The sequence below is a fragment of the Niastella yeongjuensis genome, from assembly GCF_900110245.1.
Classification (GTDB): Bacteria; Bacteroidota; Bacteroidia; order Chitinophagales; family Chitinophagaceae; genus Niastella; species Niastella yeongjuensis.
In genome coordinates this window covers 230,685-288,355 of the sequence record NZ_FOCZ01000005.1, presented here as the reverse complement: position 1 = coordinate 288,355, position 57,671 = coordinate 230,685, and the positions used below count along the sequence as shown (strand labels likewise).

The 57,671-nt window shown below is 45.5% G+C and carries 43 protein-coding genes (1 of these 43 only partly in view); 31 read left to right on the top strand and 12 right to left on the bottom strand.

Annotation, left to right across the window (positions count from 1 at the left end; all coding sequences use genetic code 11):
* Positions 1-135: 135 nt before the first annotated feature.
* The 6 genes from BMX95_RS15230 to BMX95_RS15205 all read left to right on the top strand — a co-directional run bounded on the left by BMX95_RS15230 (position 136) and on the right by BMX95_RS15205 (position 7,679).
* Positions 136-726 carry a TetR/AcrR family transcriptional regulator gene (locus tag BMX95_RS15230; RefSeq protein WP_081203296.1) on the top strand — a complete coding sequence of 197 codons (591 nt, stop codon included), beginning with the start codon at positions 136-138 and terminating at the stop codon, positions 724-726.
* A gap of 81 nt (positions 727-807) precedes the next feature.
* Positions 808-1,218, top strand: a complete 411-nt coding sequence (locus BMX95_RS15225) for a nuclear transport factor 2 family protein (protein WP_081203295.1) — start codon at positions 808-810, stop codon at positions 1,216-1,218.
* 169 nt (positions 1,219-1,387) lie between these two features.
* Positions 1,388-1,762, top strand: a complete 375-nt coding sequence (locus tag BMX95_RS15220; RefSeq protein ID WP_081203294.1) for a hypothetical protein — start codon at positions 1,388-1,390, stop codon at positions 1,760-1,762.
* A 36-nt stretch (positions 1,763-1,798) separates the two neighbouring features.
* On the top strand, positions 1,799-3,310 hold the full coding sequence (locus BMX95_RS15215; RefSeq protein WP_090519449.1) for a TolC family protein: 1,512 nt from the start codon (positions 1,799-1,801) through the stop codon (positions 3,308-3,310).
* A 9-nt stretch (positions 3,311-3,319) separates the two neighbouring features.
* A complete protein-coding gene (locus BMX95_RS15210; protein WP_090519446.1) occupies positions 3,320-6,586 on the top strand; it encodes an efflux RND transporter permease subunit in 3,267 nt (1,088 codons plus the stop codon).
* A 10-nt stretch (positions 6,587-6,596) separates the two neighbouring features.
* On the top strand, positions 6,597-7,679 hold the full coding sequence (locus BMX95_RS15205) for an efflux RND transporter periplasmic adaptor subunit (protein ID WP_090519444.1): 1,083 nt from the start codon (positions 6,597-6,599) through the stop codon (positions 7,677-7,679).
* A gap of 103 nt (positions 7,680-7,782) precedes the next feature.
* Here the strand turns inward: BMX95_RS15205 and BMX95_RS15200 are convergent, their stop codons facing one another.
* A complete protein-coding gene (locus BMX95_RS15200) occupies positions 7,783-8,196 on the bottom strand; it encodes a hypothetical protein (protein ID WP_081203293.1) in 414 nt (137 codons plus the stop codon).
* 424 nt (positions 8,197-8,620) lie between these two features.
* On the opposite strand from BMX95_RS15200, the gene BMX95_RS15195 reads away from it, so the two are divergent.
* The 6 genes from BMX95_RS15195 (at position 8,621) to BMX95_RS15170 (ending at position 21,911) form a co-directional block, all read left to right on the top strand.
* Entirely contained in the window at positions 8,621-12,919 is a 4,299-nt protein-coding gene (locus BMX95_RS15195) for a hybrid sensor histidine kinase/response regulator transcription factor (protein WP_165759060.1), read from the top strand.
* Positions 12,920-13,181: 262 nt separating this feature from the next.
* Positions 13,182-16,496 carry a SusC/RagA family TonB-linked outer membrane protein gene (locus BMX95_RS15190; protein WP_081203291.1) on the top strand — a complete coding sequence of 1,105 codons (3,315 nt, stop codon included), beginning with the start codon at positions 13,182-13,184 and terminating at the stop codon, positions 16,494-16,496.
* 17 nt (positions 16,497-16,513) lie between these two features.
* The gene (locus BMX95_RS15185; RefSeq protein ID WP_081203290.1) at positions 16,514-18,436 is read left to right on the top strand and encodes a RagB/SusD family nutrient uptake outer membrane protein; all 1,923 of its coding nucleotides are present in this window, start codon (positions 16,514-16,516) and stop codon (positions 18,434-18,436) included.
* 21 nt (positions 18,437-18,457) lie between these two features.
* Entirely contained in the window at positions 18,458-20,122 is a 1,665-nt protein-coding gene (locus tag BMX95_RS15180; protein ID WP_207631698.1) for a glycoside hydrolase family 28 protein, read from the top strand.
* A gap of 117 nt (positions 20,123-20,239) precedes the next feature.
* Complete coding sequence (locus tag BMX95_RS15175; RefSeq protein ID WP_081203289.1) at positions 20,240-21,487, top strand: multidrug effflux MFS transporter; 1,248 nt, start codon at positions 20,240-20,242, stop codon at positions 21,485-21,487.
* A gap of 25 nt (positions 21,488-21,512) precedes the next feature.
* Complete coding sequence (locus BMX95_RS15170; protein ID WP_133054029.1) at positions 21,513-21,911, top strand: hypothetical protein; 399 nt, start codon at positions 21,513-21,515, stop codon at positions 21,909-21,911.
* An 11-nt stretch (positions 21,912-21,922) separates the two neighbouring features.
* On the opposite strand, the gene BMX95_RS15165 is transcribed toward BMX95_RS15170, so the two are convergent.
* The 3 genes from BMX95_RS15165 to rocD are packed head-to-tail and all read right to left on the bottom strand — an operon-like array spanning position 21,923 to position 24,579.
* On the bottom strand, positions 21,923-22,639 hold the full coding sequence (locus BMX95_RS15165) for a Uma2 family endonuclease (protein WP_165759059.1): 717 nt from the start codon (positions 22,637-22,639) through the stop codon (positions 21,923-21,925).
* A 23-nt stretch (positions 22,640-22,662) separates the two neighbouring features.
* Positions 22,663-23,349 carry a VIT1/CCC1 transporter family protein gene (locus BMX95_RS15160; RefSeq protein WP_081203286.1) on the bottom strand — a complete coding sequence of 229 codons (687 nt, stop codon included), beginning with the start codon at positions 23,347-23,349 and terminating at the stop codon, positions 22,663-22,665.
* A 3-nt stretch (positions 23,350-23,352) separates the two neighbouring features.
* Complete coding sequence (gene rocD / locus BMX95_RS15155) at positions 23,353-24,579, bottom strand: ornithine--oxo-acid transaminase (protein WP_081203285.1); 1,227 nt, start codon at positions 24,577-24,579, stop codon at positions 23,353-23,355.
* 347 nt (positions 24,580-24,926) lie between these two features.
* Between rocD and BMX95_RS15150 the strand changes: the two genes are divergently transcribed.
* Positions 24,927-26,501 (top strand): hypothetical protein, encoded by a 1,575-nt coding sequence (locus BMX95_RS15150; RefSeq protein WP_133054028.1) that lies wholly within the window; start codon positions 24,927-24,929, stop codon positions 26,499-26,501.
* A gap of 3 nt (positions 26,502-26,504) precedes the next feature.
* On the opposite strand, the gene ispE is transcribed toward BMX95_RS15150, so the two are convergent.
* The 4 genes from ispE to BMX95_RS15130 all read right to left on the bottom strand — a co-directional run bounded on the left by ispE (position 26,505) and on the right by BMX95_RS15130 (position 29,802).
* Positions 26,505-27,326, bottom strand: coding sequence for a 4-(cytidine 5'-diphospho)-2-C-methyl-D-erythritol kinase (gene ispE / locus BMX95_RS15145; RefSeq protein WP_081203283.1), 822 nt, complete (start codon positions 27,324-27,326; stop codon positions 26,505-26,507).
* A 7-nt stretch (positions 27,327-27,333) separates the two neighbouring features.
* Positions 27,334-27,930 carry a bifunctional nuclease family protein gene (locus BMX95_RS15140; protein WP_081203282.1) on the bottom strand — a complete coding sequence of 199 codons (597 nt, stop codon included), beginning with the start codon at positions 27,928-27,930 and terminating at the stop codon, positions 27,334-27,336.
* A gap of 84 nt (positions 27,931-28,014) precedes the next feature.
* Positions 28,015-28,983 carry an electron transfer flavoprotein subunit alpha/FixB family protein gene (locus BMX95_RS15135; protein WP_081203281.1) on the bottom strand — a complete coding sequence of 323 codons (969 nt, stop codon included), beginning with the start codon at positions 28,981-28,983 and terminating at the stop codon, positions 28,015-28,017.
* 75 nt (positions 28,984-29,058) lie between these two features.
* A complete protein-coding gene (locus BMX95_RS15130; RefSeq protein WP_081203280.1) occupies positions 29,059-29,802 on the bottom strand; it encodes an electron transfer flavoprotein subunit beta/FixA family protein in 744 nt (247 codons plus the stop codon).
* Positions 29,803-29,915: 113 nt separating this feature from the next.
* Here BMX95_RS15130 and BMX95_RS15125 point away from each other — a divergent pair, with 113 nt between their 5' ends.
* Both BMX95_RS15125 and tilS read left to right on the top strand, forming a co-directional pair.
* Positions 29,916-30,227, top strand: coding sequence for a tetratricopeptide repeat protein (locus BMX95_RS15125; RefSeq protein ID WP_081203279.1), 312 nt, complete (start codon positions 29,916-29,918; stop codon positions 30,225-30,227).
* A gap of 8 nt (positions 30,228-30,235) precedes the next feature.
* Positions 30,236-31,594, top strand: coding sequence for a tRNA lysidine(34) synthetase TilS (tilS, locus tag BMX95_RS15120; RefSeq protein WP_081203278.1), 1,359 nt, complete (start codon positions 30,236-30,238; stop codon positions 31,592-31,594).
* On the opposite strand, the gene BMX95_RS15115 is transcribed toward tilS, so the two are convergent.
* Positions 31,578-32,228, bottom strand: coding sequence for a rhomboid family intramembrane serine protease (locus BMX95_RS15115; RefSeq protein WP_081203277.1), 651 nt, complete (start codon positions 32,226-32,228; stop codon positions 31,578-31,580). The genes tilS and BMX95_RS15115 overlap by 17 nt on opposite strands.
* 489 nt (positions 32,229-32,717) lie before the next feature.
* Between BMX95_RS15115 and BMX95_RS15110 the strand changes: the two genes are divergently transcribed.
* A complete protein-coding gene (locus BMX95_RS15110) occupies positions 32,718-34,043 on the top strand; it encodes a sigma-54-dependent transcriptional regulator (RefSeq protein ID WP_081203276.1) in 1,326 nt (441 codons plus the stop codon).
* Positions 34,044-34,164: 121 nt separating this feature from the next.
* On the opposite strand, the gene BMX95_RS15105 is transcribed toward BMX95_RS15110, so the two are convergent.
* On the bottom strand, positions 34,165-36,114 hold the full coding sequence (locus tag BMX95_RS15105) for a KUP/HAK/KT family potassium transporter (protein WP_081203616.1): 1,950 nt from the start codon (positions 36,112-36,114) through the stop codon (positions 34,165-34,167).
* Positions 36,115-36,486: 372 nt separating this feature from the next.
* Here BMX95_RS15105 and kdpF point away from each other — a divergent pair, with 372 nt between their 5' ends.
* The 7 genes from kdpF to BMX95_RS15070 all read left to right on the top strand — a co-directional run bounded on the left by kdpF (position 36,487) and on the right by BMX95_RS15070 (position 45,127).
* Entirely contained in the window at positions 36,487-36,567 is an 81-nt protein-coding gene (gene kdpF / locus BMX95_RS35850; RefSeq protein ID WP_014220321.1) for a K(+)-transporting ATPase subunit F, read from the top strand.
* A 31-nt stretch (positions 36,568-36,598) separates the two neighbouring features.
* Complete coding sequence (gene kdpA, locus BMX95_RS15095) at positions 36,599-38,314, top strand: potassium-transporting ATPase subunit KdpA (protein WP_081203275.1); 1,716 nt, start codon at positions 36,599-36,601, stop codon at positions 38,312-38,314.
* Positions 38,315-38,327: 13 nt separating this feature from the next.
* Positions 38,328-40,418 (top strand): potassium-transporting ATPase subunit KdpB, encoded by a 2,091-nt coding sequence (gene kdpB / locus BMX95_RS15090; protein WP_081203274.1) that lies wholly within the window; start codon positions 38,328-38,330, stop codon positions 40,416-40,418.
* A gap of 128 nt (positions 40,419-40,546) precedes the next feature.
* On the top strand, positions 40,547-41,107 hold the full coding sequence (locus tag BMX95_RS15085) for a K(+)-transporting ATPase subunit C (protein WP_081203615.1): 561 nt from the start codon (positions 40,547-40,549) through the stop codon (positions 41,105-41,107).
* Between the two features lie 71 nt (positions 41,108-41,178).
* Entirely contained in the window at positions 41,179-42,267 is a 1,089-nt protein-coding gene (locus tag BMX95_RS15080) for a porin (RefSeq protein WP_081203273.1), read from the top strand.
* Between the two features lie 8 nt (positions 42,268-42,275).
* A complete protein-coding gene (locus BMX95_RS15075) occupies positions 42,276-43,409 on the top strand; it encodes a sensor protein KdpD (RefSeq protein WP_081203272.1) in 1,134 nt (377 codons plus the stop codon).
* Positions 43,409-45,127, top strand: a complete 1,719-nt coding sequence (locus BMX95_RS15070; RefSeq protein ID WP_081203271.1) for a sensor histidine kinase — start codon at positions 43,409-43,411, stop codon at positions 45,125-45,127. The genes BMX95_RS15075 and BMX95_RS15070 overlap by 1 nt, the downstream gene beginning before the upstream one ends.
* On the opposite strand, the gene BMX95_RS15065 is transcribed toward BMX95_RS15070, so the two are convergent.
* Positions 45,124-45,588 carry a hypothetical protein gene (locus BMX95_RS15065; RefSeq protein WP_081203270.1) on the bottom strand — a complete coding sequence of 155 codons (465 nt, stop codon included), beginning with the start codon at positions 45,586-45,588 and terminating at the stop codon, positions 45,124-45,126. The two genes, BMX95_RS15070 and BMX95_RS15065, sit on opposite strands and share 4 nt — an antisense overlap.
* Before the next feature lie 59 nt (positions 45,589-45,647).
* Positions 45,648-46,229: a Crp/Fnr family transcriptional regulator gene (locus tag BMX95_RS15060; protein WP_081203269.1), complete on the bottom strand. Its 582-nt coding sequence runs from the start codon at positions 46,227-46,229 to the stop codon at positions 45,648-45,650.
* 426 nt (positions 46,230-46,655) lie between these two features.
* Here BMX95_RS15060 and BMX95_RS15055 point away from each other — a divergent pair, with 426 nt between their 5' ends.
* The 8 genes from BMX95_RS15055 to BMX95_RS15020 all read left to right on the top strand — a co-directional run.
* Positions 46,656-46,859, top strand: a complete 204-nt coding sequence (locus BMX95_RS15055; protein ID WP_207631696.1) for a hypothetical protein — start codon at positions 46,656-46,658, stop codon at positions 46,857-46,859.
* A gap of 523 nt (positions 46,860-47,382) precedes the next feature.
* On the top strand, positions 47,383-50,514 hold the full coding sequence (locus BMX95_RS15050; RefSeq protein ID WP_081203268.1) for a SusC/RagA family TonB-linked outer membrane protein: 3,132 nt from the start codon (positions 47,383-47,385) through the stop codon (positions 50,512-50,514).
* Between the two features lie 21 nt (positions 50,515-50,535).
* Positions 50,536-51,876, top strand: coding sequence for a RagB/SusD family nutrient uptake outer membrane protein (locus BMX95_RS15045; protein ID WP_081203267.1), 1,341 nt, complete (start codon positions 50,536-50,538; stop codon positions 51,874-51,876).
* Between the two features lie 15 nt (positions 51,877-51,891).
* Positions 51,892-53,232: a hypothetical protein gene (locus BMX95_RS15040; RefSeq protein WP_081203266.1), complete on the top strand. Its 1,341-nt coding sequence runs from the start codon at positions 51,892-51,894 to the stop codon at positions 53,230-53,232.
* Positions 53,233-53,250: 18 nt separating this feature from the next.
* Positions 53,251-54,933, top strand: a complete 1,683-nt coding sequence (locus BMX95_RS15035; protein ID WP_081203265.1) for a hypothetical protein — start codon at positions 53,251-53,253, stop codon at positions 54,931-54,933.
* An 8-nt stretch (positions 54,934-54,941) separates the two neighbouring features.
* On the top strand, positions 54,942-55,532 hold the full coding sequence (locus BMX95_RS15030) for a c-type cytochrome (RefSeq protein WP_081203264.1): 591 nt from the start codon (positions 54,942-54,944) through the stop codon (positions 55,530-55,532).
* Positions 55,533-55,559: 27 nt separating this feature from the next.
* Entirely contained in the window at positions 55,560-56,807 is a 1,248-nt protein-coding gene (gene soxC, locus BMX95_RS15025; RefSeq protein ID WP_081203613.1) for a sulfite dehydrogenase, read from the top strand.
* An 81-nt stretch (positions 56,808-56,888) separates the two neighbouring features.
* Positions 56,889-57,671: the 5' portion of a phytoene desaturase family protein gene (locus BMX95_RS15020; protein ID WP_280517378.1), read on the top strand. The gene runs 654 nt beyond the window's last position; the window shows 783 of its 1,437 coding nt (coding positions 1-783); its start codon is at positions 56,889-56,891; the stop codon falls past the right edge of the window.

Genomic DNA, 57,671 nt, shown 5'->3' with positions numbered 1-57,671 from the left:
AAATAGTTTAATGGTTCTCAGTGACAATTAGTTTGTCTATACGGGGGATGTTTCTACATCCCCTTATTTATTTAAGATTATTTTATTTTTGACCGATTGGTATAAAATAATATTTTTGTAGGGTAAATAGTAAATATGCCGGGACGAAACCGTTTGTTTGATGAAGAAAAAGCACTGGCGCAGGCTGCAGAAGTCTTTTGGATAAAAGGCTATGAAGCTGCTTCTACCGAAGACCTGCTGGCTGCAATGGATATGAATAAAGGCAGTTTGTACAACGCTTTCGGTAACAAACGGGAATTATTTGTAAAGGTATTCGACTGGTTTGCCCAGCGCTTTATCCGCAATATGAAGGAAGTATTTGCAAAACACGCCAATACTATTGATGCCATCCGTGAAATATTTCTGCATGTGGCTTATGCCGATGATCCTATGGAACATACAAAAGGTTGTTTTTATGTAAACATCCTGGGCGAAACAACCGGTATGGACCCCGACCTGGAAAAAGTTGCTAAAGAAAAACTGATCGAAATAGAGAAATTGTTCTATAAAGAATTGACAAAAGCCTGGAAGGCCGGGCAATTGACCAGCTCTATACAACCCGCCTTGTTAGCCAAACACCTGTTGAATTTGTGGAACGGGATCAATATTACAAGAAGGTTATACGGTGAAAAAGAATTGGGGAAACTGGTGGAGTTGAACCTGCAACTCTGCTTTTCCGGGAAGTAAATTTTTTGCTTTGCCCCTTATTACAGGCAGGCTTATTTTTTGACCGTTTGGTACAAATTAATTAAAATAAAACTTCGCATTATGAGTACAACAATTAAACCGCCGTTCACCAGGGAAACAGCGCTGGCGAAAGTAAAGCTGGCAGAAGATGCCTGGAACTCCAGAAATCCAGAAAAAGTATCCATGGCCTATAGCGTAGATTCAGAATGGCGCAACCGCACTGAATTTTTTACCGGCCGCGAAGCCATCAAGGAATTCCTGACCCGTAAATGGCAAAAGGAACTGGACTATAAATTAATGAAGGAACTGTGGTGTTACACCGACAACCGCATTTCCGTTCGTTTTGAATACGAGTGGCGCGACGCGAGCGGCCAATGGTTCCGTACCCATGGCAACGAACACTGGGAATTTGACGAAGAAGGACTGATGCGCCGCCGCGATATGAGCGCCAATGACTACCCCATCGAGGAAAAGGACAGAAGGTATAAGTAAATTGCTATCTGGCACAGTTTCAGAAAAATATACAATGGCTGGCTTCGTTGGAGTCGGCCATTTTTTATGGCTGCATACAACCCGGTATGAGCTATAACCGTCTTGCAATTGGCTGGTTAAAAACAACTATTGGAATACCAGCATTGGAATTTTTTTATAATTTTATCACATGCGGCTTAAAAAGCTTCGTTCTTTTATTGGCAAATTAAGCGTGCTGGGGGTATACCTGCTTTTTTTAATGGTTCAGCTGAACCTCAAGTATACCTTTAGTTATGCCAGTGGCGCGCATGTAACTTCCATAACCAATGTTGATCCCGCGAATATCAAGGGCGGTAAGATCTCCATCAAGGTAAAAAAGCTTTCGGTTCATCAACCCCGGTATAATAAAAGATACCTCCATCAGGACCCTTACCAGGTTTCCTCTATTCCCAAACAACCCGCAGTTGAATTTATTGTAGCTACCAAACCTTTGTATAACCAGGTTGCGGTATTACAAAATCCCGAACTGCTTCATTGCTTCCTGCGGGGGCCTCCTACGACATAATACATATTTCCTTACTAAAGACTACCGGCTCAATTAATGAAAGGGGGATCTGCCAGCTGGCGGGTCAACTCCGGTTCTCCTTATTTGAAACTTTTATATGACCTGGCGGCTGTTCCGCGCCAGCAGGTCATTACATCCATTCGTATGACATCATTTAGAAAAGCTAATTTTCTTCTTCTGTATATATTGGGGTTGTCGGTTATTGGGTTGAAAGTACAGGCGCAGGCAGATACCTGTGCGTGTGGCCTGAGCCAATTGCTCGATCGGGTAAATACCCGGTCTGCTTTTTTAACACCCGATTCCGCAGCCGTCTTAATAAAGCTGGCCCAGCAAAACGCAACCCGGTACAACCGGTTGCCTGAATTTAAATTAAATGCGCAGGCCGACCTGGGCACCAATAACAATTTACCCGGTGGTTATTTTTCGTATGGTATTGTGCCGGGTAATTCAAGGGTGCGCAATGAAGGCAACAGTTCAACCATATTGACCGATCTGGCCATTGCATCCGTTAACTGGACGATCTATGATTTTGGTGAGAACAATGCACGGCAACAGGTGGCAGCTTCTGATGTACAGGTGGAGCAATCGAAATTCAACCAGAGTAAATACCAGTTGCAGGCCCTGGCCATCGATAACTATTTACAATGGCAGCGCACGGAAGAATTGCTGAGCATTCAGCTGCTGCATATTCAGCGCAACAAAGAAATACAACAATCGGTACTGGTGCTGGCGAAAAGCGGCATCAAGGCCGGGGTTGATACCAGTATTGCCGAGGCCGAGATCTCCAGGCTGCGGTTGAATTATGTAGAGCTGAAAGGCCAGCGGGAACAATACAAATTAATGCTGTCGGCAATTGCCGATCTGCCCATTCAGCAGCTGCAGGCAGACACCAATTTCATCAACCACCTCATTGCGCACAATCAAACACTTCCTAGGATCACCGATTCAGCCATGGCCGATCATCCGTTGTTGAATTATTACCATTCATTATACCAGAACAGTCTCGATAAAGAACGCCTGGTAAAAAAGAGTTATTTGCCAATCGTATCCTTACAGGGAGCAGTGTGGGGGCGTGGCAGCAGTGTCAGCAGCCGCGATGAATTCAGGAGCCTGTCGAAAGGCATTGGGTTGGAACGCGGCAATTACCTGGTGGGGTTTGGCATTACCTACGATCTGTTTGATCTGAAACGGAAACAGGTACAATTAAAAACACAGGAGGCAGCAACTGACTATGCGCAAAAGCAATTGCAACGGCAGCAGATGTTGTTAAACCTCAGCGAAAGCAAGGTAGATGCACAACTGGTAACAGCATTAGAGCGATTGCAGGAAATTCCGCATCAGCTAAGCGCAGCGCAGGCGGCTTACCGGCAACAGCTTTCATTATACAAGAATGGCCTTACCACTATTCTGGAGTTGAACACAGCCCTGGGTGTGTTGTACCGCGCCGAAACAGATTTCATAAAAGCAAAGTACATGTATTGCCAGTCGCTGTTCGAAAAAGCCATTACCGGAAACCAGGTACCTGCACTTTTACAATTCACCAATTAAACAGGTAGTATGTCATTAGTATCCTCGGCTTTAAAAAAGCCAATTTCCCATATAGTGATCACCGTCAGCCTGTTGTTTTTTTCGGTGCTGGCGGCGCTGAAAATGCCGGTTGATATCTTCCCGCAGTTGAACATGCCCACCATTTACGTAATTGAAAGTTATGGTGGTATGTCGGCCCAGCAAATGGAAGGTTTTTTCTCCACCCGTTTGCAGGACCAGTTCCTGTATGTAAACGGGATAAAGAACATCAGTACCAAAAACATTCAGGGGCTCACGATGCTTAAGCTGAGCTTTTATGAAAAAACCGATATGGCCGAAGCATCGGCACAGGTAGCCTTGCAGGTAAACCGGGCCATGAAGTTTTTTCCGCCGGGTGCTTTACCGCCGCAGGTGATCCGGTTCGATGCCTCTTCGCTGCCGGTTGGTGAGTTGGTGATCTCCAGTAAAACGCGAAGCCTGAAAGAGATCTATGATCTGGCTGCAACCCGTATTCGCCCATCTTTTGCGAACGTAGCCGGTCTGATGGCGCCGCCGCCCTTTGGCGCCAACTCAAGGGCTATCACCGTGAACGTGGACCCCGATAAATTACGCAGTTATAACCTCACTGCCGATGAAGTAGTAACGGCCCTGGCCAAATTCAATGTGATGTCGCCATCGGGAAACCTGCGGCTTGATAATACCATGTATGTTACTACCATCAATACGCTGGTAAAAAATGTAACCGAGTTTGGCGACATTCCCATTGTAACCAAAAACGGGGTACCTGTATTGATAAAAGATGTGGCCCGCGTGGCCGATGCGGCAGATGTTACGGTTGACTATGCCCTCATCAATGGCAAACGTTCCGTATACATTCCGGTTGTAAAAACTGCAGATGCCTCTACCTGGCAGGTGGTGAAAGACCTGAAAGCAAGGCTGCCCGATATTCAAAGCCTGTTGCCCGACGATGTAAAAGTTACCTATGAATTTGATCAGTCGGTATTTGTGGTGAATGCGGTTAAAAGTCTGGCCACAGAAGGCGCTCTCGGTGCCCTGCTGACCGGCTTAATGGTGTTGTTGTTCCTGCGTGATCTGCGCAGCAGTCTGATCGTTATCATCACCATCCCGGTTTCTATTTCAATAGGGTTGTTGTTGTTGAGCCTGTTTGGACAAACGATCAATATCATGACCCTGAGCGGACTGGCACTGGCGATCGGTATCCTGGTAGATCAGGCAACGGTTACCATTGAAAATATTCATCAGCACCTGGAGATGGGTAAAAATAAACGACAGGCCATCTATGATGCCTGCGAAGAAATTGCCTTCCCCTTGTTGCTGATCCTTTTGTGTATTCTGGCGGTGTTTGCGCCCTCATTCCTCATGAGCGGGGTGCCCAAAGCCATGTTCCTGCCGCTGTCGCTCTCCATTGGTTTTACCATGATCGTGTCTTACATCGCAGCGCAAACCCTGGTGCCTATTCTCAGCAACTGGCTCATCAAAGCCGACAGGTATCAGCATTATAATCATGGTGCGGTACATGCCCATGCAGGTCAGGCACTCGATTCCGGTGAGTTGGAACAGGTAGACAGGCACCTGGATAAAGAGCATAAGGAACCGGAAAAAAATGATCTGTTTGAACGGATAAAGGTTCGGTATATGCGTTTTCTGCAACGGGGCATGAAACGCCGGAAGATCACCGTTGTTGCTTACCTGGTGTTGGTGCTGGCTATGGCCGCCGCGGCTTTTGTGGTCATTGGTAAAGACATGATGCCCAAACTGAACAACGGTCAGTTTCAGGTGCGGATAAAAGCACCCGACGGAACCAGGCTCGAACGCACAGAAGAGAAACTACGCCATGTATTACAGGTGATCGATAAAACGGTGGACCACCATGTAAGCATTACTTCAGCCTATGTGGGCATTATTCCCAGTAGCTATGGAACCAGCAACCTTTATATCTTCAATACCGGAACGCATGAAGCCATATTGCAGGTGAACCTCGATGAAGATTATAAGGTGAACATGGATGAACTGAAGGATGCTTTACGCAAGAACATCCGCCACGAAGTGCCCGATGTAAAGGTGCTGTTTGAACCCATCGATATGACCGAAAAGATTATGAGCCAGGGGGCCGCCACGCCTATCGAGATCAGGGTAGCGGGTAAAGACCTGCAGGAGATTGAAAAATATGCAACCAAAATTATGGACAGCCTTAAACGCATTCCATACTTGCGGGACGTACAAGTAGCGCAGCCATTGAAATTCCCGGTGGTGTCCATTACCATCGACCGGTTAAAAGCAGCTCAGTTTGGATTGAACGTGCAGGATATTGCCCGCTCGGTAACCGCCAGTACTTCATCGAGCCGGTTTAGTGAAAAGAACCAGTGGCTCGATGAAGACAAAGCCTATACCTACCAGGTGCAGGTGCAAATACCCGAATACGTTATGAATACCATGGACGAATTACGGGAGATCCCTTTGATAAAAGGACAGAATAGTCCGGTGCTGGGTGATATTGCCGAATTTAAAACCACGTATGTACCCGGGGAATACGATCGTTCGGGTCCCCGGCGCTTCCTGACAATAAACGCCAACATCTTCAAGAAAGACCTGGGCAACGCAACCACTGATGTAACGCATGTACTGCATGCGGTGGGCACTCCACCGAAGGGAGTGATTGCAGAAGTGCGCGGGATGTCGAGCCTGTTATCGGAAACGCTGGCCAGTTTGCAAAGCGGACTGTTGTTTGCGGTGCTGGTGATGTTCCTGTTGCTGGCAGCCAATTACCAGTCGTTCAAATTGTCGTTTACCGTTTTATCAACGGTGCCGGCAGTGATCGTTGGTTCACTGGCGGCCTTATTGCTTACAGGTTCCACTCTGAACCTGCAATCGTATATGGGTATGATCATGAGTACAGGGGTATCGGTGGCCAATGCGATCCTGATTGTTACCAATGCAGAAAAATTACGACTGGAATACCGCGATGCAACAAAAGCAGCGATCACCAGTGCGGGCATTCGGTTACGCCCCATCTTAATGACCAGTTTTGCGATGATCGCCGGTATGATCCCGATGGCTTCCGGTATGGGCGAAGCCGGTGAACAATCTGCGCCACTGGGCCGGGCTGTTATAGGTGGCCTGGCTGCTTCAACCCTGGCTGCCCTGCTGGTATTGCCACAGGTATTTGCCTGGGTGCAGCGAAAGGCGTCTTATAAATCGCCATCCCTGATGCCTGAAGCCAATCATAAAGACCATGCAATGAATGGAAAATTAACCCAACAATCAATACAACAATAAATAGTCAAGCATGAAAAATATTTGTGCAGTATTAGTGATCAGTGTGCTGTTATACGCCTGTGGTCATGTAGAAAAGCCGGTTGATCTCACTATAAAAGCCGCCAATGAAACCAGTAAATACGAAATAGGCAAGGTTACCGAAAACCCCTTGGCGAGTTATGTAAAATTGCCCGGACAGTTAAAACCTTTTGAAGAAGTAAACCTGTATGCCAAAGTGAATGGGTTTGTACAGGATGTACTGGTCGACAGGGGTACGCGGGTAAGAAAAGGCCAGGTATTGGTAAGGCTGGAAGCGCCGGAAATGGAATCGCAGGTACAACTGGCCAATTCAAAGTTTTTACAGGCACAAGAGAATGCAGTGGCTAGTAAGGAAAAATACCGCCGTCTGAATGAAGCGGCCAAAGAACCCGGCTCTGTAGCGCCATTAGACCTCGATAATGCCTTGTCGCACATGAAAGCCGATGAAGCCATTGTAATGGCAGAAAGATCGAATGTAGAGGTGATGAAGAACTTCAGGAACTACCTCATCATTACTGCTCCCTTTGATGGGGTGATCATTCAACGGAATATTTCTGTGGGAGCCCTGGTAGGCCCGGGTAGTAAATCGAACGATATGCCGATGCTGGTATTACAACATTTGCAAAAGCTGAGGCTGGAAGTATATATACCTGAAGCGTATGTTGATCAGGTTGATTTGAACCGGCCGGTGAGTTTTGCTTTCAATTCCATGCCCGGGAAAACGCACGAAGCAAAGATCAGTCGTTCGGCAAACGCCCTCACCAGTTTGCGATCAGAAGCTATTGAAATAGATCTTCAAAACAACAGGCAGCTATTCAAACCCGGTATGTATGCAGAAGTAAAAGTGCCGTTGCTGTCTGAAGCAAAATCATTGCTTATTCCCAGTAACGCCATTGTGCGTTCAACCGAACGGCAATACGTAATTACTGTAAAAGAAGGGAAAGCGCATTTGATTGATATAAAAGAAGGATTGAAGGCAAAAGATTCCACAGAAATATTTGGCGGGCTTACAGGTGGTGATGAAATTCTTTTACATGCTACCGATGAAATAAAAGAAGGAACTGTTATAAAATAACATGCTGTACAAGTGTGTATTTGTTTCTACGGTTCAAAAGCAAATGAGTCCCGACGATTGTCGGGACTCATTTGTTGTTAAAAACCACTGGATAAACATTGAATTATTTCAACCCCCAGAGTTCTATTTCAGCTTTGGAATTACTTCCGTTTGTGACCGTGTGATAAACAAATGTTACATTTTTAATTTCTGCACTACCATTCTTTAATTCAATGGTTTTGCTTTCAGCATTAGGTTTGTATTGCGTATTCAGGGCAACATCCTCAGTTCCACCGCCTTCATAAGATACCTGCATGCTTTCCATATGTACAGGTGCATCTTTAACCTTCACCTGAAGGGCTTTGTATCTATCCTTGCCGATTATAATGAATTTATCCTTATCGGTTTTAAAATCAACTTTGGCATCACCGATCTTATGCCAGCCAGCCTTGTTATTGGTAATAACTTCTGGTTTTTGCGCATGTACAAAGCTAAAAGTGAAAAACGTAGCCACTAATAATAAAACGATACTTTTCATGGTGATTCTTTTTAGTGAATAAGGGTACTAAAGCAAATACCATTCCTTGCCACCCCCGATAAAATACTAAAAGGGTTGTTAAAAAAAGGATCGCCCGCAAGCGACCCTTTGGGTTTGCCTGAACCTCATTGTTACACACATAAAAACCTGGGCAAAGAACAGGAAACCAGATAGGATAAGAATACCTTCTTACGGGAAGGTTATGGTTAACGGTTAGTTTGTACAGCTAAGTTAGTGAGCGTTGAAGTGTAGAAGAAATCCGGTTTGTCACGAAATCCCTAATAGAAAGAGGGCATTACCGGGAACGTTTGCATAGAAAAAAAGCCCTTATTTATATAAAATTGGTAAATATGCCGGTTGCCGGGTATTTAAAGAACTGCTTATTGATATGGTATTGGCTTGCAAAAATATTTTTTCTCTTATAGTGCTTTTATTGGTGGTAGCAACAGCTGTTGCCCAGCCCAAGTGTAAAGTGGAATATTTCTCAACCGAAAACGGGCTTTCTCACCAGGCGGTTACGAGTACCATTAAAGACCGCGAAGGATTTATGTGGTTCGGAAGCTGGGATGGCATTAATCGCTTCGATGGGCGTTCGTTCATTTCCTTTAAATCATTTCCTGGTGATAGTTCACAATTGGGAAACGACCGCATAGACCAGATCGTAGAAGATCAATCAGATCATTTATGGATCCAGGCATATGACCGGCATGTATATCGGTTCGATAAAAAGAGCGAACAATTCCTCCCCCTGTATAATCTCGTCAATCAGCATAAAAAACAAAAAGTTACTTTCAGCAGAATACTGAGGGCCGCCAATGGCTGGGTATGGTTACAGACCGATCGTGAGGGATTGTATTGTGTTCCGCAAAAAGACATTAAGCCGGGCAGTATCATTGCTTATAGTTTTTCTTCCAACGACATCAATTTCTTTCACGAGGATAAAGACAAAAAGATCTGGGTGGGAACTTCAGGCGGATTGAACTGCCTGCTTCCCTCCCCAACAGGTGAATATAAGAACAGCAATATAAACGTCCCACACATCACTGACGCCGATTATACAGTTGTAGATGAAGATAATGATCAATTATATTTCGGTACCGCCGATGGACAATTGATCATTTATAATAAAAAAGCAAACAACTTTTCATCCTATCAACTCTCAGCAGATCACCTGCAGGGTTTATTGCGATCCAGGTTGGGAAGGGTCATATACGCCTCTTCAACTACCGGACAGGTGATCTCCTTTAACCTGGATGATAAAAAGATCACCACCAATACCTATTCGCCTGCGGTTCCATTGTATTCTTTGTATGAAGATAAGCAGGGTGGTATCTGGATAGAACCACGCACCGAAGGCATTATCCGGTTTGATCCTGTCAGCCAGGCATTTCATCATTTTTCCCGGCAGAATACGGACCGCCTGAACGTCATCAATAATCATGTAAAGATCTGGGAAGATAACAATGGATTGGTGTGGTGTTTTCTGAAGGGTGGTGGCTTCGGCTATTATAATGCTGCCAACGGAAAATTTGACTATACCCTAAGTACACCTGATGCCGGCATTACCACGCTGCCCGCCAATGTGTATACTGTTTATTTTGATAAAGCCGGGGTATTATGGCTGACTACCAACGAACGGCAACTCATAAAAATAATCCTGCAGTCCAATGTATTTAAACAGCAGTTGTTGACAGACCAGGTGAATACCAAATTCGATAACGAAGTACGCGGCATTTTTTATGACAGCAATAACCGGCTATGGGTGGGGGCAAAAAATGGTAAGTATTATGTTTATCAAAACAACAAAAGGATAACCGGGCTTTTCGATAACGAACCGGCAGAGGGATTGGGGCTGGTGTATGCTATAATAGAAGACCGCCTGGGAAATATCTGGCTGGGCACCAAAGCAAATGGCATTTATAAGGCCATGCCGCTCGATAAAGCAGGAACAAAATACCACCTGCAGCATTTTCTTCCCACGGGAAAAGGTGGCGGCACCTTGCCCTGCAACGACATCTATTCGCTGCTGGAAGATAAACAGGGCCGCATCTGGATCGGTTCTTTTGATAAAGGTGTATACCTGGTAAAAGAAGAGGGCGGCAACGTACAGTTTCTTCCTGCTGTAGTATTGTTTAAAAATTATCCAAAGGATACTGATCCCAAGATCCGCCATATGGCGCTGGATGCAAATGGAAACATCTGGGCAGGCACTACCAATGGTTTGTTGTTGCTGCAAACCGGTGATAAAGCGGGTAACTGTTCCTTATATCAAAAAATACCTGGTGATAAAAACAGCCTCGGGAATAATGATATCCAGTTTGTTTTCCGCGATTCAAAAAACAGGATGTGGTTGGCTACTTCAGGTGGTGGTTTTTGTCTGGCCATGGGTAACCGGCCATTTCAGACATTGCAATTCAGGAATTATACCACCAAAGATGGCATGCCCAATGATTATGTATTGAGTTGTGCTGAAGATGCACAGGGTAATTTGTGGCTGGCTACAGAAAATGGCTTGTCGAGGTTTGACGCGGAGCAGCTCATTTTCAGAAATTTTGATTCCTATGACGGGCTGCCAAGAGCCAGTTTTTCCGAAGCGGCTGCCTGTTTGCGTTTACCAGGTGGGCAACTGGTTTTTGGTTCAACCAAGGGCTGTATTGCTTTTGATCCGGTTCGCCTCAATAACGACCGCATGGCTGCCAGCATCGCCTTCACCAATTTGCAGATCAATAATGAAGATGCAGGCCCGGGACGAAATGATTCGGCACTTACCCTGAAATACAACCAGAATATCATCAGTATCGAATATGCTATGCTTGACCAACGGGCGGGCAACAGACATGCGCTGGTATATCGCTTACTGGGTTTCGACAGTACCTGGTACAGCGACCGGCAACAAAGAAGAACAACCTATACCAACCTGCCACCGGGGAAGTATGTGTTTGAAGTAAAAAGCCTCAGTACCGATCTGTATTCAAACACGCCCTATAAAAGTGTCGCTATTACCATTCTGCCGCCACCCTGGAAAACCTGGTGGGCATACCTTATATATATTATATGTATAGGGAGCTTGCTGGTGATCATCAGGCGCTATGCGCTGGCCATGATAAGGCTGCGCAATAAAGTGGCCATCGAAAAACGACTGGCAGCCCTGAAAATAAATTTCTTCACCAATATCTCGCACGAGTTGCGAACCCCGCTTACCCTTATTATTAATCCCATTGAGCAGTTATTGCGCAAGGAGAAATTATCAACTGAGGGTACAGCCTGGGTAGAAGTGGCGCGTAAAAACGCCAACCGCATGGTGCGTTTCATTAACCAGCTGCTCGATCTGCGAAAAGTGGAAAGCAACAAGGCAACCTTGCATATTTCAAGGGTAGAAGTAGTCAATTTCGTACAAAAGATCAGCGATCATTTTACCGGAGCATTGAAAAGTAAACAGCTCAGTCTGGAGATCAATGCCGAACCGGAAGAAGTAATTGCCTGGATAGATGCGGAAAAACTGGACATCGTGATCTTTAACCTGCTGGCCAATGCTGTGAAGTTTACGCCCGCCGGTAAAGCGATCTCGATCACGATCTCCCAACTACCGGTTGAGCAAAGCTTTTTAATTGCAGTGAGTGATCAGGGACCAGGTGTTGATGCCGGCAAACTCAAAGATATTTTCGATCTTTTTTATGAAGCCGATCATCCGGCCACTACCCAAAAGGGTTCTGGTATCGGCTTGGCCCTGTCGAAGGAGTTGGTGCATTTGCATGGCGGTGATATCTGGGCGGTAAATAATGAAAGGGGCGGCCTCACGGTTTCTGTAAAAATAAAACTGGGTGCCCGGCCCGATAAACAGGAGGAACTCCTTATTGAACAAATGGATCCTGAAATGACTGCTTATCCTGAACAGGAACAGGTAGAACAACTGCCTATACAACAATCGCCAGCCGATCCGCAGGCACCACTGGTTTTACTGGTAGAAGATAATGATGAACTGCGCTCGTTCCTGAGCAGTCAGTTGAGCGAGTTTTACCGGGTTGAAGTAGCCACCAATGGCGAGGAAGGTTTGAAAAAAGCAATCCGCCTGATCCCCGATCTTATTTTGAGCGACATTATGATGCCGGTGATGGACGGCATACAGATGCTCGATAAGATCAAGAACGACATCAATACCAGCCATATTCCGGTGGTATTGCTATCGGCCAGATATTCTATTGAAAGCCGGATAGAAGGGTTACGCTACGGGGCCGATTGTTACATTACCAAACCCTTCCACAATGAATTCCTGATCGCATCCATCGACAACCTGTTGCGGCAGCGGAAAAAATTATTCGACTCCCTGGTGAGTAAGAAGCCAGCTACGGAGTTAAGTCCGTCACCCATTGTGGTTACTTCGGGCGATGAAACTTTTCTGAAAGAAGTGATCCGGGTGGTAGAGGAAAAAATGACAGACCCCGGTTTTAATATGGAAACCATTGCAGAGAGTATGAACATGAGCCGATCGGCCTTTTATAAAAAGTTCAAAAGTTTAACCGGGCTCACCACGGTAGAGTTTGTACGCGATATGCGGTTGCAACGTTCCAAACAATACTTCGATGCCGGCAGTACCAATATTGCCGAAGTGGCTTATTGGTCGGGTTTCAGTAATCCCAAATATTTCAGTACCTGCTTTAGGGAGAAGTACCAGGTGTCGCCTTCTGATTATATTAAATCAAAGGCAGGAGGCAGTGGGCAGTAGTGAAAAAGCAGAGGGCAGAAGGTAAAGGGCAAAAAGCTTTCGCGGCAGTGCGCAGCGAGCTATTGTGATGGCTCTAAGCCTTCGGCTTTCGGCTGTATTTCCCCCTGCCTCCTGCCCACTGCCTTTCATGACTGCCTGATTTTCAACGACACTATTCTGTTTAACGAAAAAATGAACCTTTCAAATTAAAAATTGAACCCCTTTTCAGCGGCTTACCAATAGGTTTGGTGCTTTCAATCAAATCTAAACTGCAAGCTTGCATATGAAAAGAAAACTCCCTTTTTTAGGGTTCCTCCTATTATTTTGTTTGAATATAGCATGGAGCCAGACGCGGACCGTTACGGGGCGTGTAATTGCAGATAGTTCCAAATTGCCCCTGGGTGATGTATCTGTAGGGGTAAAAGGAAGTAAGACAGGCGTCAAAACCGACAACGACGGTAAGTACAGCATCGCCCTTCCCGCCGAGGGAAATCCCACACTGATTTTTAGTTCCGTTGGTTATACCTCCCATGAGGTGACAGTTGGTCAGAAAACGACCATCGATATCACACTCTTCAAATCCTTCGGGTCAATGAACGAGATCGTGATCATCGGTTACCAGGCTGTGCCCAAACCAAACCTGCTGGCTGCCAGCTCGCAGGTAACTGCAAAAGACCTGAAAGATAACCCGCTGAACAACGTGTCTGAAGTGCTGCAGGGTAAACTGGCCGGGGTGCAAATTACCATGTCTGAAGGCGCACCCGGAGCAGATGCCATTATCAATATTCGTGGCCGGGGGTCAATCACCCAAAGTTCCGAACCATTGTATGTGGTAGACGGCGTTCCCACCGATAACGCGCTCACTGTATTGAACCCGCAGGATATTGCTTCCATCAACGTGCTGAAAGATGCCGCTTCTACCGCCATTTATGGGTCAAGAGGTGCTAATGGGGTAGTGGTGATCACTACCAAGGGCGGCAAAAATACCGGTGGCAGAACCGTTGTTAACTACAATATGTATTACGGTGTGCAGAAACTGGCGCAGAAGATACCCATGATGAATGCCTATGATTTTGTGGGCTATCAATATGAAAAAAGTATGTGGCGGAGCGATAGCTCCATTACCCGGTACATCAATTCACCCATTACCTGGGACCAGGTGGAGGCCTATAAGGATTATCCCACCTACGACTGGCAGGAGCGAACAATGGGGCGGAATGCTTTGCAATCGTCGCATAACGTAAGCTTGTCGGGCGGTAATGCCAATACTACCTTTAATTTAAGTTTGACTGCGAACAAACAGGAAGGCATTCTCATCAATTCCGATCTCGATAGAAAGAACCTCAATTTCCGCATCGATCATAAAGGCAATGATGGCCTCTTTAATTTCGGGTTCAATGCCCGGTATACCGATCAACGGATCAATGGTGCCGGAACCTCCGACGCTGGTGGCGCCGGTTCAAACCGGTTACGGCAGTATACCCGGTATAAACCCCTTATTTTACCCGGTGAAGAAGAAGACGCTTATGACGCCACGCTCGATCTGAACAATGCCGGAAATGGATTTAATATCCTCAACCCGATTTTGCTGGCCAATGCAGAAACCAGAAGAAGATTGAATAACCAGCTTAATTTAAATGGTTATATTCAGATCAACCTGTTAAAGAACCTCACTTTCCGTTCTACTGCTGCCATTAATTATAACAGAACACGGAACCAGGCTTTTGATGATACCCTCACCAATAATGCCAAATCATATCAAAAACAACCGTTGGTATCATTGAACAGCACAGAAGGTACACAGATCAGCAATTCGAATGTGCTTACTTATAGCAACCCGGCTTTCCTGGGTCCTAAAAACTATTTTTCAGTATTGGTAGGACAGGAAATTCAAAAGACAGTGAATACCGGTACGTCGCAGGATATCCGTTATTTCCCGATTGGTATCTCGGCAGACAAAGCGTTCAATAACCTGCAACTGGCCGCGCCCGGTACTTTAGCCTATCCACAACCACTGGGCAGTTCGAACCGGGTGCCTACGGCATTGGCGTCTTTCTTTGGCACTGTTGACTATAATTACGATCAACGCTATTATGCCAAGTTCACCATGCGGTCAGATGGTACTTCCATCTTTGGTGAAAACCACCGCTGGGGTTATTTCCCTTCAGGCGCCGTATCCTGGCGTATAAGCCGGGAGAATTTCTTTACCAGTAACGTCATCAACGACCTCCGCGTACGGTACTCGTATGGTGCTTCCGGTAATAACCGCATTACGCCTTTCTCCTACAGAACACAGTACTCGTCACCGGCAAACGGAGGCTATGGTTTGAATGGCGCGCTCAATGGGATCTTTACTCCATCCAACCTGGGTAACCTCGATCTGAAATGGGAAAGCCAGATTGCGCAGAACTTAGGGATTGATCTGTCGTTATTAAACAACCGGTTGTCTGCAACCATCGATGGTTATTATAATAAATCGAAAGACCTGTTGCTGAACCAATCTATTCCTTCCTCATCAGGTTATACCACCCAGTTCCAGAATATTGGTTCTACCCGGAATATAGGGTTGGAATTACAATTGTCGGGAACTATTATAAATAAAAAGGACCTTAATTACAGCGCCAGCTTCAACATCAGTTTTAACAAGAATACTATCACCTCACTGGGGCCCAACAAACAGATCCTGCGTAATTCAGGCTGGTTCAGTTCCAATAACTTCCCGGCTGATTATGTGTTAAAAGTAGGCGACCAGGTAGGCGCTATGTATGGTTATGTGAATGATGGATATTATACACTCGACGATTTCGATGCAGCGCCTTTCTCCAATCCTTTGTATCCGCAATACAATACCCAGTACACGTTGAAAAAAGATGCAGCTACCAACGCTGGTATCCTCGCCGATCCTTTACAACCCGGTTCACCCAAATTTAAAGATCTTGGCGGTCCCGATGGCAAACCCGATGGTAAAGTAGATGCGGATAATGACAGGACCATCATTGGCTATGCGCAGCCAAAGTTCTTTGGTGGTTTTAGTCAGTCGGTTAGCTACAAAGGATTTGAACTGAATGTGTTTGCGAATTTTGTATATGGAAATAAAGTGTTCAATGCAAACAAACTGGAGTATGCGAGTTCTTATGGCTCACAGGTAAACATGCTGGCCATCGACAATGGCCGCTGGAAAATGATCGATGAAAACGGTAAATCCATTCAGCGGCAGGTAACTATTTCAGGAACAAGCTATATTCTTGGTGCTGACCCCGAGACCCTGAGAAAAGTAAATGAACATGCTTCTATCTGGTTCCCTTCTACCAGTGTAAACGGGTTCTATTCCCAGAGTTATGCAGTAGAAGATGGGTCTTATATCCGCATCAACAACGTTACGCTGGCTTACAATCTGCCTAAAAATCTGATCTCGAAAATAAAGATGACAGGTTTTCGCATCTATGGCACAGTGAATAATCTGGCTACCCTCACCGGGTATACCGGCTACGATCCTGATGCCAATACCCGCCGCTCAGATCCTACCACCTTTGGTGTAGACTATGCGGCTTATCCCCGGGCCAGGACTTTTGTTGCCGGTATAAACGTTACTTTCTAATCAATTAAAGTATTACAATGAAATCAGGAATATATAAATCAACGATTGTAGCCTCCATCATAGTGATGGCCAGCGCCACCTTTGTATCATGTAAAAAATTCTTATCGCCGGAAGCTACTTCCTCCTTCGATACTGAGTTTATATTCGATAATGTTCCCAATGCCCGTAAGGCGGTGCTGGGGGCCTATAATTCCATGTCTGGTGATTATGGGTACGGGATTCGCATCAGCGGTTACTGGTCATACGATTCAGATGAAATGCAAAAGGGTACCAGTACCAATACAACCGATGATGGGCAATTGCTGGCCAAGTTCCTGGGCATTCCCAGTAATCTGAATATTACCAATCCGTTTAACCAGATGTATACGGGGGTGGAAAGGGCCAATATGTGTATTTACAATATCCCAAAGATGAGCCTGTACACAACAGGCAGTGCGCAACAGCAGGCGCAGTTGCAACGCATGTATGGGGAAGCGCTGGTTTTGCGTGCCCAGTATTTGTACGAACTGGTCCGCAATTTTGGCGATGTTCCGGTACAATGGGAACCAGCGCAATTTCAAAAGGACCTGTTATTAACGCGCACAAGTCGGGATACTATTTATGATCACCTGATCAATGACCTGAAAGAGGCACAGTCATACTTACCCTGGCGAACCGAACTGGGTACCATTGGTGATCCCATCGATCAGCGGTTTACAAAAGGCACTGCCAAAGCATTACGGGCAAAAATTGCGCTTACCCGCGGTGGCTATCAATTACCGGTAACGGGTGGTACACTGGTACGGGCGGTCAATTACAAGGACTATTACAAGATCGCACATGATGAGTGTGCAGAGATCATTGCCAACCCGGCACAGCACAGCCTGTTAGCATCTTACAAAGATCTTTGGAAAAAATACCTGCTGGCGCATAATACCAACGATCCTTCCGGTGAATTTATAATGATTGCTTCTATGGCAGCTGGCAGTGGAACAGATAGTAAACTGGGTATTCAAACCGGAACAAAGGTGAATGGGACTGGTGGTCTTTCCGTAGCAGTACTGCCCACCTATTTTTATATGTTCGACTCAACCGATGTAAGAAGGGATATCACCTGCGTGCCTTATGAAATCATTTATGATACCGTTAAAATAGGACATGCCATCAGCGCTATCCACGATGGGAAATTCAGAAGAGAATGGGTGAGCAGCCCCGGTTATGTTTTTAGCAGTGGAAAAGCAGCAGAATCAACTTTGCCAGCCACCAATAACAGCTTGCAGAATATGCAATTGTCGTGGCCGTTGATCCGCTTTGCCGATGTATTGTTGTGGTATGCGGAAACAGAGAATGAATTAAACGACGGGCCTACTGCTGCAGCCATCGATGCAGTAAGTAAAATAAACCTGCGCGGTCATGGTGGAAGTTATAAAGAAGCAGCACCGGTTATTCCAACCTCAAAAGACGGCTTCTTTAAATTCCTGGTAAAAGAAAGAATGCTGGAATTTGGTGATGAAGGCGTTCGTAAGTATGACCTGATGCGGTGGGGCTTAATGGATAAAGCCATTACCGAAACCAGGGCAAAATTAAATGCCTGGGCAAAAGCAACTGCAACCAATCGTCCGGCAATACCGTCATATACGTACATGGAAGATGGGCCTGTTTACGCCCGGGATGTTACCCAGTTGCCAGACACTTTATTTTTTATGCCAAAACCACCGCGGTCGAATGCAGATGAATTCAATCCATTTCTGAATTCGTTTTATAAGCCAAGACCTGATCGCAGTACTGTAAGCGGTGGTATTGGTATAACAGCAGTGACCTGGTGGACGGGCGGAAGCAGCCAGTTAACTTTTACTAATTCTTTGGCGATGGGTTGGACACCAGGCAAAACCGAGTTGATGCCGATACCACAAACCCAGCGCGATGTGAATCCAAACCTTTCACAAAATTTCGGTTATTAAAACCGTTCACGTGTAGTGTTTATGATGAAAAAAAATAGGAGAATAGCAGCAGGCATCCTGGTAGCATTATGTTTGCCGGGAGCCTTTCTGCAGGCGCAAACCAGCAAAGAGAAAACAACCTTTTCCTGGAGCAATCTGCCCACCGCAGTACAGCCCGTTTTTAAACCAGATACCTTTAATATTGTACAATTTGGTTCGGTACCAGATGGACTAACACTGAATACAAACGCCATCAATAAAGCCATTACCACCTGCAGCTCAAAAGGCGGTGGGGTAGTATTGATCCCTGGTGGTATTTGGTTAACAGGCCCCGTTGAAATGAAGAGCAACGTGAACCTGCATATAGACCGCGATGCCATCCTGTTGTTCTCAAAAGATTTTGATCAGTATCCATTGGTAGAAGGCACCTATGAAGGAAGCCGTTCTGCCCGTAATCAATCACCTGTACAGGGTACCAATTTGGAGAATATTGCGATAACCGGCAGTGGCGTTATTGACGGAAATGGCGATGTATGGCGCATGGTGGGTAAAGACCGGCTTACTGAATCGCAATGGAAAACAAAAGTAGCGTCAGGCGGATTGGTAAGCAGCGATAACCGCATCTGGTTCCCCTCAGCCAAAACAAAACTGGCGTTTGATCAAAGACGGGGAACAGCTTTGCTGCCAGGACAAACACTGAAAGACTTTGAAGACATCAAGGATTTTTTACGCCCCAACCTGGTAGTGTTCAACAATTGCAAAAAAGTATTACTCGAAGGCGTGACCTTTCAAAATTCACCCGCCTGGTGTTTACATCCCGTTTTGTGTGAAGACCTCACCGTGCGTAACCTTTTTGTAAAGAACCCTGATTATGCACAGAATGGCGATGGACTGGATGTAGAGAGTTGCAAAAATGTATTGATAGAAGGTAATACGTTCGATGTAGGCGATGATGGTATTTGTATAAAATCGGGTAAGGATGAAGAAGGAAGAAAAAGAGGCCGGCCTACCGAGAATGTAGTTATTCGCAATAATGTTGTTTACAAAGCGCACGGCGGTTTTGTGATCGGTTCTGAAATGAGTGGCGGCGCCCGCAATATTTTTGTGTACGACTGTTCTTTCATGGGTACCGATATTGGCCTTCGTTTTAAAACAGCCCGTGGCAGGGGTGGGGTAGTGGAGAATATCTATGTCAAAAATATCCGCATGAAGGATATTGTACAGGATGCCATCCTGTTTGACATGTATTATTTCGCCAAAGCACCCGGTGCCAATGAAAAGATAGAAGTGCCGCCGGTTACGGAAGCTACGCCCCGGTTCCGCAATTTTCAGATCACTGATATTGTATGCAATGGGGCCAACAGAGGGATTTTTATAAGAGGATTACCCGAAATGAAGGTAAAAGACATCGACCTGAATAATATTGTGCTGAAGACAAACAAAGGGGCCGAGATCATTGAAGCCAATGGTATCCGGATGAAGGACCTTACTTTATTAAGTAATAACGCCAATCCGGTGGTGTATGTGCAGTCGGGTTCCAATATCACCCTGAATGGGTTTAAATATTCACCCAATGCCGGTGTGGTCTTTAGTATCAATGGCGACAAAAACGAAAATATCAGGGTGTCCAATGCCAACCTGTCAAACAACCACGATAAGGTGGAGTTTAACAATGGGGCCAATCGCTCGGTGTTTATAGCAGAATAAATCTTTTTTAAACCAAGAATCACAGCTTGCCCCCTCCTTGCCTCCCCCTAATGGGGAGGCAAGGAGGGGGCTTTTTTTGTAAGCGCAAAAAACTAATTCATCAGTAGCTTTGCACCGATGAACAGTAACCCCACCAACCGATTTTACCTGATTCTTATTCTGGGCTTATTAACGGCTATTGGGCCTTTTTCCATTGATATGTACCTGCCGGCCTTTCCCGACATTGCAAAAGGGCTGCATACAACCATATCGCAGGTAATGTTATCGCTCTCCAGTTTCTTTATTGGCATTTCTGCCGGTCAATTGATCTATGGTCCGTTGTTGGAGCGGTTTGGGCGGAAGAAACCCCTGTATGTGGGGCTTTCCATTTATTTGCTGGCTTCGCTGGGTTGTGCCCTCGCTGCTTCGGTTCAGGCATTGATCGCGTTGCGGCTGTTACAGGCCCTGGGTGGTTGTGTGGGCATGGTGGCAGCCCGCGCCATGGTGCGCGATCTGTTCGAGGTAAAGGACAATGCCAAAGTGTTTTCTACGCTGATGCTGGTAGTAGCCGTGTCGCCTATTGTGGCGCCTACTGCCGGTGGTTATGTTACTGCCATCCTGGGCTGGCGCTGGGTATTTGCCTTGCTGATGATTGTCAATGCGCTCATCCTGGCCGGTATTTATTTTTTATTGCCCGAGAGTAAAAAGCCGGACCCCAATTTCTCACTGAAGCCGAAACCAATCTTAACCAGTTTTGCCAGCATAATTGTACACCCGCAATTTTATACCTATGCATTGACCGCAGCTATTGCAGCTGCCGGGATGTACGCGTATATCGGCGGATCGCCTTCCGTATTCATGGGCATTTTTAAAGTCAGTGAAAGACAATATGGGTGGATCTTTGCGCTGATAGCAATGGGATTGATCGGTTCAAGCCAGATCAACAGTGTGCTGTTGCGCACTTATACCAGCGAACAGATCATAAGAGTGGCGCTGGCCTGTCAGGCTTTTGTTGGACTGGTAATGGTGGTACTTACCCTTACCGGTTTTAGCGATCTGTTTGTTACTATTTTTCTCATCTTTCTTTTTTTGTGTTGCCAGGGTTTTACCTTTCCCAATGCGTCGGCGCTTTCATTGGCGCCCTTTGGACATAATGCAGGCAGCGCTTCGGCCCTGCTGGGCGCCATACAAATGAGTATCGGGGCCTGTACCTCTGCTTTGGTAAGTGTGTTCCAGAACAATACCGCCCTGCCTATGACGGGCGTAATGGCCTGTTGTGCTACGGGGGCATTGACTGTTTTGCTGATAGGTAGGAAGATTATTTGTCAGAAGGCCCGCCAAAATGCGGTGGAACAGGAAGATGTGGAGATGATCAGTACGCTGTAACGGGTAATGTAGTATGTTTGCGGGTATGAAATATTCTCAATGGATTGGCATTGCAGCTGCAATTATGTTGGTTATTGCTGGTTTTTTACCCTGGACCTACCATCCCGACCTTAATAAGAACTTTACCGGTTTCTTTACCGAAAACAATGTTTATGGTAAACCAGGTAATGTATTTGTGGTAGTATCAATTGTGGCTATTATATTTTTTGCTATCCCAAAAGTGTGGGCCAAACGCTGGAATATGTTCATTAACGCCCTCATTTTATCTTACGCCATAAAAAGCTTTATTATGTACTCCGGTTGTTATCGTGGTATTTGCCCTGATAAATTAGCCGGTTTGTGGATCATGCTGGCATCGGCCGTGCTCATGCTGCTAATGGCTTTGTTCCCCGATATTAAATTGAAAGAGGAGCCGAAGAAGTAATAGATATATTATTATTTAACCAATTTTACCAGGCGGGTACCTCTATAAATGTCTTTCATTAAAAGTGATACATCTACAGTGGGTAATTGAACTGTTTCCTGTAGCGTTTTATATTCTTGTTTCACCCAATTGTTATGTGTGTCAATGCGGAATACATCAACCCCAATTGTTTCGGTTTCAATAAGTATGTACTCTTTTAGTGTGGGGATGTCCTTGTAACGACTAAACTTCTTGCCCCGGTCATAATTCCGCGTACTTTCTGACAGGATCTCTATAATGATGGTAGGTTGAATTAGTGTATCCTCATCACTATCTGTAGTAATGGGGTCACCACAATAGATGGAGATATCCGGGTAGGTATATAAGGTGTTTTCTGGAACATGCATTCTCATATCACTTCCAAAGGGACGGCAGGGACTATTTTCTAACCGTGCGCACAATTTTCCAAAGACATTTGTAAAAATGAAGTTATGCCTACGGCCGGCGCCGGACATGGCAAATATCTCACCCTGATAGTATTCATGCTTCCAGGGCGAAGCACGCTCCATTTCAAGATATTCTTCAACGGTATAGTATTGGTTGTTATACGACAATGCTGATTCGTTTACTTCCCAGACATAACCTTCATGGAGTTGATACTCAACGCCAGGTTCGCGTTCCAGTTGATCGAATTCTTCAAGGGTATAGCGTTTTTTGCTGTCGTCCTTTGCTGGTACGTTAGTTTTCATACCATGAATATACGAATTTTTTATCATTCGAATATTTTCGCCACACCAAAAGCCGCCCCTGCTGCAACAGCACCAATAAGCATAACGCGTAAAGCGCCCGCCCATGGATGAATACCCGTCATGCGGCTCTTGAAATAACCGAATATAAACAGGCAGATCAATGTAACAACTACGGATATCTTCAACGCTTCTACCGGTGTATCAATAAAGAAGTAAGGGCTTAATGGTACTAGTCCACCCACCACATATGATAAGCCGATATTCATAGCAGATTTGGTGGCGCGTTTTGGATCGGGTTTATCAAGCCCCAATTCATACTTCATCATGAAGTCGACCCATTTTTGTTTGTCCTTCGCTATTTCTTCTACTGCCTGTTGTTGTATGTCCTTGCTTAAACCTAAATTTTCAAAAAACTCCCGCACCTCTTCTTTTTCTTTTTCGGGCACCTGTTCTACTTCCCGGTATTCGCGTTTCAGCTCACTGTTATAATGATCAATTTCGGTTTTGCCGGCCAGGTAACCACCCAATCCCATAGCAATGGAACCCGCGGCAATTTCAGCAATACCGGCAATGACAATAATACCGGTTGAACTAACAGCGCCGCTTAAGCCAGCGGCCAGGGCAAAAGGTACGGTAAGGCCATCGCTCATGCCAATAACAATATCAGTAAGCCAGGCCGAGCTTTCTAAATGTTCTTCCTGATGTTCCATTGTTTATAAACTTTCCAGGCTCTTTTTTATGATCTGAACACATTCCATGATCTGCTCCCTGTTAATGACCAGCGGTGGGGCAAACCGGATCTTATCGCCATGCGTGGGTTTAGCCAGCAGCCCATTGTCTTTTAAAGTTAAACATAAATTCCAGGCGGCATTAGTATCGGCATGATCGATTACAATGGCATTCAGCAGACCCTTGCCACGGATAACAGAAATGTGCGGAGAGGCCAGCGCCTGTAATTCATTCCTTAATAATTCACCCATGGCCATAGCATTCGCAGCCATGTTCTCTTCTTTAAGCACCCGCAGTGATTCAACAGCCACCCGGCAGGCCAACGGATTGCCGCCATACGTTGAACCATGTTCGCCGGGACGAATGGTTAACATAATAGGATCGTTTGCCAGTACAGCTGATACAGGCAGCGTACCGCCGCTCAATGCTTTACCAAGGATCAGGATATCGGGTTGAACATTGTCATGGTCACAAGCCAGCATAAGACCGGTACGGCACAGGCCGGTTTGTATTTCGTCGGCAATGAACAACACATTGGCTGCTTCACAATATTGTTTGGCACGTGCCAGGTAACCATCGGCGGGTACCATTACACCGGCTTCACCTTGTATAGGTTCAACCAGAAAGCCTGCCACATTGGGGTCCTGTAATGCTTTTTCCAAAGCAGGCAGGTCATTGTAAGGGATTACCGTAAAGCCCGGCATATAAGGACCGAACTGGCTGCGTGAAGAAGAGTCGGTACTAAATGAAATAACGGTAGTGGTGCGGCCATGGAAGTTTTCACCACAAACAATGATGGTCGCTTTGTTTTCGGGAATGCCTTTCACGGCATAACCCCAGCGCCGGCACAGTTTAATGGCTGTTTCAACTGCCTCCACACCCGTGTTCATGGGCAGTACTTTATCATAACCGAAATATTGGGTAATGAATTCGGCATATTCGCCCAGGGCATTGTTGTAAAATGCCCTTGAAGTAAGTGTCAGCTGTTGCGCCTGTAACATGAAGGCGGCAATGATCTTTGGGTGGCAATGACCCTGGTTTACGGCTGAATAGCCACTCAGGAAATCATAATAGCGTTTGCCATCGACATCCCATACATACACACCTTCGCCTTTTTCCAATACCACAGGCAGGGGATGATAATTGTGCGCGCCATATTGCTCTTCCAAATCGAGGTAATGCTTCGTTTTTGCTGATAAAGTAGAAACCATAAAAAGGGAAATAGAAATTATTATTAAGCTATAAGACCGGTAAAACAGATCGTAAAAGGCAGATCAAACAGGCATAGGGACATGCCATTAACCTCCCGACAAAGTCGGGCTAGTAACCTTAGCCTCGATGGTTCAGAAAATCGAGGTTGTAATGAAGAAAGTGTGGTATGTAGGTTCTGTAGTGGATAACAAAAGCTATTTGTGCAAATATAATCAATTTAGGTGAGGGGTCGAAATCCGCCCTGTTAATTGTAATTGACCTGTTAAATCGGTAATAATGGAAAAATAATTAGGGTCTTCCCTCGTTGTTTAGGCGCCTGATTTATTAATACCAAATTATAATGCCCGTGGTTAAGAAACTCTTATTGATTTCAGCAGCTGTTCTTTTTTACTTTAAACCATATGCGCAAAAGGGAAAGCTGGAGTGGGGTGACCTTGAAAAGAAAAACAGAAACACGCCCTTTATGGCCCAGGTTTTAAAAGGACCGGGTACAGATATCATCACCCTTGGTTTCAGAAGACAGGGCGGATCTACGATCTCTCCGGTAATAAGCCGTTTTGATGAAAAGCTAAACCAGGTAATGGAAAAGGAACTGTTTGCCAGCGAAAAGGACATGACTTTTAACAACATTTTCAATTTAAGGGGTAACCTGGTGTTGTTTAGTAAACAATATGATAAGGAAGAAAGATTTTCAGCCCTGCATGCTGCGCAGATTGATCCGGTAACGCTGGCCGTTACAGGGGCAAAGGAGCTGGGAAAGTATGAGGCTATAAAAAAATCGAATCAGGCTACGATCACCGTAATGCCTTCACCCGATAGCAGCCTAGTATTGGTGATGGCCAATGCGCCTTATGCGAAAAATGAGAACGAGAAATTCTTCATTAGTGTGTATGATAACAAAATGAACAGCATTTGGGAAAAGACCATTCAGCTGCCTTATGCCGATAAGTATGTTGTTATTGATGAATTTCAGATATCGAATGAGGGCGATGTGTATGTGATGTGTAAGCATTACGACCGGGAAGTGAGCAGGGAAAAAGTAAGGGAAGACGGCATCAATGTGCCATCTTATAAGTACAAAGTGTTTATTTATAGTAAAGACAAAGCCAAACCCACCGAGCACACCATTGACGTGCAGGATAAATTCGTACACGATATAGCGTTACAATTTAACAACGATGGCAATATTGCCATGATGGGTTTGTACAAAGACTTATACAACAGCAATATCTCCGGCACCTTCATGGGGTTGTTCGACAAAAACACCAAACTGATCACCGTTAAGAAAATGGAGAAATTCCCAAAACAACAATTGGTTGACCTGGTATCTAAAGATGGTTGCGGCAGCCGTAAGGAAAGCAATCCGGGTTTGTACAACCGGTTCAGGATTATTGGTACCAACAAACGGAACGATGGGAGTGTTGACCTGCTAACAGAATACAACTACATGTACATTCACCGTACTTATAACAGCAGCACAGGTTATTATACAGAGTATCCTGTTTATGTGGCCGATGACATTGTGGTGATCAATTATGGCAAAGATGGCAAAATCAGCTATGCACGCGTGCCTAAACACCAGCGCCAGACGGTTACCAACGCCAATGTGTCATTTGTTTGGATGAACCAGGGCAATAACCTGTTGTTGTTCTATAATGATGTAAAAAAGAATATCGACAGAAGCCTCGAGAAAGGCCCCAAATACATAAAGACTTTCAGTAGTTCTGAATTTGTGATGGCTACTATCAACAGCAAGGGCGATCTGCAGCGTGAAAGCATTTTCAGTAATAAAGGAATGGATGTGGTGGCAAAAATAACTTCATGCAGATCTGTTGCCGACAATACGTTGATCATCTATGCCGAAAAATCGCACCAGCTGGCAAAAACCAGGATGCAGTTTGGCCGTCTGAAATTTAATTAAGCGTTACTTAATAGTGAAAGCAAGATAATGTGCAGGCCATTGTATGGCGGGTAGCTGGTCTTTAGGAAATATGCCGTAGAAGCAGGATCCGCTACCCGTCATCGAGGCATACAGCGCACCGCCGTCGTATAAAGCATCTTTGATGGCTTGCAGATCAGGGTGATAATTGCAAACCGGCGCCTCAAAATCATTGGTGAGGGTATTTCTCCAGCTGCTTACCGGTTGTTGAATGAGCTCCGTTAAAGATTGTGGTGATGGGGCAGGGGAGAGTTGTGAAAATGCCCAGCCTGTGTTGATGTGCACCCCGGGATGTACTACCAGAAAGGAATAAGCAGACAGATCGAGTGTTATACTTTGCAGCAATTCACCGCGGCCTGTTGCATAACTGGTTTTATTGACGATAAAAAATGGACAATCACTACCCAGTTGCAGGGAATAATCCAGCAGCTTTTCACGGCTAATGTTCAATTGAAATTTATCGTTGAGTGCCAGCAGGGTAAAGGCACCATCGGCAGAACCGCCACCCAGTCCGGCCCCCATGGGTATAGCTTTGTGCAGGTAGAGATCAACCCCGGCCAGCTCCGGATGATCTTTTTTGAGTAGATTATAAGCCTTGATACAAAGATTGTCTTCATTTCTTCCCTGAACAGGAAGCCCGCTTAAATGGATTTCTGCCTTCTGCCCTTTGCCTTCTGTTCTTACAACTTCCAGGGCATCCTTTAAAGGCAATGGATAAAAAATGGTTTCCAGCTCGTGGTAACCATCTTCACGTTTGCGAACAACATGAAGCCCAAGATTTATTTTACAATTGGGAAAAACGATCATTTATATGCTAACCTCGTCTTTTGCGGCTGTTGATCTCATCGCGGATGGCAATGGCCCGGATGTAGTCTTCCTGTTCCAACACCTCGTTCAGCAGGGTGTTCAACTCATCCAGGGTCAGCGTTTTTAAGTCGTCGGTACCGGCAGAAGATTCAGCGGCCACGGCTTCGCGGGGCTGTTTTTTCTTGCCAGATGGGTCTTCCATCAAAATACCGGCGCTTTCAAGAATATTATCGTAGGTATATATAGGACATCCGAAGCGCACGGCCAGGGCCAGCGCATCGGATGTTCGAGAATCAATTTCTACCGTATCGTGTTCACTCACACAAACCAGCTTAGAATAGAAGATGCCTTCCTGCAGGTCGCAGATCACGATCTCCTGAAGATCAATGTTAAAGGCATTCATGAAATTTTTCATCAGGTCATGCGTGAGCGGACGACTTGGATGCATTTTTTCCAAAGCCACAGCTATCGCCTGCGCCTCAAAACCACCGATTACGATGGGAAGACGACGCAACCCGTTTACTTCTCCTAGCACCACAGCATAAGAATGAGTTTGTGTTATGCTGTGTGATAAGGCAACTATTTCCAACTCTATTTTCTTCATAACGAAAGCACGAAACTAAGGGTTTTTATTCAAAAAATGAGCCCAAATCATTTAGCCTCATTTCATTGAATATACCAGGTTAATTTATGCCATTCCTTTCAGCTTTTTTACCGCTTCCGTTATTTTGGGTACTACTTCAAACGCATCACCCACAATACCATAGTCGGCCGCTTTAAAGAAGGGGGCCTCGGGGTCCTTATTTATAACCACAATCACCTTACTCCGGTTCACTCCGGCCAGGTGTTGTATGGCGCCCGAAATACCAACTGCAATATATAAATTAGGCGCAATAGTAAGACCGGTTTGTCCAACATGTTCGTGGTGCGGGCGCCAATGTTCATCGGCCACCGGGCGGCTGCAGGCAGTAGCTGCACCCAGGGCATGGGCCAGATCTTCTACCAAACCCCAGTTATCGGGACCTTTTAAACCACGACCGCCGCTTACCACTATTTCGGCTTCGCTTAAAGGTACTTCGCCACTGGCCTTATTTACAGCTTTTATTTTCACTTTGGGTGCATCAACGGTTGCGTCAAATGGCACCACTTCCGCAGATCCGCTGCCTTCAACCACCTGGTACGAATTGGGGTTGAGGGTAATGATCTTTATATCGGAATTGATGGTAAGATTTGCAAAAGCCTTACCCGAAAAAACGTTTTTCTTTACAGTGAAACCGTTGGCAGTTTCAGGCAAACTTACGGCACCCGGTACCAGTCCGGCTTTCAGGCGGGCACTCAGGCGGGGCGCGATAGCTTTACCATCAACGTTGTTGGAAAAAACGATCACTTTTGAGCCGGCAGCCTGTGCAACCTGGGCAATTACTTTTGTAAAAACCTGCGCATCGAAGTGATTAAGGGTATCATTGGCCACATGATGTATCTTTTTTACCCCATATTTTCCCAGCGCTGCTAATTGATCCGCAGCAACAGCACCCAATACCACCCCCTCAGCAGTAGTACCCAATTGTTCTGCTACTTTGGCGCCATAACTTAATACCTCGTAAGAGGCTTTTTTTACATGGCCATCGGCCTGATCTATGAATATTAAAACTGACATGTAGTTAAAGTTGATAAGTTAACAAGTTGGTAAGTTAACAGGTTGAAAAGTTGACAAGGCAATCCAACTTATCAATTAGATGATTTTCGCCTCTTCGTGTAGTAAACGCACCAGTTCTGCCGGATTGTCGGCATTGACCAGTTTAACACCCGCTTTGGCCGGCGGTAATTCAAAACTGGCCACAGTGGTGAGCGTATCGGCAGCAACGGGTTCCAGTACTTTTAAAGGTTTGGTGCGGGCTCCCATAATGCCTTTCATGTTGGGTATCCGTTGTTCGGCCATCCCTTTCTGACAGCTGACAACTACGGGCAAATTCACCTCGCACATTTCTTCGCCACCTTCAATTTCGCGGGTGATGGTAGCGGTAGTGCCATTTAATTCAAATTTTATTGCCAGTGACACATAAGGCATATCGAGCAGTTCAGCCACCATGCCACCAATGGATGAACCATTGAAGTCGATGGTTTCCTTACCGGTAAAAATGAGGTCGTAATTGCCTTGTTTAGCTACTTCGGCAATTTGCGAAGCAATGTAAAAACTATCTGTGCTGGTTGTGTTTACCCGAATGGCTTCATCGCCACCCAGGGCCAGGGCCTTGCGGATAACCGGCTCGGCATCGGCACCACCCACATTTATCAGGTGTAATACAGTAGCAGGGTCTTTTTCTTTCAGTTCTATGGCGCGAACCAGCGCATACCATTCATCATACGGGTTGATGATCCATTGTACGTTGTCCTGCGCAAATTTCGTATTGTTATCGGTGAAAGCTATTTTTGCCGTGGTATCCGGCGTTTTGCTGATGCAAACTAAAATCTTCATTGGCAATAGATTTAGTATTTAATCATTGGTTGTTTATGCAACCATCATGTATACAAATATAAGTGCCATAAAGATACATTTTGATATTTTATTGTTTTTTTAATTGAGGGATAATGGACCGAATAACCAAACTGAAGGAATTTTTGCAGGCCAACCCCCGCGATAGTTTTCTGAAACATGCGCTGGCACTGGAATACGTAAAGATCGAAGATGATAAAACTGCCCGGGAAATTTTTGAGGAAATACTTACACAAGACCCCGGTTATATAGGTTCTTATTATCATTTGGCTAAATTATTAGAGCGTACAGGCGACACTAACGCGGCCATACAATGGTATGAAAAGGGGATGGAAGCCGCCAAAAAAGCAGGCGACAACCATGCGTATGGTGAGTTGAGAAGTGCGCACGAAGAACTAACTTTTTAAATTTCTGCATGAGTTTACTGCAACGATTTCAACAATACATTTCTGAAAATCATCTTTTTTCATCGGGCGATCCCTTACTACTGGCCGTGAGTGGAGGTATCGATTCGGTAGTATTGTGCGAATTGTGCAAACAGGCAGGTTACAGCTTCATCATTGCACATTGCAACTTTAAACTAAGAGGAGCCGAGAGTGAGCGCGATGCCGATTTTGTACAACAGCTTGCCCAAAATTATCAGGTCCCTTTTTTAAAAAAGGAATTCGATACGGCAGCGTTTGCTGAGAAGAATAAGCTGTCTATTCAGGAAGCCGCGCGGGAGTTAAGGTATTCCTGGTTTGAAGAGATACTGAAATCGGAAAATATCTCTGCCCTCTGCCCTCTGCCTTCCGCCCTTCTAACCGCCCACCACTTAGACGACAACATAGAAACCATGCTGATGCATTTTTTCAGAGGCACCGGCATACATGGTTTGCGGGGCATGCTGCCCAGGCAAGGTCACGTTGTACGTCCTTTGTTGTTTGCCCGTAAACAGGAGTTGAAACAATTTGCCACAGCAAACAATTTAGCCTGGGTAGAAGACAGCTCCAATGCGCTTGACAAATATTCCCGGAATTATTTCCGCAACCAGCTTATTCCGCTGGTGCAACATATTTACCCCGAAGCAGAAAATAACCTGGTTGGTAACCTGCGCCGCTTTGCCGATATGGAACAACTGTACGAACAAGCCCTTGCCTTGCATAAAAAGAAACTGTTGGAATTTAAAGGCGAAGAAGTGCATATCCCCATCCTGAAGTTGCAAAAATCGGAACCCCTGCATGCCATCGTGTATGAGATCATTAAGGAGGTTGGTTTCTCTGCGGCACAGGTAGAAGAAGTGATCAAATTATTAGGCAGCGAATCGGGCCGTTATGTACAATCGGCCACCCATCGCATTATTAAAAACAGGCGCTGGCTTATTATAGCGCCGGTAAAGGCGGAACAATCGCAAACGCTGGTGATAGATGCCGATGAGGAGCGCATTGTATTCGAAAATGGTGCGCTGGCGTTAACACAATTAAAAAGCACCAATGTACAATTGGTAAACGATCCGGCTATAGCCCTGATTGATAAAAGCACCTTACAATTCCCCCTGTTGCTCCGCAAATGGAAAAAGGGCGATTATTTTTATCCGCTTGGTTTAAAAAAGAAGAAAAAGCTCGCCCGTTTCTTTATCGATCAAAAGTTGTCCATGACCGATAAAGAAAAAGTATGGGTGCTCGAAAGCAATAAAAAGATCCTGTGGGTAGTGGGTCAGCGGATCGATGACCGGTTTAAAATTACCGATTCAACAAAACAGGTATTGCGCATACAGCTTACGAATAATAGCTAGCAAATGCGCGTACTTTTTGAATGAACTCCTCCAGTACGTGGTAATCTGACAGGAAATAACTGGTGATAAACAAAAACGCAATCCCATACAGTGCCCCAAAAATATGGGCGGAGTGATTGATGCCACCGCCACCGCGTTTATCGAGGTAAGAGGAAACCACCAGGTACACAAAGCCAAACACAAAGGCGGGCAAACCCCATTGCGGCGGCAAAAATATCAGTCCAATCTTCTGCAAAGGGTTCAAAACGATATAAGCAAAGATCACTGCCGAAATAGCCCCGGAAGCGCCCAGACTTCTGTAACGTTCGTTGGTGCGGTGTTTTAAATAGGTAGGCACCAAACAGGCAAACAGGGCCGTTATATATAATAACAGGTAAAGCAGCTTGCCTTTCTGCTCAAACACCATCATAAAGCTGCGCTCCACACTTTCGCCAAACATATAAAACGCATACATATTAAAGATCAGGTGGCCATAATTGGCATGAATAAGCCCGCAGGTTAAAAACCGGTACCATTGTTTATTGTAGGTAACGGCCGGCGGGTCAAAAATAAAATCATTGAAAACTTTATCATTCGAAAACGCTGTTATGGAAACCAGTACTGTAATAATGATAATGATCAGGGTTATGCTCATTGCTTGGTATTGATGGTCAAAAATAATAAGAAACAAGGTACACCCCATAGGTTGTAAGTACCCGGAAAGAGCAAAACTGGGGTATATAACTGAAAAGACTAGTGGTGATTGATGAATTTATTTCCCAAAAAATAGTGTTAATTCCGGTTTTGAAACAATTTTGCGTAGTCCTACGCTAACAAATCTCCAATTAATTATTTATTTTCATTCTCCAATTTTGAGTTCAAGTAATTGAAAACCATTAGTTAATGATTGGTTTTGCCAGGGTTGGGCAATTTTTACGTTTCCGGTAGAGTTGGCATGGTACGATATTGAATATATATAATACGATTCTGTGAGAAAGAGGTCCCGCCAACACAAAATGGGCAAAAGAGGAAACAATACACATTAAAAAGGGAATAGTCTTCATAGGTATATAATGGTCCTCCCGATACATCGGGAGGACTTTTTTCATTTTTTGCATATTACCTTTGGGCATTAAATCACTTTATGCCTGGCAATATTTTACTCATCGATGATGAAGAACAGCTGCGAAAATTATTAAGCCGTATTATTTCACTGGAAGGTTTTACTGTTGATCAGGCGGGCACGCTTAAAGCAGCCTGGGCACAGTTGGCGCAAAAAGAACCCGACATCGTATTGTGCGATGTTAAACTACCAGACGGAGATGGGGTTCGTTTTGTAAAGGAACTAAAGGAAAAATATCCCCTCATCGAGATCATCTTACTAACTGCATTCGGAAATATTCCTGATGGCGTGCAGGCCATCAAAAACGGTGCGTTCGATTATATAACGAAGGGTAACGACAATGATCGCATTGTGCCGTTGCTGTACCAGGCGTTCGATAAAGCCACCGCGCAAAAGAGATCGGCCATTAAGATCAAGGATAAAGGCGCCTATACGTTTGATGATATTATTGGCCAGAGCACCCTCATAAAACAAGCCATTCAACTGGCGCAGCGTATTGCGCCGGCCAGCACCAACGTATTATTATTGGGCGAAACAGGTACCGGTAAGGAAGTATTTGCCAATGCCATTCATGCCAACAGCAAGCGGAGCGATAAAGCGATTGTGGCCATCAACTGCAGCGCTTTTGCCAAAGACCTGCTGGAAGGGGAGTTGTTCGGTCACAAAGCCGGTGCTTATACCGGTGCCAACAAAGACAAAAAAGGATTGGTTGAACTGGCCGACGGAGGCACCCTGTTCCTCGACGAAATAGGGGAAATGAATATCGATCTGCAGGCCAAGCTGCTACGGGTAATTGAAAACGGCGAATTCATAAAACTGGGTGACGTAAAAACCACCAAAGTAAATGTGCGCATTATTGCGGCTACTCACAGGGACCTGAGTAAAATGGTAGAAGATGGCACCTTCCGGGAAGACCTGTACTACCGGTTGAATGTATTTTCCATTTCCTTACCGCCTTTGCGCGAACATACCGAAGATATTGCGGCCCTTGCCAATCATTTTCTGGTCTATTATGCAGCTAAAGAAAACCGCCCGGTTTTACAGATCCAGAAAGAAGCGCTGCAGTTGTTGCAACGGCACAACTGGAAAGGCAATATCCGTGAATTAAGAAATGTACTGGAAAGAGCCACCATTATGGCGGAAGGCGACACCATTTTGCCCGAACACCTGCCTTTTGATATCCAGAAACAGGATAAAGGCGCTGCAAGTCTTACCCTCGCCAGTGTAGAGAAAGACCATATTCAAAAAGTACTGCGCTATACGAATGGGAATAAGACGAAGACAGCGGTGTTGTTAGGGATAGGGTTGACTACGTTGTATCGGAAGATGGAAGAATACGGTATTTAGTTGACGGGTTGACAAGTTAACCCGTTGACATGTTTTTAACGAAAAGAAGCTCGCCATTAATAGCGAGCTTCACGAATAGGGAACTTGTTAACCTGTCAACTTGTTAACCTGTTAACTGGCATTACTGTCTTACCAAAGGTGGATGTTGAATGGCGTTCACCACCACGGGATATTTTTCGATAGTTACATTACTGGGGTCCAGTCCGAAGTTGACGGATTCTTTTACACTCAAATATTTGAGGTTGAAGTAACTTTTCATCACAAAGTTCTTCCAGAACGACATCGCATTTTCGAACGACAGGAAGCTTTCCATCACCAAAAACCGGAGGTCACCGATCTTGGTTTCCTGATAATGTTGTTCACACCTGTTCGATACATCTACTTCGCCGGTTTTTACCAGTTCATTCACTACCTGTTGAAAGTAATAGTCGATCCGCGGCTCAATGCGGAAACCAAGGTTGAATTCCACGAAGTACACGTCGTCTTTAACGATCGTATCGACATGGTAACGCATGGCGTACGGTTCATCCAGTACGTTTACGTGTACAAACCAGTAGATGTCGGCCCGTTTGGGAGATTTAGACAGAATAGAATCGATGGCTGTCTTTTCTACTTTACGGGGTGTGCCGGAACTGGTAAGGTAAACCAGGTTGGTAGCGTATTTAGCGATCTTTTCATCAACGCTTAACTCCTTTAATAAAGGAATATAGGTTTCTATCGGAACCATTTTCTTCCATCCATTGGTGATGGTACGGCCCTTGCGCCACACATACATGATCAAAAACAGGGCACTACCGATCAACAGGGTTATCCAACCGCCTTCTTTTACCTTTTGCAGGTTGGCCGCCAAAAACGACAATTCTATCAACAGGAACAGGCCGGTAACCAGCGCCACCCAGATCATGGGCACCCGTTTGGCGTGCAGGTAGAAATTGATCAGCACGGTACTCATCAACATGGTAAGCGTAACACTTAAACCAAATGCCGCTTCCATTTTAGTGCTTTCTCTAAAGTATATTACCATACCCAAACAACCCGCCATCAGCAACCAGTTCACAAAAGGAATGTAGATCTGTCCTTTTATGTGACCGGGGAACAATACGCGGTGACGGGGCCAGATGTCGAGGCGAATGGCTTCATTCACCAGCGTAAAGCAACCACTGATCAGCGCCTGGCTGGCAATAATAGTAGCCAGGGTAGCAATAACCAGCGAAGGCAGGTAGATGGCATCAGGCACGATGTGATAGAACGGACTCACAGTACCTACTTCCTGACCAACGTGTTGTAACAACCAGGCCGTTTGACCGGCATAGCTCAATATCAGCATGATCTTGATATAGATCCAACTAATGCGAATGTTGTTTCTACCGCAGTGGCCCATATCACTGTACAGGGCTTCCGCACCCGTAGTACAAAGGAATATGCTACCCAATAACCAGAAACCGCCCGGCACTTCTCTCAACATCACATAAGCATAGTAGGGGTTTAACGCTTTAAATACGCCCGGTTCATGTCGAAGGGCCATTATACCCAATACACCAATAAAAGTGAACCATACAACCATCACGGGGCCAAACACCTTACCGATCTTATCGGTACCAAACTGCTGAAAGGCAAATAAACCAATCAGGATCACGATCACAATAGGCACCGTGTTGATATGCGGATTTATTTTTTGCAACCCTTCAATGGCAGAAGCCACTGAAATAGGCGGAGTAATAATACCATCGGCCATCAGGAAGGCGCCGCCGGCCATAGCCGGTATCAATAACCATTTGCCCCAGAAACGGCGGATTAGGGCATACAAGGAGAAAATACCACCTTCCCCCTTGTTATCGGCCTGCAGGGTGATGATTACGTATTTGAGCGTGGTTTGAAAAAAGAGTGTCCAGAAGATGGCCGAAAAAGCACCGAGGGCCACATCTTCGGTGACAACGCGGCCATGGAAAACTGCATTCAATGTATATAAAGGAGATGTACCAATGTCGCCAAACACAATACCGGTGGCGATCAAAATACCCGCTGCTGTGATTTTTTTGTGGAATACAGCCGGTGAAACTGTTGAACTCATTTTATTTACTTGTTTTAACCTTACCCGGAAGATTTGTTTTTCCGGGTTTAATATTAGTAGGGGACGGAGGTCAATTATTACAATGCAAGAAATGCATTTTTTATTGTAAAACCTTTCCATTTTGATAAAACACCCTTTCAAAATGGCATGGTCCTGAAAAAACACCGCATGAACCTTCGTTAGTAAAATCTTTGTATCTGATTGTCTTTTAATCTCTTGCTGTAGTTTCTTCTCTTTTCCTTTTTACGGCACCCGATTGGCTTTTGGTTAGCAAAATTTACAACCATGCTCACCCTGATTCTCTTTGCGGCCGGACTCGTTTGTTTTTACCTGTTTTATAAATCAATTGAATTTTTTGAAAAAATATAAACTATGATCAACGCATTATTCATTTTGTCAATACTGGTTTTTGGTTACCTGTTGTACGTATTAATTAAACCTGAAAAATTTTAATACTACCCTTTCACGACAATAACTCTCTAACATGAATACAGAACTATTTGGTGTCATAATGACCTTCCTGATTACTTTGCTAATAGCATTTCCCCTCGGAAAATACATTGCCAGAGTATTTAAAGGAGAACGCACCATCACCGATTTTATGAACCCGGTTGAACGGTTCATCTTCCGGGTATCCGGTATCAATCCGAATGCCAGCATGGACTGGAAACAATTCCTGAAAGCCATGCTCAGCATTAACATGCTGTGGTTCGTATATGCATTTTTTACCCTGATGTTTCAGGACAAATTACCCCTGAACCCCGATGGCAATCCTGGCCAAACGCCTGACCTGGCTTTTAACACGGCCATCAGCTTTTTGGTAAACTGTAACCTGCAACACTATTCCGGTGAAACAGGCGTAACGTATTTCACCCAGTTATTTGTGCTGGCCTTTTTACAGTTTGTAACGGCAGCCACCGGTATTGCTGCGCTGGTTGCTTTATTTAACGGGATAAAAGAAAAAACAACCAATAACCTGGGCAACTTCTGGAACCTGCTGGTTAAAACCACCACGCGGATCCTATTACCCATATGTATAGTAGCTGCCATATTGCTGGCGTTTAATGGTACCCCTGCCAGCTTTGATGGCAAAGACAGCATTGTTACGCTGCAGGGCGATTCGGTTCAGGTTTCGCGTGGGCCCGCAGCCGGCTTTGTAGCCATCAAACACCTGGGCACCAATGGCGGTGGCTGGTTTGGTGCCAACTCGGCCCATCCGTTGGAAAATCCCAACTACTTTACCGCCATGCTGGAACTCATACTGCAAACGATCATTCCCATTGCCATGATCTTTGCCATGGGCTTTTATATACAACGTAAAAAATTTGCGTATGTGATCTTTGGCGTAATGACGGTGGGGATGTTGTGCCTGCTCATTCCAACCATCGCTACCGAGTTACATGGCAACCCTGCTATTGCCAAACTGGGTGCTAGCCAGGCAACGGGTGCTATGGAAGGGAAGGAGGTGCGGTTTGGTCCGGCCCTGTCGGGATACTGGAGCATCATTACCACCATCATTTCAACCGGTTCGATAAACTCCATGCACGACAGTTCAATGGCTATCTCGGGCCTTATGCAATTGCTGGCCATGATGATCAATGCCTTTTATGGCGGTTGTGGCGTCGGCATCCTGAACTATTATATCTACATAATAATAGCCGTATTCATCTCGGGGTTAATGGTAGGCCGTACACCCGAATTTATGGGACATAAGGTAGAGGCCAGAGAGATCAAGATCGCCTCCATGGTGTGGTTGCTCTCGGCAATCCTTGTAAAAGGCGGGGCCGCGCTGGCTGCCTATATGGTAGCGCATCATCCCGATGTGGCCTGGGCTGTGAAACCTTCGGCCTGGCTGAATAATCCTTCGTATCACGGGTTCTCGGAAATGTTGTACGAGTTCACTTCGTCGAATGCCAATAACGGCAGCGGGTTCGAAGGGCTGGGTGATAACAATATCTTTTGGAATGTAAGCACCGGTATTGTGCTGATCCTGGCACGGTTCATACCCATCATTGGCCCTATAGCCATCGTTGGTTTACTGGCCAACAAGAAGTTCATTCCTGAGTCGCCGGGAACGCTGCGTACCGATTCGCTCACCTTTGGGGCCATGACCTTTGCCGTTATAGTAATAGTGAATGCATTGTCTTTCTTCCCGGCACTGGCATTAGGTCCGATAGCAGAATATTTCTCATTACAATAATTCAGAACTGAACATGTCAAAAAGAAAACGCGAAATAAAATTGTTTGAACCGGCGCTGGTAAATACGGCCATCAAACAATCCTTTATAAAATTGAGCCCCCGGTTAATGGTGAAGAACCCGGTGATGTTCACCGTGGAGGTTGGCACCTTTGTGATGCTGGCCGTAGTGATCTGGCAAATGATCACACACGATGCTACACAAGGCGCCCTGTGGTACAACATCGTAGTATTTGCCATTCTGTTCGTAACCGTACTGTTTGCCAATTTTGCCGAAGCGCTGGCCGAAGCAAGGGGTAAAGCCCAGGCGGAGAGCCTGCGCAAAACAAGGGAAGAAACACCCGCTAAAATGGTTGTATCACCCGGCGATATTTATGTAAAAGAAATAAAAGTAGTACCCTCTTCACAGCTTCGGTTAAACGACCGGTTTGTATGTGAAACCGGTGATGTAATTCCTATGGATGGCGAGATCATTGAAGGTATTGCCACCATCGATGAATCGGCCATTACCGGCGAATCGGCGCCCGTGATCAGGGAAGCCGGTGGCGACAAGTCATCGGTGACCGGTGGAACCAAAGTATTAAGCGACCGCATTGTGGTACAGGTGACCACCCAGCCCGGTGAAACTTTCCTCGATAAAATGATCGCACTGGTAGAAGGCGCCAGCCGGCAGAAAACGCCCAATGAAATTGCATTGACCATTCTGCTCGCTGCCTTTACGCTCATCTTTATAATCGTGTGCGTAACACTGAAACCATTTGCCGATTATGCCAATACCCCCATTACCATTGCCGCATTTATCTCCCTGTTCGTGTGTTTGATTCCTACTACCATTGGTGGCTTATTATCTGCCATTGGTATTGCGGGGATGGACCGGGCCCTGCGGGCAAATGTAATTTCAAAAAGCGGTAAAGCCGTTGAAACGGCCGGTGACGTGGATGTGCTGTTGTTGGATAAAACAGGTACCATCACCATCGGTAATAGAAAAGCAACGCATTTTTATCCTGCAAAAAATGTAGCGGAGAGTGAGTTTATTGACCTGGTAGTATACAGCTCCTTAGCCGATGATACTCCGGAAGGAAAATCTATAGTGGAACTGGCTGCCAAACAAAGCAGCCCTAATTCAACCGTTGATCAATTCCGTCATCAGAAGTTATCTGTGCAGGCGGCGCCGCTCACCTTTATCAAATTCACGGCAGAAACAAGAAGCAGCGGGGTTGATCTGCCCAATGGAACGAAGATCCGCAAAGGCGCCTTTGATGCCATTCGCAATCTGTCCATGAAAGCAGGCAACGGTATGCCGCTCGAAGTGGAAGACAGGGTAAAGAAGATCTCCAGCGATGGCGGTACGCCACTGGTAGTATCAGTGGATAATGAAATAAAAGGTGTGATCGAATTACAGGATATCATCAAACCGGGTATTCAGGAACGTTTTGCCCGCCTGCGTAAAATGGGGGTAAAAACGGTGATGGTTACCGGAGATAATCCCTTAACCGCAAAATACATAGCTGAAAAAGCAGGGGTGGATGATTTTATTGCCGAAGCAAAACCGGAAGATAAAATGAACTACATCCGCAAAGAACAGGCAACCGGTAAACTGGTAGCCATGATGGGTGATGGTACCAACGATGCACCGGCGCTGGCGCAGGCCGATGTGGGCGTGGCTATGAACAGCGGAACACAGGCGGCGAAGGAAGCCGGGAACATGGTCGACCTCGATAACGATCCCACCAAACTGATTGAAGTAGTGGAGATTGGTAAACAGTTGCTGATCACGCGTGGTACCCTCACCACTTTCTCCATTGCCAATGATGTGGCCAAGTATTTCGCTATCGTGCCGGCTTTGTTCATTGCATCTATTCCGGCCCTGCAGCATTTGAATATTATGGGTTTGAAAAGTCCGGAGTCAGCCATCTTATCAGCCATCATTTTCAATGCCATCATTATTCCGATGCTGATACCCCTGGCATTAAAAGGTGTAGCCTATAAACCAATTGGTGCCAGCGCGCTGTTGCGTCGCAACCTGTTGATCTACGGCGTTGGTGGTGTGATCGTTCCATTTATCGGCATCAAACTCATCGATATGCTGCTGGGGTTATTTATGTAAGAACACGAATATAAATAGAGTTGTCAAATAAATAAAAGTTACAAGTTACAAGGTACAGGTTACAGGGATGTCTGCTCAAGTGTCTTGTGCCCTGCAACCTGCAACTTGTAACAAAAAACTTTGTAAAAATGAAGAACTTTCTAATTTCAATTAAACTCACTTGCATCCTCATTATTTTATGTGGATTGGTATTTCCTGTGTTGATTGCCATGGCCGGCAAACTGGCGCCGGGTGGCGGCAAAGGGGAAACCGTGATGGCCCATGGCCGGGTTGTTGGCTATGCCAACGTTGGACAAAAATTTACTGAAGATAAATATTTCTGGGGCCGGCCTTCAGCGGTAGATTATAACGCTGCCGGTTCAGCGGGTTCTAATAAAGGCCCATCCAATCCTGACTATTTAAAAACAGTACAGGATCGCATCGATTCCTTCCTGGTGCATAACCCTGGCGTTAAAAAAGAAGAGATCCCTTCTGAAGTGGTAACGGCATCGGGTAGTGGCCTCGATCCTGATATTTCACCAGCATCTGCTTTCTTGCAGATAAAACGGGTGGCTGCTGTGCGTGGAATATCGGCTGATAAAGTAAAAACATTGGTTGATTCACATGTTCAAAAACCATTGCTCGGTTTGTTCGGGCCATCGAAAGTAAATGTGTTGAAATTGAATGTGGCGCTGGACGAACTGAAGTAATTAAATAAGACCATCAGGCGGGCAAACAATCAGAATGTGATGCCTGCCTGTGGTTCATAACTAAACAACGGATGAAACGAATCTTAAATGGTCTGGCGCTATTGCTGGCAACAGCCGGTATGGCGCAGGACACTGTAAAAAACGAAAACAAAGGGCAGGTAACCTTTAGCGGTTATGTTGAAGGATATTACAGTTATGATTTCGCTAAACCCAAAGACAATAACCGGCCAGGGTTTATATATAGTCACAACCGCAGCAATGAATTCAATGTAAACCTCGCATTTGTGAAAGGAAACTATACGGCCGATCGCATACGGGCAAATGTAGCTGTGGCCATAGGGACCTACATGAATGCCAACTATGCAGCAGAACCGGGTGTATTAAAAAATATTTATGAAGCCAATGTGGGCTATAAACTAAGCAGAACCAAAAACCTTTGGTTCGATATAGGTATTATGTCATCGCATATTGGCTTTGAAAGCGCCATTAGTAAAGATTGCTGGACGGTAACAAGAAGTTTACCGGCCGACAATTCCCCGTATTATGAAAGCGGGGCTAAACTTACGTACACAACGAATAACAATAAATGGTTATTCAGCGCCATGGCATTGAACGGCTGGCAACGCATTCAGCGTGTGGCCGGTAATTCATTGATGAGTTGGGGCACTCAGGTGCAATTCAGGCCAACAGATAAAATAATGCTGAATTACAGTACCTTTTTAGGGACAGATAAACCTGATAGCGCAAGGCTTTGGCGATATTTTCATAACTTATATGGGGTGTTTGAACTGAGCGATAAATTCGGTCTGACCCTTGGTTTTGACATTGGTCAGGAACAAGCTGAAAAAGGCGGGCGCCGACTCAATACGTGGTATACGCCGGTAGCTATTTTGCAATATGTACCGGTTGATAAATGGGCAATTGCCATCCGGGGAGAATATTATAGTGATGAACATGGTGTCATTTTCAGTACCGGTACACCTAATGGGTTTAAAACAGCCGGGTGTTCTGCCAATGTTGATTACCTGCCGGAAAAGAACATAGCACTCCGTTTGGAAGGAAGAATGCTGAGCAGCAAAGACGAGATATTTTTGAAAAGCAATGAAAGTACTACCGGCATCAATAGCGCCATTACTTTTTCTGCAGCCGTAAGTTTTTAAAAGATCATATGAACATACCCAATGATAAAGACGAACAGGTGCAACACTTCCTGGATATTGCCAACCAGTCTACGCGTGGCAAGCTGAAGATCTATATCGGTATGAGCGCCGGTGTAGGTAAAACGTACCGGATGTTACAGGAAGCGCATGACCTGCTTCGAAAAAACATCAACGTAAAGGTTGGTTATGTGGAGACGCATAATCGAAAAGAAACGCATGCCCTGATAGAAGGCTTGCCGCTGATTCCCCGGCGGCAGGTGTTTTATAAAGGTAAACAACTCGATGAACTGGATGTGCAGGCCGTGTTGTTATTACATCCCGAGGTAGTGATCGTTGATGAGCTGGCACATAGCAATATCCCGGGTAGTAAAAATGAAAAACGCTGGCAGGATGTGGTGGATATCCTGGATGCCGGCATTGATGTAATTACCGCTGTGAACATCCAGCATATCGAGAGCATCAACGAAGAGGTAAAACAGATAACGGGGGTAGAAGTAAAAGAAAGAGTGCCCGATAAGTTATTACAACTGGCCGATGAAGTAGTAAACATCGATCTTACGGCGCAGGAACTGATTACCCGGTTACAAGAGGGAAAGATTTACGACCATAATAAGGTACAGCAGGCGCTTACGAATTTCTTTCAGCCCGAAAAGATCCTGCAGTTACGCGAACTGGCGTTGAAAGAGGTGGCCGGCCAGGTAGAAAGAAAAGTAGATTATACGGTTACCAAGAATAAAACCTGGCAGCACGAACGTTTCCTGGCCTGTATTTCCTCTTCTCATGAAGCGGCCCAACGCATTATTCGAAAAACAGGGCGACTGGCATCGTATTACAATGCCGATTGGTTTGTTCTCTATGTGCAAACACCCGATGAAGAGCTGGATAAAATACCGCTGGCTGCCCAACGGCATTTGATAAACAACCTGAAACTGGCTACCGAACTGGGCGCCGAAGTATTGCAGGTAAAAAGTAAACACGTTGCAAACGAGATCATTCAAACAGCTATCGATAAAAAGATCACCACGATTTGTATCGGAAAACCACATTTGAATTTATTTCAGGTAATTTTGAGGACAAGCTTATTCAATCAATTGTTAAAAACCTTGTCTGAAAAAGATATTGATATTATTATATTATCGTAATGGCATTAAAGCTTAAAACAAAAGTAGCCCTGGGCGTAGGTTTTCTGTTCACATTACTGCTGCTGGTAGGCGGCGTAGGTTTTTATTATTTCAACAAGATCAGTCTGGAGTCGCGGGATGTGTTAAAGGATAATAATAAAAGTGTGGAGTATGGCCGCAAAATGCTCGATGCCCTGAATACCTGGGAAAAAGAACGGACTACCGCCCGCAAAGTATTTGAAGAGAACCTGTCGGCACAGGAAAGCAATGTTACGGAAAAGGGTGAATCGGATGTTACGCATGCATTGCATCAGGATTACAACGCCTTCCTGCAACACGACGACTCGATGCCCCTGCAACTGGCCTTGCAAAAGAACATCAGCCGCATCATACAGATCAACCTCGAGGCCATCAATGCAAAAAATGATATGTCGCAAAAGGCAGTCGACAATGCCAAGGTGATCATCACTATGATCATTACTTTTTGTTTGCTGATCGGATTTACATTCATTGTGAATTTTCCCGGGTTGATCGCCAACCCTATCATCAAATTAACAGAAGGGATAAAGGCCATTGCCAATAAGAATTACAGCCAGCGTATTCACCTGCAACGCAACGATGAGTTTGGTGACCTGGCAAAAGCGTTTAACGACATGGCCCAGCAGCTGGACGCGTACGAACACAGTAGCCTCGCACGCATTATGTTTGAAAAAAAGCGAGCTGAAACGGTGATCAACTCCCTGAAAGATGCCAGTATTGGCATCGATAAAAGCGGTACCGTATTATTTGCCAATCAGCAGGCACTGCAATTACTGAATCTGAAAGAAGCGGAGGTGGTTGGGCATGCACAGGCCGATATTCAAAAACGCAACGATCTGTTCCGGTTCCTGACCAATGAAGAAAACGGCATGCCGTTCAAAATAGTGGTGAATGATAAAGAAAACTATTTTACCAAAGAACAGATAGATATAGAACAGGAACAGGAGAAAACGGGGCATGTACTTATCTTAAAAAACATCACGCCTTATAAAGAACTGGATGTAGCCAAAACCAATTTCATAGCAACCATCTCCCATGAATTAAAAACGCCCCTGGCTTCTTCAGATTTTAGCTTGCGTTTACTGGAAGACGAACGCATTGGCAAACTCACCGATGAACAAAAAGAACTGGTGCAAAGCCTGAAAGACGATAACCAGCGGCTGTTGCGCATTCTAAGTGAGCTGCTTGATCTGTCGCAGGTAGAAAGCGGGAAAATACAATTAAACCTGCAACCGGTACCGGTAAATGATATAATCAACAAGGCGCTGGCTGCAGTACAAAATGCGGCAAGGGAAAAGAACATCCAGATAAAACAACAGCTCGCTGATAAACTGCCAGCGGTACGGGCCGATGCAGAAAAAGCCGTGTGGATCATCAATAACTTCCTCACCAACGCTATTCGCTATTCTGCGCAAAATGATCATATAATGGTAAAAGCCAGTCAGCATGATGCGGGTCATATTGAAATAGGTGTGCAGGATTTTGGCATTGGCATCGATGTTTCCCTGCAACAAAAAGTATTTGATCGTTTTTACCGCGTGCCCGGTATACATGAGAAAAAAGGAACAGGGTTAGGATTGGCCATCAGCAAGGATTTTGCCGATGCAATGGACGGAGAAATAGGGGTGGACTCAACCGTGGGCAAAGGCAGTTACTTTTTTTGCCGCTTTAAGGTAGCCACCCCCCTGGGGCCAGTTTAGTTGAACCTGGCTACACTTAAAATGATTATACAGCCAATAATAAGTACTGAAAGCAACTGAAACAGGGAGATCTTTTTCCGGAGGTCGGCAAAAGAGACCTTTATTTCATTGTTGATGCCTTTTTTCAGCTGGCCAAGGTTTCTTGAGTAGAAGATCCTTACTACCATCAGCACTATCAACAGCCCGATCTTTATCCGGAACCACAATTGCGGACCATATACCTGGTGCATCTGGATCATCATGCCTATACCCATTAAAACAGCTACTCCCAGACAAATGCCCATAATGCGGTTGTATTTGCCTGTGGTATTGAACAGGGCCCTGGTGATAGCGGCGTCTTTATCGCTGTACTGCCACAGTTGATTGCTGTTGACTATATTGGCGATCAGCGTGCCGGTAAATAAAGCGAATGCGCTTAAGTGAATAATAAGGAAAGTCAGATAAACGGAATGAGGTTTCATATACGGCTTACTTTATAACAAAGTAAGCCCGGATAACTGGTAGCTACCCGTGATAAAGGTCACAAAATGGGCGACCGCATTCTTTTGTTGCGGATGCGGCTTAACGTTTCCCGTTTTACACCCAGGTACGAGGCTAACTGCGAAATAGACACGCGTTGCAATAATGCGGGATCGTGCTGTTCCAAAAATTCGTACCGGCCTTTGGCTGTGAGGATGCGGAATAATTGCATTTGTCGTTCCTGTTTGGCGGCAATAAGTTCCAGGTTCTTTTTCCCCGTCTCTTCCAGTTCCGGGCATTGCCTGGTCGCTTCCAGCAGGTCTGGTTTATCAATACGGTGCACGATCATGGGTTCGCAGGCCACCACGGCAAAATCGGCAGGTATATTGAACACATAGCTGTTCTTATGGGTCACCGTATCGAACTCGAAATAAAAACTGAGGTTTACTTCCAGCCCATCCTGGATATTGAAAGCCCGGCAATATCCCTGTTCAATGATATACAAACTCTGGCAGGGCTTCCCGCACCGGATCAATGTTTCACCTTTCTTATACTCGATCCTGGTAAACAAGGGAAGAAGCGTGTCTTTACTGCGTTCAGAAAGATCACGGAATTTCTTAAGGTTGTTAAAAAAGGTCTCCATAACGCGCTAATCAACATCCTTTACCGGCTTATGGTTTAGTCTTCTTTACAAGAGGCAGAATTCAGGGCTGAAAGGCAGGATAGTGCAGGGAGATTCAGTCGACATTTACTGTTGCCTAATCCTTTCACCAAACACAAACCATAGATATTCCACCCCTTATAAGAGGTGGGATATCTTCGGGTCATCTGCGGGATATCTATGGAATATCTATGGAATATCTCTTATAATGGCCTGAATTATAGATGACTTTCAATACACTTCTGAATACAGTGCAGAAGGCTTTTGATTGGCCAACGTGTAAAAGACATTTTTACAATAAAAGTCAACAAATTTGATAGCGGTTCCGGCACCCAAACCCGGTATACAAAACTCCGGCTGGGTACGCGATCCCGGCACTATGCCAGCGTGTTTCAAACCATTATGCCTATGTTGAAAAAAGAAAAGGTAGGCGCTATCAACTGGGGTTTTGTAAGTGGTAAAACCAATACCATTTTTGCCTGGGATACACCCTTGCCGAATATGAAAGAACCGCCGCTGTGGTTCCATGATATCCTGCGGCAGGATGGTACACCTTTCAGTAAAGATGAAATTAAAGTGATAAAAGAACTGACCGGAAAAACTAACAGGTAATATATTTTAAAATAGATATATCTCTTGGCGTGTATGGAACACCAGTACTGGTGCGGCATACACGCTTTTTTGCGTTGGAGCAGAAATTAAAATTAAAACAATAAACCCACTAATTTTGTAGACTAAGTAAAACGTATTAATATTGTACCATAATTGAACTGGAAATAGTTTATTGAATGATTGAAACTGCACTCATGTCAAATTCATATTTTATAATCATGTCCCCGGCGCCTGTTTTACTTACAACGGGCCGTTGTTGTTGTTGCTGAACGTTTCATCCATAGCCCAGACGATCAATTAACGCTGTACATAAATATTTCATTTGGTATGAATAGGTCAAACATCAATTTAAAACGAATTGAAAGTCGCTTAGGCCGTGCCGGCCCCATAAAGGTTAGATAGGAAGGAAAAAGAAGCCGGAATAGTTGCGAGCTATCCCGGCGGAAAACAAGGCGTTAAGGGCGGATAGAGATTGCGAGTCAAAGTCTGCCCCGCCTTATTGTTAATTACCAAAACAAAGATAATGACAAAAGCTGTTAGTGCGTGGCTTCTGCCCGCACTGCTTGTTCCGTTTATTTCATTTTCGCAGGAAAATGCCCCTGCAGACCCTGCGAAGGCTGCGAAAGTGAATGCCAATAATATTACCATCTCCGGTCGAATTCTCGACGATAAAACCAAAGCGCCCCTGGCTGGTGCCACCATTCACATCAAGAATACTACCCATGAAGTGGCAACTGATGAAAAGGGTTCGTTTCAATTTTTGACCGGTCAACGGCTGCCGATGGTATTCATCATTACTTATGTAGGATACCAGCCGCGCGAATTAACCATCAATCAGGCCGATAATAATATCATTACCCTGCACGAAACCAACTCACAATTGAACGATGTGGTAGTAGTGGGGTATGGCACGCAACAACGCAAAAACCTCATCAGTTCTATTTCAAAAGTAAATGCCGCTGAAGTAAAAGACATTCCGGTTGCCGGAGTAGATGCCCAATTGCAAGGTAAGGCGGCAGGTGTACAGATCAACTCCAATGCGGGAGTACCCGGAGATGGCGTATTCATTAGGGTACGTGGCGCTACTTCCATCAACGCCAGCAACGACCCTTTGTATGTGGTAGATGGCGTGTTTATCAATAACACCAGCCTACAAACCGTAAGCACCGGTGGACGTGCCACTTCACCCATTGCCGACATCAACCCTGCCGATATAGAAAGTATTGAAGTGTTGAAGGATGCGAATGCTACGGCTATCTACGGGGCACGCGGCGCCAATGGCGTAGTGATCATCACTACCAAACGCGGTAATTATAATGCAACGCCCCGGATAAATGTAAAAGCGTCACAAGGCTGGGCCTGGGCCCCTCAGTTGTGGGATTTAACCACCGGGCCGCAACATGCCGAACTGGTGAATGAGTTTTATGCCAACTCGTACCAGGATGCACTGGCTGCTAATGACGCCGCAGGTATTGCCAAATACAAATACCTTCCATTTCGTGCGTTGACCGACAATCCCGCTGCTACACCAGCACCCCGTGGATTGCCCGAAGAACAACAAACATACGACCGGTTGCATAAAGTATTCCGCACCGGTTTGCTCAATGAATATGACGCCTCCTTACAGGGTGGCAGCAAGTCCACTAAATATTATATCGGTGGTGGCTATACCAAACAGCAGGCAGATATAAAACCCATTGACTTCAGCAGGGCCAGCTTCAAACTGAACCTCGATCAGAAAGTAAATGAAAAAGTACAGGTAGGAGTGAGCAACAGCCTGTACCGCACCTTCAGGAACCAGGCGCGTTCAGGCGATGGCCCGGCCGGTGGTTTGTTGCAATCAGCTTTGCACACGCCAACATATTTGCCCGAAACAAATGCAGATGGTACACCGGCCCGATGGGCAGGTTTTGATAACCTGGATGTACTGATCAATAACTATGATGTAAATACGATCAGTTTGCGTTATATCGGCAACCTGTATTTGGATGCGGAAATAATACCCGATCTGAAATTCCGCACCAGCTGGAGCCTCGATTACAATCATTATAATGAATCGGAATACTGGAACAACTTAACACAACTAGGCGCAGCGCCCACAAATGGCCTGGCTACCTCTATTCAAACCCAGAACACCACCTGGATCAATGAGAATACCCTGCAATACCGGAAGAACCTGTTCGGCGGTCATGCATTGGGGATCCTGGTAGGGAACTCTATTCAGGGTAATACCTTACGGACTGACTCTTTATCCGGTTCCGGTTTTCCTAATAATTCATTCCGGTCAATTGCCTCAGCAGCGAACCGTTCTTCTTCCCAGAAATTTACCAAGGGTAACCTGGTGTCGTTTTTTTCAAGGGTGGATTATAACTACAGTGGTAAATACTTTTTAGAAGCCAGTATCAGGGCCGATGGTTCATCGCGTTTTGGGGAGAACAACCGCTTTGGTTATTTCCCCTCAGTGGGAGTAGCCTGGCGGTTACGGGAAGAACCTTTCCTGAAGGGCGTTAGCTGGTTGAGTGATCTGAAACTTCGTGCCAGCGTGGGGTTAACGGGTAACCAGAATGGCATCAATAATTTTGCGGCACAAGGTCTTTGGACCGGAGGTGCCGGTTATCCCGATGCAACGGGTGGTACCGATCAACCCGGGACTGCACCACAACAATTAGGCAATGCCGATCTGAAATGGGAGAAAACACGCCAGGCAAATGTAGGGGTGGATGTAGGATTGCTGAACGGACTGGTGAATGTAGAAGTGAATTTCTATAACAAGTATACCACCGATGCCTTGTTGCAATTACCCATACAAGCAATCTCTGGTTTCAACTCCTATGCAGCCAACGTGGGTGAGATCAGCAATAAAGGTTATGAAGTAAGCATCTTCTCTAATAACATTCGTAGAAAAGATTTCAGCTGGACAACCAGCTTCAATATTTCCGGAAATAAGAACCGGATCGAAAAACTGCCTACACCCATCAGTTATTACAACCGTGACTGGATCCGTTTACAGGAAGGATATTCCCTGTATTCATTCTGGTTGTACAAACAACAGTACGTAGATCCGCAAACCGGTCAGGCTGTATTTGAAGATGTGGTGAAAGATGGTACCATCAACACTTCCGACCGCCAGATCATTGGCAGCGCCATCCCTAAATTCTTTGGTGGTATTACCAATAACCTGCGCTATAAAGATTTTGACCTGGGCATTGCTTTCACCTATCAATATGGCAACAAGATCTTTAACCTCAATCGCTTTTTTGGTGAAGGAGGTGGCACCCGCGATGCCAACCGTGTTTTGTTTGCCAATCAGTTGAAAAGATGGCAACAGCCCGGTGATATCACCGATGTGCCCCGGTTAACTGCTTACGGAAACAACTACACGTTGGAACAAAACAGCCGTTTCCTGGAAGATGGTTCCTTTATAAAATTAAGTTCAGTAACATTCGGGTACTCCATCCCACAGCGTATTGTTACCAAAGCTCATTTGCAGGGTGTTCGCCTGTATTTTGTTGGCAGCAATTTATTGTGGATCAAAAAATACTCAGGACCTGACCCGGAATCGAACGTGACGGGCATTCAAAATGTACAAGGCCTCGACCTGGGTACACCACCACAACCACGCACTGTTCAGTTCGGTGTAAATGTTACGTTGTAAACTTCTCAAAAATTTATTGACATGAATTCATTTAAACATATAGTACCGGTGTTGTCGACCCTGTTGCTGGTATCGTGCAAAAAATTTCTGGACGTGCAGCCGATCGATTCGGTTTCAGACGGACAAACCATCATTGATAAAACCTCAGCAGAAACAGCCACCCGTGGTTTGTACCGCGCTTTGTCTGCCGATGGTTATTATGGTGTAACATTTCAATCTATTGGTTATTTGTCGGGCGACAATGTGCAATGGACAGGTTCACAATCGATCGTGCAACAATTCATTTCCCATAACGTACGGGCCGACAATGCCAATGTTGCCTCCGCATGGAATGCGATTTATGCTACTATTAACCGGGCTAACCATATCATAGCCAAAGTGCCCAATTTAACCGATCCTTTATTAACGGAGTCTTTGAAAAACCAGTTGACCGGTGAAGCCTATTTTGTAAGAGCGCTGGCTTACTTTGACCTGGTGCGTACCTGGGGTGGCGTGCAACTGGCGTTGACCCCTACCAATTCTGCAAACGATAAGAATGGCATCAAGCGCAGTTCTGTTGCGGATACCTATGCGCAGGTGTTGAGTGATCTTACTGCAGCCGAGCCGCTGTTACCGGAAACCACCAATCGTTATCGTGCTACCAGGAAAACAGTCTGGGCATTGCGGGCAAGGTATCATTTATACCAAAGCGAGTGGGCGTTGGCGGAAAGTTATGCTACTAAGCTCATTGGCGATGGAACCAATTACAACCTGGTGAAACCCTATAGCGCTTTTTTTGCCAACAACGTAGTAGCCACTCCGGAATCTGTATTCGAATTATCGTACAGCACTACTTATACCAATGGCCATCGCAACCAATGGCAGCCACCTGCAAATAATGGAACACGTCAGTGGGCGCCCAGCGATGCGTTTTTGACGCTGGTGAATGATGCCACTATTGGCGGCAACCGCAATACACTGGTGGCCAAAACCGCTCAGGGGTTGTGGTATGGCAACCTGTATTATCGCAGTCCGGCCACCGACCCTGCTTATGTTTTACGGATAGCAGAACAATACCTCATCAGGGCTGAAGCGCGTGTGCAACTAAAAAATCTTAGCGGGGCGCTGGATGATCTGAATGCGGTACGGAGCCGTGCCGGGCTTACTGCCAGCACAGCGGTTACCCAGGGCGAGATCTTACTGGCCATTGAAAATGAAAGAAGGATTGAGTTTGCCTTTGAACCACACCGCTGGTTCGATCTGTTGCGTACCGATCGTGTAGCGGCGGTGTTGGGTGTTACCGATAAAAACAAATATGTGTTGCCCATTCCCGCATCGGAAGTACTGATCGATGGTTCACTGGAACAGAATTTCAATTACTAATAAATCATTCAAACCATGAATGCGCCAAATATCAACCAATGGAAGGGCTATGAAAAAATAGCCTTCCGTTTTTTCTTTCTCTATTTTTTGTTACAGGTGGTTCCGCTCGACTGGCTCTACTACCAACAGGTATTTGCCATTAACTGGGCGCACCTGAAGTACAGCGATATCTTTCTGTTGGCCCACTATATGCCGCAGTTTATTGCGGGTGCGCAAAGTTTTGCCGGTTGGGGTATAGTGGCAGCGATAGCAGCGTTAGGTACTATTGTTTGGACAGTAGCCGACAGTAATCGCACGGCTGCTTACAATAACTTGTATTACTGGATAAGAGCCATTGTTCGATACAGATTAGCGATCGGGGTGATTGCTTACGGATTTCTAAAAGTGTTTCCCTTGCAATCACCGTATCCTTCTTTAAGTAACCTCAATACCAGTTACGGCGACTTTACCCGTTGGAAATTGTTCTGCATCAGTTTGGGTATCGTGCCCGGGTATGAGAGCTTCCTGGGTTTTGTAGAAGTGACCGCGGGCTTGTTGTTGTTATGGCGCAAAACCGCTTCAGTAGGCGCGGTGATCATCCTGTTGTTTACGGGCAATGTGTTTATGTCGAACATTGCCTATGAAGGTGGGGAAGTGGTGTATAGTTTATATTTGATCGTACTGGCGCTTTTTGTGGTGAGCTGGGACCTGCAACGGATCGTTAACTTACTGGTTTTACAAAAGCCAACCGCTCCCAATTACGTTCGTCCGGTTTTTACAGCTAGGTGGCAGGTATATGCTCGGTGGGGTTTGAAAGGAGCGGCCTTCTTCTTTTTTGTACTGCTGTATAGTTTTAAAACCGCTTCTGGTTATAAACACGATCCTTACCAGTTTCCTGTAACAAAAGGGCTGACAAAAACAGCTGGTCTTTATAATGTAAGTTATTTCCGCATCAATACCGATACCATTGCTTATTCCAAATATGATCCGGTCCGCTGGCAGGATGTGGTGTTTGAAGAATGGAACACCATCAGCATCAGGTCGAACAGACCGGTACACATCGACTCGAATAATGTGGAGCGGATCAATGCAGCCGATGCCGATAAATCCTATGAACTGGAAGGCGCCATTGGCCGGCATTATTACAGCTATACCGTAGATACTGCGAACCGGTTGTTGACCCTGCAGAATAAGAACCGGTTTTATAAAAATGAGCAATTGCAATTGCATTATACAAGACCCAATGACAGTACCATTCAGTTGTATGGCATCAATGAAAATAAAGATTCGGTATTTGCTACGCTGCAACAGATCCACAAAAAATACCTGTTGAAAGAAGTAAAACGTGCGGGACGGAGTAAATCATTAAAACTGTAGGACCAAAAACTAAAAACTATGTCACTCGTACAAAATACATTCATAGAAACAGCGCCGCTGGCAACACAGGTGAATGACAATGGAAAAGCCCGTGCTGCTGCAACCACCAAACCGGTTGCTACCAGCTGGTCATCTACCCAAAAGATCTTATTCAGAATAGCCTTTATATTCTTTGTCTGCATTTCCATTCCTAATAGTGTAGAGTGGTATAAACTCGTTGTGCACATCGACTGGACGAGTTTGCACTACCGCGACCTGTATGATATTGCGCGTTTTGGATCGGGTATCAACCTGTTTGGGAATAAGTTGTTTGGCAGTACGTTGCTGGGGTATGCCAACTGGATCATTACACTGATCGTTGCTGCTGCGGGTGGGTTTATCTGGACCTGGATCGTAAATCGTCGTAAAACCGCACGTGCCGAATACAATCTGTTGTATTACTGGCTGCGGGTAGTAGTGCGGTACCGGGCCGGCATTGGTATTATTGGTTTCGGTTTTACCAAGCTGTTACCCGTGCAAATGCCTTATCCATCATGGGGCGTGCTTAATACCAATGTGGGTGATATGACCGCCCAGAAATTGTACTGGTTGTCTATAGGTATTGTGCCCTGGTACCAGATCTTTGCCGGTGTGGTAGAGGTAGCGGCCGGAAGCCTGTTGTTCTTCAGGCGTACTACCACTATTGGCTCCATTCTGTTGTTTGGTGCACTTGGCGATATCGTGTATGTGAATTTTGCCTATGATGGCGGTGTGCATGTGTACAGCAGTTATTTTGTTTTGCTGGCTGCATTTTTACTGGTAAACGATCTCCCGAAATTATACAACCTGCTTATTTTGGAAAGAGATACGGTGCCCGTTAATTTCTACCCCGTGTTCAACGCAAAGTGGCAGCGTTATGGAAGGTTGGGTTTGAAAGCGGCTACCATCTTTATCTTCCTGGTGGTGTTGTTCTATTTACAACTCATCAACTTCTGGTACGATCCTTATAAACAACCTTCTGTAGCAGGCGTAAAACAATTGCGCGGTAATTATGCGGTAACAGAGTTTCGCATCAATAATACCCCCATTGCTTACAATCCGATCGATACCGTTCGCTGGCAGGAAGCCACTTTTGAAAAATGGAGCAGTCTTACTTTCCGGATCAACAAACCAACCGCACTCGATCTGTCTAATGGCGGAGGTGATCCGCAACGCGACATCAACCGCACTTTTGAGCTGACCGGTGTGGCTGGCGGGCAACGGGTATTTCATTACTATGCTGATACAATAAACAATGTGTTGTACCTGGAGGATAAATACAAAGAAGTGCCCGACAGAAGAAATCGTGCTGCAGGCGTAGGGGGCGATGGGGGCACCGACAAGAACCTGGATTCAGATCGGAATAAGAAGAAACAAGAGAAAGCAAAAAAGCAAAAAGACACGGTAGATAAATTCATCCCAAAAGAAGCCTGGAAAAACATTGGCAATGAAGTAGCGATGATAGATAAGCGGGCTGCATCAACGAGAAGGGACCGCGAATTTGCAGAAGCACCTAAAAATGAAAAGCGAAACCGCATGTTGCTACACTATGAAACTACTGATGGTTCACGCGTAATATTGAAAGGTGTGAATGAAAACAAAGATTCCATTTATGTAGTGCTCGATCGTATTAATCGTCCATATGCATTATCGGAAAGCAGTTTACAGGCAGGAAAATATTAAGCAAGGGTATGAATAAATTGTGGATCGTGTTTGGTTCTCTTATTATGTGGTCATGCAATAATAAACCAAGGCATGTAATTGTATCTGCAGAAGGCAAGGTTGTCTATACAGACTCCGCAAACTGGCCAGCCAGCTTTGGTTTGGGCCGGCCGGCTTCCTCTTCAGACATTGCTAAAATGGACCTGGATGTACGGCCTGATGGCAAAGGACTGCCGGTTGGTGAAGGCAATGCAATAGCAGGCAAAGCCATCTATTTGACCAAATGTGTTGCGTGTCATGGTACGGACACCACTTCTGGTGATGCCAAATTATTAGGACCGGTGTTGATCAGTACCAAGCCGGGCAAAGGCAAAACCATCGGCAATTACTGGCCTTATGCCACCACGTTATTCGATTATGTACGCCGGGCCATGCCCTATAATGAACCTGGCTCATTAACCAACGAAGAAGTGTATCAGGTGACGGCCTTTCTGTTGCAGGCAAATAAAATAATAGGGGAGCAGGACGTGATGAATGCGAAAACGCTGCCTAAGTTAGTGATGCCAGCACAAAAACGGTTCATCCCCGATGACCGGAAAGGCGGCCCGGAAGTACGTTAATGAATTTTAGATTGCTAATCAATGAACATGGCAGTGGAAAACAAACAGGAAAATAAATTAAGTAAACCAATCAGCCGCAGGATCCTGCTGGGTGGCGCTGCTACGGCTGCCGTGGTGTTGTTGAAATCATCGTACGGGCAGGTAGTACAAAAAGCGATCACTCACGCTGAATTGAAAATAGCTGATCCAACAAAAGTATTGGGGCCACCACCGGGAGCGCTGGGTACACGGTCGAAATTTGAAACGCCTGTGAAGAAAGCCTCGGATATTTCATCCCGCACCCCGCTGCAGGATTTGTTTGGGACCATCACCCCATCCGACCTGCATTATGAGCGGCATCATGCCGGTGTGCCGGTGATAGACCCCCACAGTTATAGCTTAACCATTCATGGCATGGTGGATAAACCATTGGTGTTTTCGCTGGCCGATCTGAAACGGTTTCCGTCAGTAACAAGAATATTCTTTGTAGAATGTTCAGGCAATTACCGGGGTGGTAAAGCAGAAATGACACCGCAGGAAATTTGCGGTCTTACCAGTCAGAGTGAATGGACGGGCGTTATGTTATCGACCCTGTTCAGAGAAGTAGGCGTAAAGTCCAAAGCCAGCTGGTTTTTAGCGGAAGGATCGGATGCCGCAGTAATGACGCGCAGTGTACCGGTCAATAAAGGCTGGGAAGATGCCATGATCGCTTACGCCCAGAATGGGGAGGCCATTCGCCCGGAACAAGGGTACCCGGCCAGATTATTGCTGCCTGGTTGGGAAGGCAATACCAGTGTAAAATGGTTACGGCGCATTGAATTATCTGACCAGCCATTTATGACCCGGGAAGAAACGGCCAAATATACCGAGGGGGTGAAAGACGGAAAGATCAGACAGTTTAGCTTTGTAATGGATGCGCGTTCTATTATTACCTATCCGGCTTATCCGCAGCAGCTGCAAAAAGGATGGATGGAAATACGCGGCATTGCCTGGAGCGGTCGTGGTAAAATATATAAAGTGGAAGTAAGCACCAATGGCGGAAAGACCTGGCAGGATGCACGGTTACAGGACCCGGTGCTGGATAAAGCACATACGGCCTTCCGTTATTTGTGGGAATGGAAAGGGGGGGAAGCCGAGTTGTTGAGCCGTGCCATCGATGAAACCGGTTATATACAACCCACCATGAAACAGTTGACCGATGCAAGGGGACAGGATATGGGTGGGTACCATTTGAATCCGGTAACCTCGTGGCTGGTGCAACGGGATGGGAAGGTGTTGTTTAAATCGGAAAAATAGTTGATAGGGCTGATATGGGCCGCGTCGCGGTTTTTCTGCCTTCTGCCCTCTGCCTTCTGCCTTTCAAATTAAATGAATGATATGAATACATATGATGCTATAGTAGTAGGTTCTGGTCCTAACGGACTGGCTGCCGCCATTACCTTACAACAGGCTGGTGTATCGGTGCTGTTGCTGGAAGGTAAGGAAACCGTTGGCGGTGGATTGCGTACTGCTGAAATAACTTTACCCGGATATTTACATGATATCTGTTCGGCCATTCACCCCATGGCAGTGGCGTCTCCGTTTATGTCGAAACTGCCATTGCATGAACATGGGTTGGAATTTATATATCCCGATGTAGCTGCTGCACATCCTTTTGATGACGGCACGGCCGCGGTTTTAAAAAAATCAATTGACGAAACTGCCCGGTTGCTGGGCGAAGATGCAGGTGCTTATACAAAACTCATCAAACCCCTTACAAAAATATGGCCTGAGATAGCGCCTGATGTATTGGGTCCTTTCCATTTTCCCAAACACCCATTGGCAATGGCGCAGTTTGGTCTGCAGGCATTGACATCGGCTAATTATTTGTCGCGCAAATTTCATACGGCAAAAGCAAAAGGTTTGTGGGCTGGTATGGCGGCACACAGTATACAGCCCTTAACCAATGCAGCCACTTCGGCTATTGGTCTGGTATTGATGACAGCCGGACATTTGAAAGGCTGGCCGGTGCCCAAAGGAGGGTCGGTATCCATTGCCAATGCATTGGCTTCTTACTTTGTTTCCATAGGTGGAAAAATAGAGACCAACAGTTATATAAGATCGATCGATCAATTGCCGGCATCAGATGCGGTGTTGTTCGATGTAACCCCGAAACAATTA

What these genes read in the sequence shown, in the direction of transcription:
- BMX95_RS15055 (WP_207631696.1), top strand. Translation starts at nt 46,656, where the DNA reads ATGTTGAAAAAAGAAAAGGTAGGCGCTATCAACTGGGGTTTTGTAAGT.
- BMX95_RS15140 (WP_081203282.1), bottom strand. Translation starts at nt 27,930, where the DNA reads ATGAAGAAAATAGAGTTGGAAATAGTTGCCTTATCACACAGCATAACA.
- BMX95_RS15130 (WP_081203280.1), bottom strand. Translation starts at nt 29,802, where the DNA reads ATGAAGATTTTAGTTTGCATCAGCAAAACGCCGGATACCACGGCAAAA.
- BMX95_RS15230 (WP_081203296.1), top strand. Translation starts at nt 136, where the DNA reads ATGCCGGGACGAAACCGTTTGTTTGATGAAGAAAAAGCACTGGCGCAG.
- BMX95_RS15185 (WP_081203290.1), top strand. Translation starts at nt 16,514, where the DNA reads ATGAAATCAGGAATATATAAATCAACGATTGTAGCCTCCATCATAGTG.
- BMX95_RS15065 (WP_081203270.1), bottom strand. Translation starts at nt 45,588, where the DNA reads ATGAAACCTCATTCCGTTTATCTGACTTTCCTTATTATTCACTTAAGC.
- BMX95_RS15210 (WP_090519446.1), top strand. Translation starts at nt 3,320, where the DNA reads ATGTCATTAGTATCCTCGGCTTTAAAAAAGCCAATTTCCCATATAGTG.
- BMX95_RS15170 (WP_133054029.1), top strand. Translation starts at nt 21,513, where the DNA reads ATGAAATATTCTCAATGGATTGGCATTGCAGCTGCAATTATGTTGGTT.
- BMX95_RS15225 (WP_081203295.1), top strand. Translation starts at nt 808, where the DNA reads ATGAGTACAACAATTAAACCGCCGTTCACCAGGGAAACAGCGCTGGCG.
- BMX95_RS15215 (WP_090519449.1), top strand. Translation starts at nt 1,799, where the DNA reads ATGAAAGGGGGATCTGCCAGCTGGCGGGTCAACTCCGGTTCTCCTTAT.
- BMX95_RS15030 (WP_081203264.1), top strand. Translation starts at nt 54,942, where the DNA reads ATGAATAAATTGTGGATCGTGTTTGGTTCTCTTATTATGTGGTCATGC.
- BMX95_RS15190 (WP_081203291.1), top strand. Translation starts at nt 13,182, where the DNA reads ATGAAAAGAAAACTCCCTTTTTTAGGGTTCCTCCTATTATTTTGTTTG.
- BMX95_RS15200 (WP_081203293.1), bottom strand. Translation starts at nt 8,196, where the DNA reads ATGAAAAGTATCGTTTTATTATTAGTGGCTACGTTTTTCACTTTTAGC.
- BMX95_RS15175 (WP_081203289.1), top strand. Translation starts at nt 20,240, where the DNA reads ATGAACAGTAACCCCACCAACCGATTTTACCTGATTCTTATTCTGGGC.
- soxC (WP_081203613.1), top strand. Translation starts at nt 55,560, where the DNA reads ATGGCAGTGGAAAACAAACAGGAAAATAAATTAAGTAAACCAATCAGC.
- BMX95_RS15105 (WP_081203616.1), bottom strand. Translation starts at nt 36,114, where the DNA reads ATGAGTTCAACAGTTTCACCGGCTGTATTCCACAAAAAAATCACAGCA.
- BMX95_RS15165 (WP_165759059.1), bottom strand. Translation starts at nt 22,639, where the DNA reads ATGAAAACTAACGTACCAGCAAAGGACGACAGCAAAAAACGCTATACC.
- BMX95_RS15160 (WP_081203286.1), bottom strand. Translation starts at nt 23,349, where the DNA reads ATGGAACATCAGGAAGAACATTTAGAAAGCTCGGCCTGGCTTACTGAT.
- BMX95_RS15070 (WP_081203271.1), top strand. Translation starts at nt 43,409, where the DNA reads ATGGCATTAAAGCTTAAAACAAAAGTAGCCCTGGGCGTAGGTTTTCTG.
- BMX95_RS15075 (WP_081203272.1), top strand. Translation starts at nt 42,276, where the DNA reads ATGAACATACCCAATGATAAAGACGAACAGGTGCAACACTTCCTGGAT.
- BMX95_RS15050 (WP_081203268.1), top strand. Translation starts at nt 47,383, where the DNA reads ATGACAAAAGCTGTTAGTGCGTGGCTTCTGCCCGCACTGCTTGTTCCG.
- BMX95_RS15115 (WP_081203277.1), bottom strand. Translation starts at nt 32,228, where the DNA reads ATGAGCATAACCCTGATCATTATCATTATTACAGTACTGGTTTCCATA.
- BMX95_RS15205 (WP_090519444.1), top strand. Translation starts at nt 6,597, where the DNA reads ATGAAAAATATTTGTGCAGTATTAGTGATCAGTGTGCTGTTATACGCC.
- BMX95_RS15110 (WP_081203276.1), top strand. Translation starts at nt 32,718, where the DNA reads ATGCCTGGCAATATTTTACTCATCGATGATGAAGAACAGCTGCGAAAA.
- BMX95_RS15085 (WP_081203615.1), top strand. Translation starts at nt 40,547, where the DNA reads ATGAAGAACTTTCTAATTTCAATTAAACTCACTTGCATCCTCATTATT.
- rocD (WP_081203285.1), bottom strand. Translation starts at nt 24,579, where the DNA reads ATGGTTTCTACTTTATCAGCAAAAACGAAGCATTACCTCGATTTGGAA.
- BMX95_RS15040 (WP_081203266.1), top strand. Translation starts at nt 51,892, where the DNA reads ATGAATGCGCCAAATATCAACCAATGGAAGGGCTATGAAAAAATAGCC.
- tilS (WP_081203278.1), top strand. Translation starts at nt 30,236, where the DNA reads ATGAGTTTACTGCAACGATTTCAACAATACATTTCTGAAAATCATCTT.
- BMX95_RS15045 (WP_081203267.1), top strand. Translation starts at nt 50,536, where the DNA reads ATGAATTCATTTAAACATATAGTACCGGTGTTGTCGACCCTGTTGCTG.
- kdpA (WP_081203275.1), top strand. Translation starts at nt 36,599, where the DNA reads ATGAATACAGAACTATTTGGTGTCATAATGACCTTCCTGATTACTTTG.
- BMX95_RS15080 (WP_081203273.1), top strand. Translation starts at nt 41,179, where the DNA reads ATGAAACGAATCTTAAATGGTCTGGCGCTATTGCTGGCAACAGCCGGT.
- BMX95_RS15220 (WP_081203294.1), top strand. Translation starts at nt 1,388, where the DNA reads ATGCGGCTTAAAAAGCTTCGTTCTTTTATTGGCAAATTAAGCGTGCTG.
- ispE (WP_081203283.1), bottom strand. Translation starts at nt 27,326, where the DNA reads ATGATCGTTTTTCCCAATTGTAAAATAAATCTTGGGCTTCATGTTGTT.
- kdpF (WP_014220321.1), top strand. Translation starts at nt 36,487, where the DNA reads ATGATCAACGCATTATTCATTTTGTCAATACTGGTTTTTGGTTACCTG.
- kdpB (WP_081203274.1), top strand. Translation starts at nt 38,328, where the DNA reads ATGTCAAAAAGAAAACGCGAAATAAAATTGTTTGAACCGGCGCTGGTA.
- BMX95_RS15035 (WP_081203265.1), top strand. Translation starts at nt 53,251, where the DNA reads ATGTCACTCGTACAAAATACATTCATAGAAACAGCGCCGCTGGCAACA.
- BMX95_RS15060 (WP_081203269.1), bottom strand. Translation starts at nt 46,229, where the DNA reads ATGGAGACCTTTTTTAACAACCTTAAGAAATTCCGTGATCTTTCTGAA.
- BMX95_RS15125 (WP_081203279.1), top strand. Translation starts at nt 29,916, where the DNA reads ATGGACCGAATAACCAAACTGAAGGAATTTTTGCAGGCCAACCCCCGC.
- BMX95_RS15180 (WP_207631698.1), top strand. Translation starts at nt 18,458, where the DNA reads ATGATGAAAAAAAATAGGAGAATAGCAGCAGGCATCCTGGTAGCATTA.
- BMX95_RS15135 (WP_081203281.1), bottom strand. Translation starts at nt 28,983, where the DNA reads ATGTCAGTTTTAATATTCATAGATCAGGCCGATGGCCATGTAAAAAAA.